The following is a 57,671-nucleotide window of genomic DNA, read 5'->3' as shown; positions in this document are numbered from 1 at the left end:
CGGCGAAGAGGTCGTTCTTCCATTTCGGGAACTTCTCCCCGGTGTAGAAATCAAGGCCGCTGGCGGCGATGGACGGCACCCAGTAGATGACCGGCTGCTCCATGCCTTCCTTCTCCGTGATGCCGGTGATGGGAGTGCCATTGTAGTTCATGCCGTAGGTGATGACGGGCCAGCCGTAGTTTTTGCCGGGCTGGACGAGGTTCAGCTCGTCACCGCCGCGCGGGCCGTGCTCGGTGTTGTAGAGCGCGCCGTCACGCGGATCCATCGCCAGTCCCTGCGGGTTACGGTGGCCGTAGCTCCAGATGCCGGGGATGGCGTCCTTGTTCTTCACGAACGGATTGTCCTCCGGCACGCGGCCGTCGTCATGCAGGCGGAAGATCTTTCCGTTGGGACGGGTGACGTCCTGCGCCTCCATCATGCCGCCGCGTTCACCGACGACGAAGTAGATGTAGCCCTTGTCAAAGATGAAGCGGGTGCCGAAGTGGACGCCCGCACCGCTGCGGAACTTCGGGTCCGCGCGGTAGATCCACTCCTGGTCCGTCCAGGTGCCGTCCTTGATGCGCCCGCGCACCACGGAGGTGATCACCTTCGCCTGGTCCTTCTTGCCCTCGACCTTCTCGACCGTACCATCCGCAAAGCCGAGATAGACCCAGCCGTTCTTTTCATAGTCCGGGTGCAGGGCAACCTCCATCAGTCCGCCCTGGCCGTGGTGGATGACCTCCGGCGTGTTCTTCACCGGTTCCGGCTGCAGCTTCCCGTCCTTGTCCAGGATGCGGAGCCGTCCGGGCCGCTCGGTGACGAGCTTCCGCCCGTCCGGCAGGAAGGCGATGGCCCACGGGATCTCGAGGCCGCTGGCGACCACCGTCTCGATCTTGTAACTTTGCAGCTCCGTCTTCGTCACGGTGTCCGGAGAGGGCTTCGGGAACTGCATGCCCTGCACCGCCGCCTTCCGCTCCTGCTCCCGCAGATAGACCACCATGGAGCGGATCTGCTCGTTGGTGAGCGTCCCTTCCCACGGCGTCATGCCCAGCGGTGGATTCCCCTTCGCGATGGATTTGAAAATCTCCGCATCCGTGCCGCCGTGCTTCCAGATCCCGTCCACCAGCGAGCCGCCCTGCCCGCCCTCGAATTTCGCCCCGTGGCATCCGGAGCAGTAGTTGCCATAAATCTCCTCCACCTTCTGGCCAAAAGCCAGGGTGCCCGAAGCCGCCAGGATCATCAGCATCGCACGCATCCGGATATTCCTACCGAACCAGGCGCGGATGGCAATCCATCTCCTCATGGACCGCGCCAAACGGCGCTGACGCGAAATCACAGGCGCGACCGTGCCCAAACCGGGTTCGCGGCATTTTTTCCAAGTCCGGGAGGATCAGTCCGCTTTGATTTCCCGGATGGTCATCTCTTTCACGGTCGTGGCGAAGCCCACATTCTGGATATAGAAACCAAGATCCTCCACCGCGGGGTCGATCGGAATCCGCATGAGGGGCTTGTCGTCCAGATTGATTTCAATTTCGTCACCGAGACGGATGAGCGTGAGATTCAGCAGCCCCGCGTCGTCCGGCAATTCGGGCGGAGGAACACGGTCGCCGGGGTCACCCGGGCCGGGAGCCGGGAGCCGCTTCGCGTAAGGGGCGTTGCGCTGGAGATAGATCTTCCGTGAGCCGGGACCCGCGCTGAGTTGCACGCCTTTCTGACCGGATGCTTCGTCAACGATGGCAAACATGGCGACGGAATTGCTCCACACGTCCTTTGGTGCGGCACGGGCCGCCGCGGAAGCGTGCCGGCGATCAATGAGGGCGAATTTCAAGGTCGTATAATAGTGATCATCCGGAGGCCCGGATCTCATGAGGGAAAAGCGGATGTTCCAGATGGCGTTCCGGACGGGTTCCTTCGTCACGAAATAGGTCGTCCGGTAGTGGGCGGGCGGGACGGAAATGGAGGCCGGGAATTTTTTATAATTACCAATTCCGAAATCCTTCAAGCCTACGAAGGGATCGTCCTCCGGCGTGCGGGTGGCGGGGAAAAGGTCGTCACCCGCTTTCGCGCGGGCTTCCGCGAGAAGCGCGCCCTTGCCGTTGGGTGGTTTCGCGATCCAGCCATCGACGACGTCCCGGTTCATGTAGTCATCAAGAACGCCACGGGCGTCCATCACTTCGGCGAGATACTTGAAATCATTGTATGCCAGGCAGAGCGCGTGCAGGCCGAAGATGAAGAATCTTGGAATTTCTCCCTCCTTTTTGAACACGTCCTTCATTTGCTCCAAACCCATCTTCGCGGCAGTTGCTTCCCCGCGTTCCATCTCCAGAAGCGTCGAGTAGTAGAGGGTGAGCACATTTTCCGGCATGCCCTTGGCGGTGGCATGGTGGAGGGCCGTCTCGGCGATGTCCTGCGATCCCTGTTCCCAGGCGACGGCGGCAATGAGCATTTCGCGATCCCATGGGCCGCGTTTGATTCTCCCAAGCACATCGTTCTCCGGTCTGTAGGCATTTCCGCTGGAGTAGCCCATCCGGCCGGGACCGAAGTGAAACTCCTTGGTGACGGTACCATCAGGGGAGATGGCGACGATGTCTTTCACCGGGGCTTCCCGGCGGATGGGGATGTCATGATGCCAATAGGGTTTGCCGTTGAATGTCTTGAAAATCCACCCGGCCTTCAATCCCGCCCGGTCCGCCGGCGCGCCCTCATCCACCCTGGTGACGGCAACCCCCCACGCGGGAAACGGGGAGGTCTCGACCTTTTTGGGATCGATCCGCGATGGATCGCAAAGGTTGATGAAACGCTGATAGTCACCTTCGCCGACCTTGGCCGAGAAATGGTTTTCCTCCGCCGCGGCGGGAACCCACCCGAGGCAAGCCGAGAGGATGCAAATGCGGGCGATCCATGATCGCCCCAGGATGGGAGAGCGCTCTTTCATCGGTTCCAGTGAACGAACACAAAAAACGGTCTCCATGCAATGAAAGGTTCTCCGGTTCCTGCCCGGATCCTCTTTCATCGCAGGCAAAAAAGAACTTGTGCGCAAAGATGCCCGCACTTCCTGCCGTCACGGTGACTGTTTCGAGAGGTTCATTTCGGAGCCTTACCCATCATCACACCAAACCTGGCGTACGCCGCGTCCCATTCCTCCTTGCCGGATGGCTCGAAGGTCTTGAAGCCGAACGAACGTGAGATGAGTTCCCGACCGGCGGTGAAGTCCGGCAGGATGCCCATGCCCACCATCTGGGTGATGATGTTCCCGCAGGAGGTCGCCTCGACCGGTCCTGCCACAACCCTGATGCCGAGGGCGTTGGCGGTGGCCTGGCTGAGCGCCTCATTCTGGATGCCGCCCCCACCGGCCCGCAGGGAGGAGAACTCCCGGCCGGTGAGGCACCGGAACCGCTCGAAGACGACGCGGTATTTCAGCGCGAGGGAATCCGTGGCCACGCGCAGCACCGCGCCCTTGCTCTCCGGCACGGTCTGGCCGGTCCTGCGGCACCATTCGCGGATCTTGTCCGGCATGTGGCCTGGGCTGGCGAAGACGATGTCGTCCGGATCGATGAACGCGGTGAAAGGCTCCGCTTTTTCCGCCAGCTCCGCCATTTCCGCGTAGCCGAGGCTCTCACCGTCCAGCGCCCACTGCCGCTTGCATTCCTGGATGAGCCACAGCCCGGCGATGTTCTTCAGGGAATGGATGTCCCCGCCGACGCCGAAGTCATTGCAGAAGCCGTAGCCGAGCGCCTTGCCGCTGGTGATGGCGGTGTCCGACTCGATGCCCATGATGGACCAGGTGCCGGAGGAAAGCCACAGGTCCTCCCGGCCCATCGGGATGCCCGTGACGGCGGCCGCCGTGTCATGGCAGGCGGTGGCCACTACGGGAATGCCCGTAGCTCCGATGAAGGCGGCCACTTCCTCCCGGACGGGGCCGAGCACGGTGCCCGGCTCCACCAGCGGGCCGAAAAGCTGCTCCGGCAGGTCCAGCGCGCGGATCACCGGCCAGGCCCAGTCGCCCGTGGCGGGGTCGATGAGCTGGGAAGTGGAGGCCACCGTCTTTTCACAAGCCTTCACCCCGGTGAGCCAGTAGGCCAGCAGGTCCGGCACGAACAGGATGCGGTCCGCATGCAGCAGGCCCGGGCTGTTTCTGCGCCGCTCCGCCAGCAGGTGCAGGGAGGTGTTGTAGAAGTTCGTCTTGATACCCGTGTGGGCGAAGATTTCCTCCTCCGGCATCAACCCGTGCATCACCTCCGCCATGCCCTCGAAGCGGGCATCCCGGTACTGGTGCGGCATTCCCACCAGCTCTCCGTCCGCGTCGATGAGGCCGAAGTCGCAGCCCCAGGTGTCGATGCCGATGGAGACGATCCGGTCGCCGTATTTCTCCACCGCGCGGCGCAGACCCTCGAGGATGTCCCGGTAAAGGCCGACGATGTTCCAATACGAGCCGGAAGGGAGTTCCGTGCCCGGATTGTCGAAACGGTGCACGTCCTCCAGCACGAGCTTCGAGAGGTCCGTGCGGGCGGCGATCACCCGGCCGCTGCCAGCTCCGAGATCAACGGCGATGAAGACTTTTTCAGACATGGGATTGATGATGGGAAAGTGGAGCGCGGACTTCAGTCCGCATCAATCATGAGGTGGAGCCTTTCCAGAGGCGGACTGAAGTCCGCGCTCCATTACTTTCCGAAGTGCAGTTCGTAGGGAGGCGTGATGAGATGCTTCTTCGCGTAGGACCTGCCGCCCTTGTCCGTGATCATCGCGTGCAGTTCCTCCGGCTTCGCGAAAAAGTGGTCGGTGGGAGCGCCGAGCTTGGTGGAGTCGATCAGGGCGCAGGACCACTGCGCGTGTTCCAGCATGGCCCTCTTGAAGCGCGCTTGGTCCGGGTTCGGCTCGCCGATGCCCAGCTTCGGGTCGAATCCACCACCGGAGAAAAAGAAGCGGTCGATGCGCAGCATCCGCAGGGCGGCCTCCGTCAGCATGCCGGAAAATCTCCGCCCGCGGCGTTCGTAGGTGCCGCCCAACTCGATCAGCTCGATGGCTTCCCGTGTGGCAAGACGTTCGACCACCGCGATGGAATAGGTCACCACCCGCAGCGGCACCCCGTCCGGGAGCTGCGACGCGAATTCCAGCGCCGTGGTGCTGGCGTCCAACAGCAGCGTCTCCCCTTCCTTCACCAAAGTCGCAGCCTCCCGGCCGATGGAGAGCTTTTCCTCAAGCTGCCGCGACTCCCGCTCCGAAAGCGACAGCTCCCCCAGCGCCACGGTGGAGTCCATGGCTCCGCCATGGGTGCGGCGCAGATGACCCACACGGGCGAGGAAGTCCAGATCCCGGCGGATCGTTTCCTCCGTGACCTCGAAGTCCCCGGCCAGCTCGGTGGTCCTCACCGTCCCGTTCTTGCGGGCGATTTCGAGGATGCGGCGTTGTCTTTCGGCGGCGAGCATGTGGGAATTTGTGGGAATTTGCTTGATTTCCTTCGTTTTGCGGGCCAATCCCGCTCACGTCAATACGAAACCAAACCGCCATGTCCAAACCCGAAAACTTCAAGCACGTCTCCTATTCGTGGGATGACGCTCACGCCGCCACCCTCGATCCCGTCGGCCGCCTGGTGTACCGCTCGAACATTCTGGGTGCGGACCAGCGCATCACCAACACCGGCGGTGGCAACACCTCCTCGAAACTCATCGAGAAGGACCCGCTCACCGGTGGCGACGTGGAAGTGCTGTGGGTGAAGGGTTCCGGCGGCGACCTGCGCACCTCGAAGCGCGAGAATTTCTCCTCCCTCTACCAGGACAAGCTCATCGGCCTGCAGGGACCATATGCCGCCCGCGCGGACAAGGGCCTGAAGTCCCCGGCGGAGGACGAAATGGTCGGCATGTATTCCCACACGACCTTCAACCTCAACCCGCGCCCGTCCTCGATCGACACGCCGCTGCACTCCTTCCTCAGCGGCAAGCATGTCGACCACATGCACCCGAACGCGATCATCTCCATCGCCGCGTCGAAGAACTGCCAGCAGCTCACCAAGGAGATCTTCAGCGGCGAGATGGACTACGTGCCATGGATGCGCCCGGGCTTCGAGCTGGGCCTCGCGATGCAGGAGATCGAAAAGGCCAACCCCGGCGTGAAGGCGATCATGATGGGCCAGCACGGCTTCATCTCCTGGGATGATGACGAGAAGGTCTGCTACATCCGTACGCTGGAGTTCATCGAAAAGGCGGCGCAATACATCGAAGACAAGTACCAGGCGAAGGGCGGCGACGCGAAAGCCTTCGGCGGTCAGAAATACCAGACGCTGCCCGAGGCGGAGCGACGCGCCGCCTTCGCGAAGATCCTGCCATGGCTGCGCGGCCAGGTTTCCCAGCAGAAGCGCTTCATCGGCACCATCCAGGACGACGACAAGATCCTGCGCTTCGTGAACTCCGCGGACGCACCGCGCCTCGCAGAGCTGGGCACGTCCTGCCCGGACCATTTCCTGCGCACCAAGATCAAGCCGCTCTACGTGGACTGGAACCCGCAGACGGAAGATGCCGCCGCCCTCAAGAGCAAGCTCGCCGCCGGCCTGGAGCAGTACCGCAAGGACTACGCGACCTATTACAACAACTGCAAGCACAGCAACAGCCCCGCCCAGCGCGACCCGAACCCGACCGTGGTGCTGATCCCGGGTCTGGGCATGATCGCCTGGGGCAAGGACAAGTCCGAGTCCCGCGTGACCGCGGAGTTCTACAACTGCGCGGTGGAAGTGATGCGCGGTGCGGAGGCGATCGACGAATACATCGCCCTGCCGCAGCAGGAGGCCTTCGACATCGAATACTGGCTGCTTGAGGAAGCGAAGCTCCAGCGCATGCCCGCCGAGAAGGAGCTGGCCCGCCAGGTCATCATCGTGATCGGCGCCGGTTCCGGCATCGGCAAGGAAACCGCCCACCGCCTGGTGAAGGAAGGCGCGCACATCGTCTGCGTGGACCTCAATGAGGATGCGGCGAAGGCGACCGCGAAGGAGATCACCGACAAGTATGGCCTCGGCATCGGCGTGGCGGGCAGCGGTGTTTCCGACTGCGGCCCGGCCATCGGCCTGGCGGCGAACATCACGGACCGCGCCAGCATCCGCGCGATGCTGGACCAGGTGGCCCTCGCCTACGGTGGGTTCGACCACATCGCGGTGACCGCGGGCATCTTCGTGCCGAGCGACACCACCGGTCACATCCCGGATGACAAGTGGGCGCTCACCTTCAACATCAACGTCACCGGTTCCTACTTCGTCGCCGACGAAGCCGCGAAGACCTGGAAGGAGCAAGGCCTCAAGGGCAACCTGGTCCTCACCACCTCCGCCAACGCCGCGGTGGCGAAAAAAGGCTCCCTCGCCTACGACACCTCGAAGGCCGCCGCCAACCACCTCGTCCGCGAGCTGGCGATCGAGCTGTCCCCGCTGGTGCGCGTCAACGGCGTGGCTCCCGCGACCGTGGTCCAGGGTTCCGCCATGTTCCCGCGCGACCGCGTCATCGGCTCGCTCGCGAAATACGACATCTCCTACACGGATGACGAGGCGACCGAGTCACTGGTCAGCAAGCTGGCCCAGTTCTACGCGGACCGCACACTGACCAAGGCACCGATCACCCCGGCCGACCAGGCGGAGGCTTACTTCCTGCTCATCACGAACCGCCTGAGCAAGACGACCGGCCAGGTCATCACCGTCGATGGCGGCCTCCACGAGGCGTTCCTGCGCTGATCCAGCTTACATTTCTGTCAACCAGACGGGCGTCCTCCAACGGGGACGCCCGTTTTCATTGCAACTTGGCCCTGTTCATTTTCCCGTCCGCCGGTTAGATTCGGATCGTGGAAAAGGTCTTCGCCAAAAGAAGCCTCAAGGATTTCCGGGATCGGGAGAATCCTTGGAAAAATCGCAGCCCTCTTGAACGGTTGCAGGCCATGGCGGTGATCTGCCAAACCCACGGGCAAAATGGATCAGCTCAATCAGGATTTCCTCGAGTTTATAAAATTACTCGTAAGTGAGGGTGTCGATTGAAGCTCTGAGCCCATCCCGGAGATTTGTTCGGCAAAAGCAGCAGCGACGGCTTCAGTCAGTCATGTGTGCGGATGCCCGAACCTTCCATCAATAGTCATTTCGCGGAATGAGCGGTCGGCAACGCGGCGAGGATCGTCCGGCACGCCTCCCCACGGGTAATGGCTGGCGCCTCCGACGGAGCAAGCAAGGGTGCGCGGTCGCCGCGGTCGGACTGGTTGGTGCGGCCCTTGAACCACCCGATGAGGGCGGATAGCTCGGCTTCCGTCACCGGCTGGTCGGGTTTGAACTCACCGATGTTGTTCTTCTGACGGAAGCCGCTGTGCTGTTTGGCATCATAGCCACCTTCCTTCGGCCACAGGGCGTCAATGCCGAAAACCGGCATCGCCCCGTTGTCGAACAGAGTCTCGATTTCCCGGAACGCCGGATGGGTGTGCGGGACATCCGTGAAGTGGACGTTGCTCACGCTCGTCCATAGCCCGAAGGCGCGGAAGATGAAGCGGGCGGCCTCCGCGCGGGTGAGCGGTTCGTCCGGACGGAAGCAGCGGTCGGCATTGCCATCGACCACGCCCTTCGCGCTCAGCAACTGGATCTCCGCGAACGCGGGGTGGGTGCCCTCCACGTCCCAATAAAAGGCGATCTTGAGCTTCTGCCCGACCATCTCCTTCTGCAGTTCCTCCAGCGGCAGCATGCGTGGCGGCGTCCCTTTCTTCACGCTCATGGCGGCGGCGATGCCCGCGGACTGACCGAGGGACATCCACGTGGGGTCCATACGGATGGACGAAAAGGCGACATGGGTGGCGGAGAGCGCCACGGGGACCAGCAAGCCCTCGGTCTTCTGCGGCAGCAGCGATCCATACGGCACCTGGAAAGCAATCGAGGCATTCACCAGATAGAAGTCCCCCTCCCCCTTGTCCGGGGTGGTCAGGTCGCTCTTCGGTCGGACGGGCTTCGAGTCGATGGGATACTCCCCGATGCCGATGCTGTTCTTCCTCAGCGGCGGGATCAGCCCGTTGCCGTTGATGAAAGGATTGATGTCCGCCTCCGTCATCAGGTCGTCCCCCTCGATCCGGCGGGACTCGCGGATGTAGATGCGGTAGGGCACGTTGCCGTTGTCCTTGAACTCGTCATCCGGCAGCCCGAGGTGCCTGAAGCCGCGCTCATGCTGGAGGTAGTAGAGGAAACCGAGCGCGTTGTTACGGTAGGTCTCGTAGATTTTCCGCCGTCCCGCCCGGTCGGACTCCGCCCAGTTCCAGTTGATGAGCTGCAGCTCGCTGCCGATGGGGTTGGTGTTCATCTCGGACTTGCCATGCGGCACGCCCGGCGTCCCCCGGTAGGCGGAGTGGATGTACTTTTCCTTCGCGTAGCCGGGCGGCGGTTCGGTCATCACATGCGCCTCCCCCGCTTCCTTCGGGTAGTTCTTGATGCAGAGGCGGAGGCCGGACGAAACCATCGCCTCATCCCCTTCCCCGGTGCTGCCGGGGAGGAATTCGCCCGTGTGGTTGAAGAAGTGCACTTTCCCGGCATGCGGCTCCAGCGCGGACCGCGCCTCCCGGCCTTTACGGAACGGGGCACCCGCGGAGGCGGCGACATCCGCCTCATGCGTCGCATCCACCACCACCTTCGCGGTGAACAGGATCGGCTCGCCGGCATCCGTTTCCGTGGCAACACCCGTGATGCGGTTGCCTTCCATGACCGCCTTCGTGGCGAAGCGCTTGTAGAAGATCTTCAGGTTGGGAAGTTCCGCCGCCTTCCTCTTCAGGATGGCGTCCGCCACATGCGGTTCCCATCTGCCCCCACGCAGGGATTCGTGCGCGGCGAACGACCTGCCGTTGATGTGCGGTGGCATGCCGTTGCCCAGCTTGAAGAACGGATCCTTCCCGAACAGCGGCTCATAGTGCTTCCTGACTTCCTCCCGGAATTCCTCGAACAAGCCGCACTGCGATTCATACGAATAGCTGTCGATGTTCGAGATGCCGTTCGAGATCATGCCGCCGAGGACCGGCGTGTCCTCGACCAGCGCGACGCTCACCCCCAGCCGGGCCGCGCCGATGGCCGCACCAATCCCCCCCGAACTGCCACCCACCACCACCACATCATACGATTGTGTTTCGGCAGCCAAAGGCATGGCGGCGGCAAGCAAGGTGAGTATGATGGAATATCTCATGATGGGATAATGGGATTGATGACAGTTACAAAATCCATTTTCCCACATCAATCCGTCATTCATCTCACCGTCGCCAGAAAGGCCGAGCACTCCACACGGAGGGCCCGGCCTTAATCCGGACTCGGTATCTCAGGAACGGACGAACTCCAGCAGGTCCTGGTTCAGCTCGTCCTTCGCGGTGTCACCCAGGCTGTGGGAACCACCGGGATAGATCTTGAGCGTGGCATCCGGGACCAGCTTGGAGGAAAGCAGCGCGGAGCCTGCGATGGGCACGATCTGATCGTCATCGCCGTGGATGATGAGGGTCGGCACGTCGAACTTCTTCAGGTCCTCCGTGAAATCGGTCTCCGAGAATGCCTTGATGCAGTCGTAGGCATTCTTGTGGCCGGACATCATGCCCTGGGTCCACCAGGACCGGATGAGCCCCTCCGAAACCTTCGCGCCCGGACGGTTGAAGTTGAAGAACGGCCCGCTGGCCACATCCAGGAAGAACTGGGCGCGATCCGCGAGGTAGGCGGTGCGGAAACCGTCGAACACTTCCAGCGGGATGCCGCCCGGGTTGTTTGGGCTTTGCACCATGATGGGTGGCACCGCACCCATCAGCACCGCTTTCTTCACCCGGGAAGTGCCGTGGCGGCCGATGTAGCGGGCGACCTCCCCGCCGCCGGTGGAATGGCCGACCATCACGGCGTCCTTCACATCGAGGTGTTCGAACAGCTCGGCAAGGTCATCCGCGTAGTGGTCCATGTCGTTGCCGTCCCATGGCTGGCTGGAGCGTCCGTGGCCGCGGCGGTCATGGGCGATGACCCGGAAGCCGTTCGAGGCGAGGAAGAACATCTGCGCCTCCCAGGCGTCCGCAGTGAGCGGCCAGCCGTGGCTGAAGGTGACGATGGGTCCGGTGCCCCAGTCCTTGTAATAGATCTCGGTGCCGTCGCTGGTGGTGAATCTGCTCATGGTCGTATATGGTTGGTCGTTGGTGGATTCGTTTCAGCCGTGCGGTGTGTCCGCTTGCTGATATGCACATACCTTATCCCGGATAGGTCGCGGCGTTAACGACAAGGAGCCGACGATTCCTGCCAACCTGCGATGGCACGATTTGCCGGACCGGCGGGAGATTTGATTGAAGGAAAGGAACGGATCGTGCAGCCATACAGGTCGCTGCCATGAACCCCGTCACCGGAAACCGCCGCATCGTGATCCTGCTTTATCCGAAGGTCCGCGAGCTGGATGTCGCCGGAGTGGTGGATGTCTTCAGCTCGGCGAACCAGTTGCTGCCGGAGGAGCGCCGCTACCAGATCGACTACATCTCGACGGAAGCGGAGGAACAGCTCGAGGGCATGCATGGCATGCACATCCGCAGCGGCATGCACTACTCTCTGATGAAGGGGAAGGTGGACACGCTGCTGGTTCCGGGCGGACTGGGAGTCGGCGCGAGCAGGGCGACGACGCCGCTGCTGAAGTGGCTGAAGCGGCAGGCGAAGGATAGCCGCAGGATCGGTTCCGTCTGTGTGGGTGCGTTCCTGCTGGCGGAGGCCGGGCTGCTCAACGGCAGGCGCGCGACGACCCACTGGGCGTATGCGCGGCAGCTCGCGGAGGAGTTCCCCGAGATCAAGGTGGAGCCGGACCCGATCTGGGTGAAGGACGGCATCTTCTACAGTTCCGCCGGCGCGACCTCCGGCATCGACCTGAGCCTGGCCATGGTCGAGGAGGACCATGGGCGGAAGGTGGCGCTGGAGGTGGCGCGGCAGCTCGTCGTCTTTCTCTGCAGGCCGGGAAACCAAGCGCAGTTCAGCATTTCCCTGCAGGAGCAGATGACGGAGCACCGTCCACTACGGGACCTGCAGATCTGGATGCTGGAGCATCTTTCCGCGGACCTTTCCATCCCGGCGCTCGCCGCGCGGGCGGCGATGAGCGAACGGAATTTCCAGCGCGTGTTCACCCGGGAGATCGGCAAATCCCCGGCACAGTATGTGGAGGAGATCCGGATCGAGGCGGTTAGGCGGAAGCTGGAACGCAGCACCCACGGCATGAAGGAAATCGCGGCGGCGTGTGGCTTCAGTTGTGCCGACGTCATGGGCCGGTCGTTCATGCGCCAGTTGAAAATCACCCCGGCGGAGTACCGGGCGCGGTTCCATTCATCGGGGATATCCGCGTGAGCACTGGGAGCGCCGGTCCTCAGACCGGCTCTTCCTGCATTCGCTGTATCTGCCAAGCCGGTCTGGAGACCGGCGCTCCCAGCGGCTTAAGCTTTGCCCGCAATGCGCGCGACGAGGTACTCCAGATCATCCTCCGCGACGGAGATCTCCATCAGACCCTGCGCGTCCGCGAGCATGCGCCGGCAGTCCGGGGAAAGGTGGCGCACCTCCAGCGTCTTGCCGATCTTCCGGTAGCGTTCCGCCAGCGCGCGGATGGCCTCCAGCGCGGACATGTCACAAACGCGCGCCTGGTGGAAGTCCACCACCACCCGCGCGGGGTCCGCGGCAGGCTTGAACCGCTCTGCGAAGTCCCGCACGGAGCCGAAGTAGAGCAGACCCTCGAGCTGATAGATGCGTTCTCCGTCGGTGTCCTTCACGACCGACAGCCTGACGTGCTTCGCGCTTTTCCAGGCGAAGACCAGGGCGGACAGCACCACGCCGCTGATGACCGCGATGGCGAGGTCCTGCCAGACGGTGATGCCGGTCACCGCGGCAATGACGAGGATGTCGCTCAACGGCACCTTGCCGATGGTCCGGAAGGTGGACCACTCGAACGTGGCGATGACCACCACGAACATCACGCCGGTGAGCGCGGCGATGGGGATGCGGTCGATGAGCGGTGAGGCGAACAGGATGAAGACCAGCAGCGCCAGCGCGGCGAAGACGCCGGACATGCGGCCACGCCCGCCGGACCCGATATTGATGAGGCTTTCACCCACCAGCGCGCAGCCACCCATGCCGCGGAAGAAGCCTGTGATGATGTTCGCCGCGCCGAGCGAGAGCGCCTCGCGGTTTCCCTTGCCGCGTGTTTCCGTGATCTCGTCGATGAGCTGCAATGTCATCAGCGTCTCGATGAGTCCCACCAGCGCGAGGATGAAGGCATAGGGCAGGACGAAGGCGAAGGTGTGCCATGTCCAGGGCACCTTCGGGAGGTGCGGCGTGGGGAAGGCGCCTTTCACGCTGGAAAGGTCACCGACGGTCTGGGTGGAAATGCCGAACGCAGCGACCAGACTGACCACGATGATGGCCACCAGCGACGACGGCACTTTCTTCGTGAACCGGGGCAGCACATAGACGATGGCCATGGTCAGCGCGACCAGCCCGCACATGACCAGCAGCGGCGCGCCCTGCAGCCAGTCTCCCACCACCGCGCCGTCACGCTCACGGAACATCTTGAGCTGGGACAGAAACACGACGATGGCGAGGCCGTTCACGAAACCCATCATCACCGGATGCGGCACCAGCCGGATCAGGCGGCCCAGCTTCAGCGCGCCGATGATGACCTGGATCACGCCCATCAGCACGACGGCCAGCAGGAGATACTCGAATCCCGCGCCCTCACCGCCACGGCGGTTGCCCTCCGCCACCAGCGCGACCATCACCACGGCAAGCGATCCCGCCGCGGAGGAAATCATCCCCGGCCTGCCACCGGTGGCCGCCGTGATGAGGCAGATGAGAAACGCGGCGTAGAGGCCGGAGATGGGTGGCACACCGGCGACAAAGGCGAAGGCGATGGAGCCGGGGACAAGCGCGAACGCGGTGGTAAGGCCGGCCAGCGCGTCGTCCTTCCACGTGCCGCGCTTCTTCTGGAACAAATTGGAAAACATGATTCTTCGGTAAAATGGGAGAGTGGCGGACGCATGTCCGCGGAAACAAGGAGACCGGACCAAGGCGGTCCGGATGCGGAATCATCATGATCCGGTCACGGGGGACCGACCTGTCCGCCGCCGGACAGGTGTGGAGCGCCGGGAATGCATGGGTGGCCGCTCATGAAAGGAAGGCGCGCAGCAGGCACCGTGGGAGCCTCAGGGTCAAGTCCCGACTTGTTACGGAAGTATCGCCCGGATTCCCCCCTTGCGCCCAACGGATTGTGGTTCAGGCTGGGGTGGGAAAGGAAATGGGCATCCAAGATCTGAGGCAATCGCTGGCTGGCTTCCTCGAAAGGGAATCAATGTCACCGGACCTGAACCGGGCGATCCGCGCGACCGTGGCCTTCATGATCCCGCTGATCGCAACCTCCGCGGGATGGGTGCGGATGGACCCGGTGCACGCCTGCATCGCGGCGAACACGATCGCTCTGGTGGATGTGCGTGGCGGCTACTCGCTCCGGCTGGGGCTGCTACTCGCCATATCCGTGATCCTCACGCTGTCGGTATCACTGGCGGTTCCCGGGGTGTCGAGCCTGTTGGTCGCCCTGCTGGGTACGGCGGTGGTCGTCGCGCTGGGCGGCTGCTGGCGGCACCTGAGCACGGACTACGGACCGGGGCTGGCGGTCTCCAGCAGCCTGCTGTTCTTCATCTCCCTGGCACCACCGCTGGCCGGTCCCGGCGGCGCTACCCTGAATCCCGTCACCGCCACGCTGGCGGGTGCCCTTTTCGGCACGCTGCTCCAGGTCATCCTGTGGCCGATCCATCCGCAGCACCCGCTCCGCCGAACGGTCGCGGAAAGCTGGATAGCCCTCGCCGACCTGCTGGAGGCCATGGCGCCCGGACGCAGCACGGGAGATGAGGCGATCACCCAGCGGGAGGTGGAGCTGCGTGCCACGCTGAACCGCACCCAGGCGACGCTGCACGCGGCGAAGCACACCTCCGGCGGCATGCTCCGGCAGTTGGAGCTGCTCAACATCGCCGCCGTCCGCCTCGGCTTCCGGATCATCGCTTTCAAGGCGGCATTCCGTTCCCTGCCGGACGACGGGCGGATGGAATCCATCTCCCAGAGCATGAGCCCGGCCCTGGACTCCCTGACGAACCTGGTCCGCTCCGTCGCGCTGGCCGTGGTGTCACGGCAGGCGTCACAGTGGAACCTGTTCGAAGTGCGGATGAAGCGGCTGGAGCAACTGCTGGCCGCCAGCCGCGCGCGGCTTCTCTCCCAGATCGAGGACCCGGCGGCATCCCGCCATCTCGCGCACCTCCTTTTCAAGATCGAGGAGCAACTGCCCATCGTCCGGGATGCGCTGGGGAAAACGATGGACCGCACGGACTCTCGGGCCGCGTTCCCGATGGAGTTGCAGGATCTCCGCACGCTGGCGCTGCGTCCGCTGGCCGCCAGCCTCAACTTCTCCGGAAAGCCGGACCCCGCGCTGGTCCGGCATACGTTCCGCGCGGTCATGCTGGCCCTCATCGGCGTGGTCTTTTTCAAGTTCAGCGGCTTCCCCCACGGCTACTGGGTGCCATTCACCATGCTGGTCGTGCTCCAGCCCGACTTCGGCTCGACGAGGGAAAAGGCGTTCCAGCGGGTGTCCGGCACGCTGGCGGGCGGCCTCATCGCCAGCAGCATCCTCTGGCTGCACCCGCCGAAGCCGGTCGTGCTGGCGGCCATCGCTGTCACCATCGCCCTGTTCGGCTTTTTCCAGAAGCGGCGCTACGGCATCGCCGTGGTCTTCATCACGCTGATGGTGGTGCTGCTGATGGAGTCGCACCAACCGGTCACGCTGGCCTTCACGCTGGAGCGGATGGGCAGCACGCTGTTCGGCGGCATCCTCGCGCTGGTGGCCGCATTGATTTTCTGGCCCGCATGGGAGCGCAGCCGTTTCCCCCGCATCATGGAAAAGGCGCTCCACGCGAACCGGTCCTACCTGCAGCTCACCGTGGACCGCCTGCGGGACGGCGGCCCCCATGACGAACCGCTGGTGGAGGCCATCCAAGCCGCGGAGTCCGCCAACACGGACGTCTTTTCCTCACTCAAGCGGATGATCGCGGATCCCAAGAACCAGCAGGCCGGGCTCCAGCAGGCGGCTGCCCTGGCCAACGGCAACCAGCGCATCACCCAGGCACTCTCCGTCATCGTGCTGCACCTGGACAACCGGAAGACACTCCACCCGGAGGCACTGGATCAGTTCAAGGCACTCTGCTCCGGCGGCTACGGCGACCTCATCGCATGGGAGGAAACAGGCGTGCTGCCTTCATCCGCGGAGGCCCGGTTGGAACGGCTCGGGAAGTTCCGGCTGCCGGAGATCAACCCGACACACACGGACCCCGCCCTCCACCGCGAGCCGTGGATTTTCCCGCAGCTCGCCCGCATCATCACGGAGCTGGAAGCGATGTTGCGGATCGTCCGCTCGGGAACCGGAGGATGAATCACCGGCGGCGGCTCCGCCGGGCGAGCAATCCCGCGGAAAGCAATGCGAACGCCGCCGTGGATGGCTCTGGAACGGTGTAGTCGATCACCAGCAGCGGCCGGAGGTTCGTGGTCGTGTGGTTGTCCGAGACGAACCGGAAGAAATTCTGGCTGGAGGTCCCCGCCTCGGCTGTGGGGGCGATGAGGATGAACTCCAGTGGCAGGTTTGCGTCGAATGCTGCCTATGCCGCAGCGACAAAGGCCGTGGTCGTCGAGAAGACGGCGGTTTCCCCCCACTCCAGCTTGCCGTTGCCGCTCGCATCGTTGAGTGTGGAAGAGGTCAAAGCCGTCGGACTGTAGTCACCGCCTCCGTCCACCGTCGTCCACGTGTCGTTGGTGGACCAATTCGCCCAAGTCGCACCATCGGTCATGTTGTTGGCGGCGATGCCACCAGGGATGACCTCATGCAGATTGACGATGCCGACACCGGCCATGGTCCCTCCCTGATCCTGGTTGTCGGTGACAAGGGTGAGGCTGATGCTGTTGATGGTCGATCCAGCCGGAATCGCCGACAGGCCGAATGACATCAGGGTGCGGATCTTGCCCACTCCGGCCGGTTGGTTGCCCACAAGGGTCTGCGCGCCGTTGTTGGTGGCTGGCGAGCTCCGGATGTCCTTGGAAATATGATCATACCCCACGGTTGGTCCGACACCTTCCTGGAAACTGATGGTTGCGGCAGGGGCGGAAAGCAGGCCAAGCAGGGAGAGGGGGGCGATCTGTCGAAGCATGGTGTTATCAAATGGGTTTCCAACCATTGAAACGACCAGAAAATGCGAAGTAAAGCAGCAAACCGGGGTGGCCCGCAATACACGGTGCCGCTCACTCCTACAAGATCTTCTGCAGGGCGCTGACCAGCGCCTGCACCCCGACCGCGAGGATGGCGAGGATGCTGACGGCAAGCGCGATGTCATAGCCGCGGCCCGGCTTCAGCGACGCGGGCAGCGTCCTGAAGCGGAACCAGATGGAGGCGAAGACGACGACGAATAGCACCGCCATGGTCGCCGCACCGCCGACGAGGACCATCATCGCGCTGTTGCGGAAATACATGAAGACCAGCGCCCACAGGCAGGGGAAGAGCCAGGTGAAGATTTTGACCAGCTTGTCCCGCTGGGCCTTGTCCAGGAAGTTGATGAAGCCGAACTGGCCAGCCGCATCCGCGAACTGGCGGCTCCACGCACCGGTGGCGGCGAGCATGGTGGAGGCCAGCACGACAATGGCGCCGACGAGGTAAACCCACTTCGCCCATGGTCCGAGCGACTGGGTGTAGATGAGGCTGAGCTGCTTCAGCAGGTCCTTGTCATCGGGAAGCTGGCCGAGGCGGTGGAGGACCGCCGCGCCGAGAAGGTAAAAGGCCGCCGTGACCACGGTATAGACCACCATGGAAATGAGGGCGTCCATTTTCATGACAGTGATCCAGCCCTTCGCACGGGCCACCCACTCCGGGGAGTCGTCACGCGGGCCGGTCTTCGCGGCGTAGCCCTTCTCGATGAGCCAGTAGTTGTAGACGAGGATCTCATCCCCGCCGATGCCGGTGATGCCGAAGGCGGCCCACGCGTAGAAGACGACCTCCTTCGGCATGCCGAAGGCGAGGCCGGAAAGCAGTTCCTCCCCGGTGACGGCGAGGCCCGTCCACTGCAGCGCCAGCAGCGAGAGCAAGGTGGTGATGGTGAACAGCACCGTCATCACGATGGAGCCTTTCTCGATGGCGGAGTATCCGCGGGAAACGAACGCGCAGTTGGTGAGGACGACCAGCGGCAGCCACACCAGCACCGGCACGGAAGGGAACGCCATGGCGAGCAGGGTCGCCATCCCGCCGACGATGCCGCCGACCTGCAGCAGCTTCACCATCATGACCACGAACCACACCCAGATGGCCCAGCCCGCACGGCCGAACCGAGGGCCTGGCAGCCCGTTGAGCGCCGCCATGGTGCTCTTTCCGGTGTAGAGCGCGTATTTCCCGAACTCGATCTGGAGGGCCACCTTCACCAGGCAGCTCACCAGGATGACCCAGAAGCAGATGAAGCCCGCGCGCGCGCCGAAGATGGTGGTGCCGATCAGCTCGCCGGAGCCCACGATGGAGGCGGTGAGGATCAACCCCGGTCCGAGGTATTTCATCCGCCCCAGCCAGGTGGCCGGAGGTGCCTCCGCACGGTCGGCGGTCAGGACGTAGGGATTGTCGTGCGCATCTGGCATGACGCCTTCATAGACAGTCCCTAACCGATGGGCAGGAAATAATCAGGCGCCGGAGAATGGATTCACGATCATCATTCCACCGATTTTCCGTCCATGCTGGAGATCCTCGGAATAGAGGAATTTCGCGCCGCTCTCCAATGCCGCCGTCACGACAAGGCTGTCGTAGAACCTGTAACCTGTCTGTTCCCTCACTGCCAAGGCCTGCCGGTAGATCGAAGCAGATGGAAAAACCCGGCAATGTGGCATGAGAATGAGTTCAATGTAGTCCGCGAGATCCCCCTCCGACATCGGGGCTTTGAAACGATGCAGCGCCACGGAGGCAAACTCCTGCACCACCTGCCAGCTTACCGCCCAGGAATCACCACGCAACAGCTCCAAGGATCTTTCCCGCTTCGCCGGCGAGCTTTGATCGAAGGAATAGACGATCACGTTGGTGTCCAGGAAGACCTCAGCGCTCATTCATCTCCTCCCGGCTGAAGGTTCCACCGGCATCGACGTACGAGAGACGGTCCAGCAGTTCATCGACCTGCTTCGAGCGATGCTTGCGCGCGGTCAGTTCCACCAGCCAATCCCGGAACAGCGAGTTGAGCGTGGTTCTTTGCGCGCGGGCCTCTTCGCGCGCCTGCTCAATGAGATTTTCGTCCGCGCTTAGCGTGATATTCTTCATCACACTATAATAGTGCACACGGCTTCGGTGTCAAGGCGGCCACTGAATGCGAGAAAAGGGGGCGCGGACTTCGGTCCGCACCCCTTGGTGGAACAAGCGGACTGAAGTCCGCACTCCGTCCGGGTCACTTGATGACCCGCTCCAGCAGCGCGTTCATCCGTGCGGCGACGGCCTGCGGATTCTCCACGAGGCCCGCAGCGAGCAGCGCCTGGTCCGCGAGCTGCACGCCGATGGCCTCCGCCAGTTCCGGGTCGCTGTCCTTGAGCGAGGAAAGTTTCTTCACCAGGCCGTGGCCGGCGTTGATCTCCAGCGTCGGCTTTTCCTCCGGCATTTCCTGGCCCATGGACTTCATCATGGCGCGCATCTGCGGATTGAGGGAGTCCTTCGGGGTGAGGGCGACGACCGGGCTTTCGACCAGACGCTTGCCGACGTTCACCGACGCCACCTTGCCGCCCAGCTTTTCCTGGAGCCACTCGGTGAGGGACTTTGCCTCAGCCTCGCCGAGCTTTTCCTTTTCATCGGAAAGGTCATCCAGCTCGATCTCCGCACGGTCGGCGGCCACGAGGGTCTTGCCGGCGAACTCCGGCAGCGACTGGAGCACGTAGCTGTCCACCGGATCCGTGAAGAAGGCGACTTCCAGGCCGCGGGCCTTGAACGCCTCGAGATATGGACCGCTTTCGATCACCTCGCGGGATGGACCGGTGAGGTAGTAGATTTCCTTCTGCTCTTCTTTCGCGCGGGTGTTGTAGTCGGCGAAGCTGGTGAGCGTGCCGGCCTCCGTCATGGAGCTTTCGAAACGCAGCAGCCCGGCGAGGGCTTCCTGGTGCTCATAGCTGGTGGCGATGCCTTCCTTGAGGAAGCGGCCGAACTTTTCGTGGAACTCGCGGAATTTCTCCGGCTCGTCCGCGGCCTGCTTTTCGAGGAACTTGAGGAAACGCTTCGTGATGAGCTGGTTCAGCTTCCTGACCAGCGCGCTGTCCTGCATGGACTCGCGGGAAATGTTGAGCGGCAGGTCGGCGGAATCGATCACGCCCTTGAGGAAGCGCAGCCACTCGGGGAGCAGGCCCTTCGGCTTCGGGTCGATGAGCACCTTCTTGCAGTAGAGGGCGACGCCCGGCTCCATCTGGCCCATGCCGAAGCGCTCGTTGTTCTCACCCGGGGTGAAGAGCAGCGCGTTGATGGTGATGGGCGCGTCCGCGCTGAAGTGCATGGTGTAGAACGGTTCGTCCCACGCGTGGCCGATGAACTTGTAGAACTCCGCGTACTCCTCCTTGGACACCTCGTTCTTCGACTTCAGCCAGATCGCTCCGACGGTGTTGACGCGCTCGCCTTCGACGAGGATCGGGAAGGAAACGAAGTTGGAGTATTTCTTCAGCAGCTCCTCGACCTTGCTTTTCTTCGCGAAGGTTTCGTCCTTCAGGTGCAGGACCATCTTCGAGCCGCGGGCAACGTCCTCCACCGGCTCGATGGTGTAGCCGCCCTGGCCGTCGCTCTCCCACTTCAGGCCGGGTGCGCCCGGCTCCCAGGAGCGGGTATAGACCTCCACGCGGTCCGCCGCCATGAAGGCGCTGTAGAAGCCGACGCCGAACTGGCCGATGACCTCCGGACCGGCCTCGCCCTTTTCCTTCATCGCCTGGAGGAAAGCCTTCGTGCCGGAGTGGGCGATGGTGCCGAGATTGCGCACCAGTTCCTCCTCCGTCATGCCGATGCCGGAGTCCGCGATGGTGAGGGTCTTGTTCTCCTCATCCGTGATGATGGTGATCTCGAGGGCCTTGCCCTTCTCAAAGACATCGGACTCGGTCAGTTCCTTGAGGCGCATCTTTTCCAGCGCGTCGGAGGCGTTGGAGACCAGCTCACGGACAAAGATTTCCTTATCCGTGTAGAGGGAGTGGATGACGATATCGAGGAGCTGTTTGACCTCTGCCTGGAACGTGTGCTGTTGCGGGGATGCCGTGGACATGGTGGGAAAGTTTCGTGGCGGGAAAAGAACCCATCATTTCCACAATGGCAAGCCCGGGAAACGGGACGCCCGGCCACCTCAACCCAGGAGGGTGGTGTCGAGAGGGGCCTTCCCCTCCGCGACCCGGGTCAGGTTCTCCACCGTCACGCGGGCGATCTCACCGAGCGCCTCCTCCGTCAGGAATGCCTGGTGGGAGGTGACCAGCACGTTCGGGAAGGTGAGCAGCCGGGCGAGGATGTCATCCCCCAGCACATGGCCGGAATGGTCCTCGAAGAAGATGCCTTCCTCCTCCTCATACACGTCCAGCGCGACGCCGCCGAGGTGGCCGCTTTTCAGGACGGCGATGAGCGCGGCGGTATCCACCAGCTTTCCGCGGCTGGTGTTGATGAGGTAGGCGCCGCGCTTCATGCGGGCGAAGCGGCCGGCGTCCAGCAGGTGGTAGGTTTCCGGAAAGAGCGGCGAATGCAAAGAGACGATGTCACTCGCGGCGAGCAGCTCATCGAGCGAGGTGTAGGTGACGCCATTCTCCGCGGCCCACTCCGCGCTTTCATACGGATCCTGCGCCAGCACCCGGCAGCCGAAGCCGCGGAAGATGGAGGCGGTGATCCTGCCGATCTTCCCGGTGCCGACGATGCCCACCGTCTTTCCATGCAGGTCGAACCCGACCAGCCCGTTGAGGGAGAAATTCTGCTCCCGCACGCGGTTGTAGGCACGGTGGATCTTGCGGTTGAGCGTCATCAGCAGCGCCACGGTGTGCTCCGCCACGGCGTAGGGTGAATAGGCCGGCACCCGCGTGACGGTGATGCCGTGTTCCTTCGCCGCCTCCAGATCGACATTGTTGAACCCGGCGCAGCGCAACGCGATGTTACGGATGCCCTTTTCCGCCAGCGACTCCACCACCGGGCGGTCCACGCGGTCATTCACGAACACGCAGACACCCTGCGCCCCATCGGCGGAAAACACCGTCTCCTGCCCGAGGCGGAACTCCAGGAACCGCAACTCCAGGGCCGTCCCGGAAGCGGCGCGGGTGAGGAACTCACGGTCGTAGGGCTTGGCATCGAAGACGGCGCAGATCATGCCGCCAGTATCCCAGCCACCACTCCGGGAAACAATGCACGACCTTTCAAAAACCCGTCATTTTCCGCCATGGATGCGGCGGATGCGCCGCAACTTGCTCTCGCCAAAACCGATGGGAAACCGGAGCCTCCGGCGATGAATCCCGCGCTGGAAACCCTGATGCTCGCCTTCGCCGCGGACGGCCTCCCTGTCCCGCAGCGGGCACTGTTCCTGGGCGCGGAGCCGCATGCGGATCTGGCGGGGTGGCCGCAGGTCACCGGCTGGCAGCCTTTCAAGCCCAAGGCGGATGCGTGGGACAACGCGGGCCTCACCCGCACCTCCGCTCCGGAAGGCACCTGGCCGCTGGTGATGGTCCTGCCCGGCAAGTCCCGCGACGAGGCGCTCCACTGGTTCGCGCTCGCCCATGATCTTCTGGAACCGGGCGGCACGCTATTGGTGGCGATGCCGAACACCGCGGGCGCGGCGCGCTTTGAAAAGGAGCTGTCCCAGGCCGCCGGGGAGATCCGGTCGATCCAGAAGCACAAGTGCCGGGCCTTCCACGCGGTGAAGTCACCGTCATGGAATCAGGCGCTGCTAGAGGAGTGGCGGTCGCTCGGTGGGCGGAGGAGCATCCCGGACACCCGCTTCACCACGGAAGCCGGCATTTTCAGCGCGGACCACATCGACCCCGGCTCAAAGTTGCTGGTGGCGCATCTCCCGGCATCGCTGCGGGGCAAGGCGGCCGATCTGGGCGCCGGGTGGGGCTACCTGACGGATGCCCTGCTGAAGCGCTGCCCGAAAATTACCTCCGTGGACCTCTACGAAGCGGACGCCCGCGCGCTGGCCTGCGCGGAAAGGAATCTGGCGGAGTATCAACGTGGCCTCGGCGAGAAGGATGACCCGCTTTCGCTGGAATCCCCGGCGTGCATGGTGGCGGACGAGATCCCTCTCACCTTCCATTGGGATGATGTGACGAAGGGCCTGCCGGAACGGTATGACATCATCCTGATGAATCCTCCCTTCCACACCGGACAGGCCACGGATGTGGACCTTGGCCGCGCTTTCATCCGGGTGGCAGCGTGCGCGCTGAATCGCGGCGGGAAATTGCTGCTGGTCGCCAACCGCCAGCTTCCCTACGAAGCGGAACTCTCCGCGCTGAAGTTTTCCTGGAGGAAGGTGGCGGAGGACCATGTCTACAAGCTCCTTTTCGCCGACCAACGCTGACTTTTCATGAAACTCGTCAAACTGCTCGCCAACCTCGGCTACGGCTCACGCAAGGAAGTCCAGCGCTTCATCAAGACCGGCGCGGTCACGGACCTCGATGGCAAGGTGCTGGGCGAAAGCGAAGTGCCCGGCCACGACCGCATCCTTTTCCGCGGGGAGCCGCTGGACCCGCAGGGCCCTTTCACCATCCTCCTCAACAAACCGGACGGCTACACCTGCAGCGCGGAGGATCCGGGCAGCACCATCTATGACCTGCTGCCGGAACGCTTCGCCCACCGCAACCCGGGCCTCAATCCCATCGGCAGGCTGGACAAGGACACCACCGGCCTGCTGCTGATGACGGATGACGGGAAGCTGCTCCACAAGATCATCCACCCGAAGTCGAACTGCCTGAAAGTCTACCGCGCCACGCTCGACCGCCCGCTGGAAGGGCATGAGGGGGAGATCTTCGCGTCCGGTGAGCTGATGTTGAACAGCGAGACAAAACCGCTGCTGCCCGCGAAGCTGGAGGTCACCGGGGAAAAGGAAGCGCTCATCACGCTCCATGAAGGCCGCTACCACCAGGTGCGCCGCATGTTCGCCGCCGTGGGCAACCACGTGCTGGATCTGGAGCGCATTTCCATCGGCGGACTGAAACTGCCTGAGGATCTGGAGGAAGGTGAGTGGCGTGTGCTATCCGCGGAGGACCACGACAATCTTTTCACATGACACCTTTCCGCGAAATCAGATTCAGGATGAGCCGGCTCGCCTCCTTGATTCTGTTTTTCTCCGCAACGCTGCTTTCCGCGCAAGAGGACTTCCGTCCGTTGGCCAACGACGCGATCAAGCGCGGCGAGAAACGCGTCGTCATCCCGCCCGGGACCTACCGCATCGCCCCGAAAGGCGGCGGCGGGGAACTGTGGGTGCTGAGCGGGGTGAAGGATGTGGAGATCATCGCCGATGGCGTGACGATGGTCGGCACGAAGCTGATGCGGGCCATCAGCATGCACAAATGCGCCGGCGTGACCCTCCAGGGCCTGACGGTGGACTATGATCCCCTGCCCTTCACCCAGGGCGAGGTCATCGCCGCGGCGGAGGATGGCAACTCGATCGACGTGAAAATCCACGCGGGCTATCCGAAGAAGCCTTACGCCCGGATCGATGTCGTTGATGCGAAGACCCGCTTCCGGAAAAAGGGCATGCCCTTTCTCTGGGGCACGAAGGCGGAGATGGTGGGCGAGGATGTGGTGCGGGTGAAGCTCAACGGCATCGCGAACGCGGCGAAGCCAGGCGACCTGGCGTCCCTCAGCACCGGCCAGGAAGCGGGCGCGCCGCATGCGATTTCCATCGACCAGTCGGAGCGTATCAACCTCCGCAACGTGACGGTTTTCAGCGCGCCGGGCATGGGCATCCTGGAAGCGGACGGCGAAGGCGGATCGAGCTTCACGAAATGCCGCATCGTCCCCGGGCCGAAGCCGGAGGGCGCGACGGAGGAACGCCTGCTGAGCAGTTCCTGGGATGCCTTCCAGAGCAAGACGATCCGCAAGGGACCGCTGGTGGAGGGCTGTGAGATCAGCCATGCCGGGGATGACTCCTGGAGCGTGCAGTCATCCGACTTTCTGGTGGTGAAGAACGAAGGCGGCACCGTCGTCATCGCCAGCCGCGACGAGTTCACCGAGGGCGTCCAGAACGGCGACCGCATCCGTGCCGGTGTGAACGGGCCGGAATGGAAGATCACCTCCCGCACGGTGGTGCCGCGCAAGGACGCCGGTCTCGCACCGGAAGTGTTGGAAAAGCTGACAGCCGCGAAGACATGGGACGTCTGGAAGGTGAGTCCGAAGTGCATCGTCCTGACGCTGGACCAGCCGTCCGATCTGAAACCCGGAGATTCCGTCTATTCCCCGGACCGCATGGGCCAGGGCTTCGTTTTCCGGAACAACCATCTCCATAGCCCGGGCCGCCTGTTGCTGAAAGCCGGTGGCCTGGTGGAGGGCAACACGCTGGACACGCCGCACGCGTTCATCGTCTGCGCGGAACTACCGGGAAGCGCCGCTGCGGGCATCGAGGATCTGGTCATCCGCAAGAACGTCATCCGCAATGCGGGATGGTTTTGCGCCGCACCATGGTCCAGCCAAGCCGGTGCGCTTTCACTCACCGCCACCGGGGAAAAGGACCAATTGCGCTCCGCCCCCGTCTTCAAGAACGTGGTCATCGAGGACAACATCATCGAAGGCGGCCAGGGACCGCATCTGGTGGTCTCCTCCGCCGAGGGACTCACCGTGAGGAACAACCGGTTCGTCTCCCCGCTCACCGAAGCCGCACCGGACACCGGAGCCAGCTACCGCATTCCCAAGGACTCCGTGGTGTGGATCAAGGAAAGCTCCGGCGTGATCTATGAAGGTAACCGGATCGAGGGCCAAGGGACGTTCGTGAACGAGGCCGTGGTGAAGTAGTAAGGAGGGTGGACACTCTTGTCCACCGGCGGCATTGGCGAATCAGGAGAGATTCACCGCAAAGGCGCAAAGATCGGGGGCATTCACACGAGATCTTTTGTCGGTCACCATTGCTATGGGTTCCGGTTGCAGCCGGTGGACAGGAGTGTCCACCCTCCTTACTGGAGACATCCGGAGTGGTCGAATGAGTGGGCACATGCGATTCTACGAAAAATTCCGCTGCAATCCCCTCCATATGCCGTCAAGATAGGGCCGCATGCTACGTTGGATCGCCTGTCTCGCCCTGACCATCCCGCTTTTTTCCTGCCAGAGAGAAACGCAGGTCGAAAAGGCGAACCGTGAGGGCATCCTCCTGGTCGGGAACTCCGCGGAGCCGAAGTCGCTGGACATCCACTTGGTGACGGGCGTCATCGAGAGCAAGGTGCTGACCGCCCTGTTCGAAGGTCTGGTTGCGAATGACGCGGTGAGCGACGACGCGACGCCGCCCGGCGCGGCGGCCTCCTGGGTGCACAACGAGGACATGACGGAGTGGACGTTCAAGCTCCAGCCGGAGGGCAAGTGGTCCGACGGCGTGCCGGTCACGGCGGAGGACTTCGTCTTCGCCTATCACCGGCTGCTCCACCCTGACCTCGGCGGACCGTATGCGGAGATGCTGTATTTCATCACCGGAGCGGAGGATTTCAACCGGGGCACGCAGAAGGATTTCTCACAGGTGGGGGTGAAGGCCATCGACGCCCTGACGCTGCGGGTGAAGCTGCGCGAGCCTGTCCCCTTCCTCCCCTCACTCACCCGCCACTACACGTGGTTCCCCGCGCCGCGCCACGTGATCCTGAAACACGGCAAGATGGAGGCGCGTGACAACCCGTGGTTCATGTTCCCGAACATGGTGGGCAACGGTCCGTTCAAGCTGAAGGAGTGGCGCTTCCATGACGTCATCGAGGTGGACCGCAACCCCCACTACTGGGACGCCGCGAACGTGGGCATCAACGGCATCCGCTTCCTGCCGATCGAGAACCCCTACACGGAGACGCGGGCGTTCTTGGCCGGGCAGCTCCACACGACGTACCAGGTGCCGTCCGACCTGATCAAGTCGATGAAGCGGGACCACTCGCGCTACTTCCGGCAGGAGCCGTATGTCGGCACCACCTTCATCCGCCTCAACACGACGCGGCCGGTGCTGAACGACGCGCGGGTCCGCGAGGCGCTGGCGCTGACCATCGACCGCCAGTTGCTGTGCGAACACGTCACGGAGGGCTTCCAGCCGACCGTTTCCTTCACGCCGGACATGGGGTCGTTCCACCCGCAGCCGGTGCTGACCTTCGATCCCGAAAAGGCGCGCCGCCTGCTGGCGGAGGCCGGTTTCCCGAACGGGGACAAGTTCCCGCGATTTTCCCTGCTGATCGCGCGGCCATCCGCACGCGCCAGCGCGGAGGCCATCCAGGCGATGTGGAAGACGCATCTCAACATCCTCATCGACATCCAGAACAAGGACTGGGGTTCCTATGTGGCCGCCCAGCAGAGCCTGGACTTCGACATGGCCGCGGCGGGATGGATCGGCGACTACCTGGACCCGACCACTTTCCTCGGCATGTGGACGAAGGGCAACGGCAACAACAACACCGGCTGGAGCGACACGCGCTATGAAGAGATGCTGCGCGAGGCCGCCGCCCAGGCGGACCCGGCCAAGCGGCTGGAATACCTGCAGCAGGCGGAGACGATCCTGATGGGCGCGCTGCCGATCCTGCCGATGACCCACTACGCCCGGAACTACCTGCACCATCCGTCCGCCACGAACTGGCACCCGCTGCTGCTGGACCACCATCCCTGGAAGGCGATCCGCCTCGAGAAGTAATACGCCCACCTTTCCGACATGCTCGCCAACATCCTCCAACGCCTGCTGCAGGGCCTGCTGGTTCTCTTCGTGCTCTACACGATCTCGTTTTTCCTGATCAAGGCGCTGCCTGGCGGACCATTCAAATCCGCCGAACGCGCGATCCCTGAGCACATCCGCCTCCGGCAGGAAGCCTACTACGGCCTCGATAAACCGACCTACGTCCAGTATGCGAAGCAACTGGGCAACCTGCTGAAAGGCGACCCGGGCACCAGCACCCGGCTGGAGGGACGGGCGGTGACGGAAATCATTTCACAGGGCTTTCCCGTTTCACTGAGGCTGGGGGTGCTGGCCATGGCGTTCGCCATCGTCACCGGCATCCCGCTGGGGGTGATCGCGGCGTGGAAAAAGAACACGCTGCTGGACTACTCCGCGATGGGGCTGGCGATGATCGGGATCTGCATCCCCGCCTTTGTCGTCGGGCCGTTGCTGGCGGACTTCTTCGGCCGTTACCTGCAACTGGTGCCGGTGATGGGTTGGAACCCGTCCGTGCCGTCCTCCCTGCTGCTGCCATCCATCACGCTGGGACTGGTGACGGCGGCCTACATCTCCCGCCTGACGCGCGCCGGGATGCTGGACATCCTGAACCAGGACTTCATCCGCACGGCGCGGGCGAAGGGCGTGGGCAGCTTCCGCCTGCTGGTCCGCCACTGCCTGCGCGGCGGCATCATCCCTGCCATCGCCTACATCGGACCGGCATTCGCCGCGGTGATCTCCGGCGCGGTGGTGGTGGAGAGCATCTTCGCCATGCCGGGGCTGGGCCTGCATTTCATCAAGTCCATCGAGGTCGGCGACGCACCCGTCATCCTCGGCGTGGTCATGCTCTACGGACTGCTCATCATCATCGCCAACTTCGCCACCGACCTCATCGGCATCTGGCTGAACCCACGCCTGCGCGGCAGCCGCTGACCCCCTACCCGCCATGTCCGGAACCGACTTCGAGAAAAGCCAGTCCCTGTGGAAAGACGCCTTCCACCGGCTGCAGCGCAACCGCGCCGCGATGGTGAGCGCCGTGCTGCTGCTACTCATCATCGGCGCATGCATCCTCCTGCCCGCCATCAAGGACCTGCTGCAGGACCCGAACGCGCAGAACCTGCCGAACAAGAACCTCCCTCCCTCCGGCGCACACTGGTTCGGCACCGATCACCTCGGACGGGACATCCTCTCCCGGGTGCTCTACGGAGGCCGCATCTCCATTGCGGTGGGCCTCATCACCACGCTGGTTTCCGTCTCCATCGGCGTGTGCTGGGGCGCAACGGCGGGCTACGCGGGCGGCAAGATCGACGCGCTGATGATGCGCATCGTGGATATCCTCTACGCACTGCCTTTCCTCATCATCGTCATCCTGCTGGGCAAGACCCTGGAACCGATGACCGCGGACCTGACGGAATGGATCGTCGATCTGATCAGCGGCAGCGACGCGACGACCTCCGACGTCAACCGGATCCGCTCGAAGGTGGAGCCGATCACCACGCTGGTGCCGCTGTTCATCGCGATCGGCACGCTGTCCTGGCTCACCGTTTCCCGCATCGTCCGCGCGCAGGTCCAGAGCGTGGCGAAGCAGGAGTATGTGGAAGCGGCCCGCTCGCTGGGCCTGGGGCCGGTGCGCATCCTGTTCCGCCACATCCTGCCGAACACGCTGGGGCCGATCATCGTCTACACCACGCTCACCATCCCCAGCGTGATGCTGCTGGAGGCGACGATGTCTTTCCTGACCATGGGGGTGAAACCTCCGCACAGCTCCTGGGGCATCCTCATCGACGAAGGCGCGAACCGGATGATTTCAAACCCGTGGCTGCTGTTCTTCCCCACCCTCTTCTTCGCCACCACGCTGTTCTCGCTGAATTTCCTGGGTGACGGGCTGCGCGACGCGCTCGATCCGAAATCGGCGAAGGATTAGAACGGGTGGTGATCGTTGGTCGCCGTCTTCCTCCAAAAACCTCTGACTTCCTCGGCTTCGTCCCTACTCCAATGAAGCTTCCGCCACGCTTCCTGCTGATTCCAATCATCGCGGCTCTGGCTTCCTGCGCCGCTCCCCCGGTGAATCTGGAGGGTAGGAAGATCAGCCGGTTGGATGTCGTCTATGAAGGCGCGAAGACTGTGGATGAAAGTCGCCTGCGGCAGTTCATTGAGGCCAAATCGGGTGCCATATACTCTGCCAATCTCGTGGATGAGGACATCCGGCGTTTGTTCTACACCGGTCTGGTCGATGATGTCCAAATCCGAGCGGAACCTTCAGGCGATGATGAAGTGACTCTCCGGTTCAACGTTACCACTCCCCCGCCGCTGGGCAGTCCATTGGGCTTCTCGGGCAACCATGCATTCAGCGACCTGATGTTGATTAGGGCCAGCGGATTGAAAGGAGTACCCGAAAGCGAGACGGATACCTTTAAGGCTATCACCCGGCTGGAAAAATTCTATCAACGGAGAGGCTATCATCACGTCTCCGTTGTTGTCAGGCGCCTCCGTGAACAAGGTGTCACCACCGACTTGTGCTTCGAGATCACCGAAGGTCCGCTCCAGTGAGCTGAATCACGCCACGGTCTGTCGCACGGATGGGATCCACACCGGACGCGGCAGCGTCATGGAGTGCGGCAGTCTTCTGCCGCTTTGGCGGAGGACCACACCGAAGGAGAAATGATGGGCACCACGGGGGATGCGAAGTACCTCTTCATTTCGGGGGGAGTCACGCCTGCTACTGATAGCGGCAGAGGGCTGCCGCACTCCATGACGCTGCCGCGTTGAAGGGGACTCCCAGAGAAGCATCGGCTTTTGGCGGAGAATGCCTGATCATTGAATCCGGCATGTGCTTTGTGTTCCCGTTCCAGCCGGTGGACAAGAGTGTCCACCCTCCTTACTGGGAACAGCCGGAGCTGGAGAGTAAGGAGGAGGGACACTCCTGTCCCTCGGCGGCATTGGCGAATAAAGGGACAGGTGGATCTATCCCGGGATGCCTTTCCTATGGGTTCCCGTTGCAGCCGGAGGACAGGAATGGGAGCGAAGCGGACATGGCGGCTCTGCCTCAATGTCCTCCCTCCTTACGAAAAATTCAGCGCATCCATGTCGAAGGTGACGATGACGTCCTCCGGCAGGGTGGTCCTAGCGAGGACGGCCTGGACGTGGCGCGTGAGGGTGCGCGCGCGGCGGCAGCGGAGGGTGATCTGGAAGCGGAACTGGCCGTGGGAGCGGATCAACGGTGAAGGTAGTACTTCGCCCAGGCTCATGCCCGCGGGGAGGTCCTCCGCCAGCCGCAGGTGAAGGGTTTGGAGGGTGAACTCCGCCCGACGTTCGTGGGTGGAGCGGGCGGTCAGTACCGCGCAGTGGGCGTACGGCGGAAAGGAGAACTGGTGGCGGAACTCCATCTCCTGTTCCGAGAAGCCGTCGAAGTCATGCTTCCGCGCGTACTGGATGGACGGCGAGTGCGGGGTGAAGGTCTGCACGATGACCTCTCCCGCCAGATCCCCCCGCCCGGCGCGGCCCGCTACCTGCGTGAGCAGTTGGAAGGTGCGCTCCCCCGCCCGGAAGTCCGGCACATGCAGGCCGAGGTCCGCGTTCAGGATGCCGACCAACGTCACGTTCGGGAAATGCAGGCCCTTCGCGATCATCTGGGTGCCGATGAGGATGTCGATCTTGTGCGCCTTGAACGCGTTCAGCGTGTCGCGCAGCGCGTTTTTCCGCCGCATGGCGTCCGCATCGATGCGCGCGAACTTCGCGGACGGGAACACCTTCGCCAGCACCTCCTCCACCTTCTGCGTGCCGAAGCCCTGGAGGATGATGGCGGGGTCATGGCATTCCGGGCACTTGCGCGGGACGATCGCCTGGTGGCCGCAGACGTGGCAGACGAGCCGCTCGTCGGTACGGTGGTAGGTCAACGCGACCGCGCAGTGCGGACACTGGCAGACGTGGCCGCACTTCGGGCACTGGAGGGAGCGGGCGAAGCCGCGGCGGTTCAGGAACAGGATGGACTGTTCCCCTTTTTCCAGCCGCTGCTCCAGCGCGGTGCGCAGCTTGTCGGAAAGGATGGGCAGTCCGCCTTTCATCTTCGCTTTCTCCAGCCGCATGTCCACGACCCGCACCAGCGGCATGGACTGGCCGTCCGCGCGCTGGGTCAGCCTCACGAGGTCATATTTCCCGGTCGTGCAGTTCTGCCATGACTCCAGTGAAGGGGTGGCGGAACCGAGCACCACGGCGCAAGGCTCGAAATGGGCGCGCAGCACGGCGACGTCCCGGCCGTGATAGCGGGGCGGGTTCTCCTGCTTGTAGGAATTTTCATGCTCCTCATCCACCAGGATCAGCCCGAGGTCCGGCAGCGGTGCGAACACCGCGGAACGCGCGCCGATGACGATACGCGCCTTTCCCTTGCGGATGCGGTGCCATTCGTCGAAGCGTTCGCCCTGCGAAAGGTTGGAGTGCAGCACGGCGACCTGGTCCTGCATGGCGGCGAAGCGTGCCTTGAAGCGCCGCACGGTCTGAGGCGTCAGTGAAATCTCCGGCACCAGGACAAGCACCGTCTTTCCCAGATCCAGCACGTGCCGCGCCGCCTGGAGATAGACCTCCGTTTTTCCCGATCCGGTGACGCCCAGCAGCAGGATGGGCTTGGCGGCCTGCGGCTCCGCCACCGCCCGGCACACGGCCTCCAGCGCCTCCGCCTGCTCCGTGTTCAGTTGCAGCGGCTTCGACTCCAGGATCTCCTCCACCATGTCGCCGTCCGGGTCACGGCGGACTTCCTCCGCCTCCAGGGTGATCATGCCGGCTTTCTCGAGCGCCTTCAGCGTCGCCGCGGAACCATCCCCGAGATCAGCCACCGCCAGGCGTTTTCCCTCCGCGTGCATGAGCAGCGACAGGATGGCATGCTGGCGCGGCGCGCGTTTTCCGAGCTTCTCCAACGCCGCCGCGTCAGGCTCCGCGGCCAGGATGGCGATGCGCCGGGTCTTCGCCGAGTTTTCCTCCGTCCTGACCGCCTCCGGAAGGAGGGACCGCACGACGGATTCAATACTGCATCCATAGTAGTCCGCGATCCACCGCCCGGTCTCCAGCAGCACGGGGGTGATGAGCGGCTCCGGCTCCACCAGCGCCTCCAGCTCCCGCAGGGCGAAGTCGGCCTGGCCGTCCGCCTCCCCGACGGAGAGGACGGTGCCCGCGGCGGACTTCCGGCGCAGGGGGACACGCACGCGGCAGCCCGGCCGGACATTCATCCCGGCGGGGATGCCATAGTCGAAGACCAGCTCCGAAGGTCCGTCGATGAGCACGCGCGCGTTCAATGCCATGAGGATGCGCCGCGTCCATCCGCGGGCCAAGCGCCAAGTCATCCCGCCGTTACGGCACGATCATCACACGGTCACCGGCCTCCGTCATGGCGAACAGCTTGGCCGCATTTCCCGCAGGCACGCGGATGCAGCCGTGCGATGCCGGGTAACCCGGCACCACCCCGGCATGGAGGCCGAAATCACTGCAACTCAGCCGCTGGAAATACGGCATGCTGGCGTGGTAGATGGTGGAGGTCCAGGCGCGGTGCTTGTTGGTGATGACGTACTCACCGGTCGGCGTCGCGTAGCCCTTGCGGCCGGTGGAGACCTTCGTGGTGAAGATCTCATTCCCCTCCGCGTCATAGACGCTGGCTTTCTGTTCCTTCAGGTTGACCACGATGTGGCGGTCCTCCTTGTGCGGGTCGCGACCGAGGATCAGGCGCATCATCTTCACATCCCCGCGCCGCGAGGCGAAGTTGATGGGCCACAAGCTGGACACGCGGGACCAGGTGTTCTTCTTCGCCCCGGCGTTGATGAGATGGCGGGCCACCGCCGTGTTCCCGGAGTCCGCCGCGATCATGAGCGGGGTGACGTTCCGGTCCAGGCGCAACGCCCAGCGGGCGATGCCCGGCCGCACCTGGCGGACGAACTCCCGTTGTGCGGGAACCTCGAAAGTCTCGTTCGGGTCCGCTCCATGTCCGACCAGCGCCTTCACCGTAACGGGGCAGCCGAGAGCGACCGCCAGGTGCAGCGGCGTCTGGCCTTCCGGCATGCGGAAACGGATCTTCGCATCGCCCCGGACCAATGCGGCCGCCGCCGCGTCATGGCGGTGGCGGATGGCCACGGAAAGCGGGCGGTCCAGGAAGGGCGGATGCACCACATCCGGGTTCATGCCCAGGTGCAGCAGCAGGTCGATCATCAGCCTGTCCCCCACCGCCGCCGCGAGGTGAAGTGAACGGCCCGCCGGACTGCCATAGTCCGAAAGCAGCTTCACCATGCTGCCCTCACGCGCCAGCACGGCCCGCTCGATGGGCAGCCAGCCGTCGCTCCCATGCAGGTTCGGCCGGGCGCCGCCGCGCAGCAGCAGCCGCACCATGCCCATGTCCTTCGCCTCCAGCGCGTCCGCCAGCCAGAGGTCGATCCTGGATTGCTCGAGCTTCACCTTCCGGTCCAGGAACATCTGGAAGACGCGGCGGTCCTGATGGGCGAAGGCAAGCTCCAGCGGCGTCTTTGAAAGTGTCCCATCCTCCCCGACCGGGTGGCGGAAATTCGGATCCGCTCCGGTGCCCAACAGCAGACCCATCATCCCCAGATCCGCGTCCATCACCGCCTGGGCGAGCGGAGAATGGCCGGATGGCCCCGGCAGGTTCGGGTCCGCTCCGGCTTTCACCAATGAAGGCACCGTCTCCAGCCATCCGTTCCGGATCGCGGTGTGGAGGGTGGATTCACCACGGGCGTTCTTCTGCCCGGGGTCCGCGCCCAGCTTGATGATGGCCTCCATCAGGTCGCGGCGGTCCGCTTGCATGGCCACGTGGAGCAGAGGATTCCCCTCGCGGTCGGTCATGTGTGGATCCGGGGCCGCCGCCATCAGCAGCTCCACCAGCTCCGCACTCCCCTCCCGGATGGCCCATGGCAGGATCTCCTCACCACCGGGCATGGTCGCGTCGGGGCTGGCCCCGCGCTCCAGCAGCCTGCGGATGAAAGCGACATCCATCCGCCGGACGGCGGCACCCAGGACGCTGGAGCCATCCGTCGCACGGGAGTCCACATTCGCGCCTCCGTCCACCAGCCTGAGCGCGGTCGCGCGGTCATCCGCATCCACACTGAGCCGGAGCGGGGTGCGGCCCTGCGTATCCTTGCGCTCCGTGTCGACCTCCGCGAGCAACAGTGAATCGACGAGAGGGCCATTCCGCGCTTCCACGGCCTCCACCAAGGAGCGTCCCGTCGGCTCGATGCCGGCACGGCTCAAACCGCGCAACGCCTTCTTCTTCGGGCTGTCGCACGATACGATCATTCCTGCGGCCATCACCACGAGACATGCCCGCGTGGCACATGAAATCCCCCGTCTTTTCACGATCAGCCGCAGGCTAACGATTCAGCCATACGAGATCAAGTCCGCGAAAACTCAGGAAAAACGGACATCTTATCTCCCATCATCTTCCGGGAATCCTACCTGTGACGACTCACTGGGCATCCTCCCCGGCATCGGTCTCCGGCACCTCACCGATCACGGCATTCAGTTCATCCAAGGTGGCGTTGAGGGACTCCCTCATCTCAACGAACGCTTCCGCTGCGGCAGCGGCTTCCCGCTCCCGGCTGAGGCTGAGCCGTTGTGCGCGGGAAAACGTCCGGAGAGTGGTGGTCATTTCCCGGACCGACGCCAACAGGTCCCGGTCCTCCGAGTATTTCTCCAAGCTGTCCACCTGCGCCCGGGCGGAGTCGTAATTCTTGTCGAGCTTGGCAAGATCGATGTCCGCAGCGGCCTTCCCCCGCAGCCAGGCCAATGGCTGCATGGCGCTGCGCAGCTCGAAGGCGAGAATCTTCCGCGAGATCCGGGTCGGGCGCTCACCGGCACCCTGGATGGCCAGCAGCTTCGGAGAAGCGAAATACGGAGCTTCCGCTGACAACTCCGCCAGCCTCTGCCTCACGAAGCGGTTGGTAACGTACTGGCCGATCGGCAATGTCGCGCCCTTGCTCCTGACCTCCTGGAAACGGGCCAGGATTTCCGTAAGCGGGCTGGCGGTTGCCGCAGCGGACCGCTCGACCAGCTCCTGATGGTTGGACGCCAACAGGACATCGTACCTCAGGAAAAACTCCGGATTCTCCAATGCCAGGATCCAAGGCAAGAGTTCGGCGGCATCCGCCGGGATCACCAGCCGTCCGCCGGGACCACCGGACAACGCACGCAGCCGGTCCCACACATCCGGTGGCGATTTGAACGAGCCATCCGCATCCAGCCTCCCGATCACAATGCCAGCAGGTGCCTTCCCGGAAAGGGCGGCATCCAGCAACACAGCCGCCGCACCCGAAAGCGCATCGCGGTTACGGACCGGGAGGTAGGAGTTCTCCTCCCCCAGATTCAAGGTGACCTGGGAGCCGGCAGGCAGGGCGCCATGCCGCTTCACAAGCACCGCATGCAGGGCCCGGTTCATCCGGTTGACCTGCGTGTTCTCCAGCGTGAAATCGATGGTGAAGGTCATCGGCTTTACGACGGGAGCCTCCGGTGGAGGCGAAGGCAGGATGGACGCCTTCATTGCCACGGAGGTCAGCTTGAGCTGTTCGTCGCCGGTATCCTTGTCCAGCTCCCAGAGTGGAGTGAAAATGGTGGCGGATTCCAACTGGAGCGTGGTCTGTGGCAGCGGTGTCTCCTTTGCCTGCGGATTCCCACCCTCCGGCATCGGCATGCTATCCACAACAACCTCTTTGTCAGCAGGTTGCACTCGATCAAAAGCTTTCAGGTCCGCTACCCAGGGCGTCCAGGCGCCTTTCTCCCCTTTTTCCAGCAACGATGCTGCATCCGGATGGCTGGGATCCGCCATGGAAATGACATCTCCCAGACAGGCGGCGAGAGCTTGGCCATCCGGTCCGGCCTCAGGGGATCCCAACCACTTGAGCACACCCCAGATCTCTTCGCGGCTTCGTTGCAGCTCACGTTTCCCCGCCTTCCCTCCCGGTGCTCCTTTGGCCGCCGCAGCCAAAGCAGTACGGGCCTCGGCACTGGCCGGGTTCAATGCCAGGGCGAGTGCCAACATCTGGGCGACGATCCTCCGGTCCGCCGCGTTCTCACGCCGCTGCGCATGGCTCAACGCCACCAGGTCCGATGAAAGGTTGGTCATCAAATCCACCTCAATGGGCAGACGGTCCCGGCGGAACGCCACCGGCCCTTCCTTCGGCACTTCAAAGTGTCCCGCTGCGGCGGCCATGTCCCCCACCGCCAGCACTCCGGCGATGATCCAACTTCCGCATCTGATTCCCCACGCAGCCATTTTTCAAACCAGACTGGCCACTCCTACGACGAAGCTCAAGCGAACATTGCAATCCCGACGACGATCCCTTGGCAAACGGCTCCCTTTGCGGCATGGATTCCGCCATGCCGATTTCATTCCCGACGATGGAAACCCGCGAGGAGGTGATGTTTTTCGACACGGACTGCGGAGGCGTGGTCCACAACATCGCCTACCTGCGGATGATCGAGACCTGCCGCACCCGGCTGGCCGCGGGCATGGGCATGGATCTGCGGAGCATGTCGGAAACCCAGCTTTTCCCTGTGGTCACGCGAACAGAGATCGACTACCGCCGTCCGGCGAAGCTGGGTGACTGGCTGACCATCCGCGGTGCTGTGGCGGAAATTTCAAAGGCGCGCTTCTGGTGCCAGTTTGAAATGATCCGGGAAAGCGATGGCACCACCCTGGTCACTGCCCGGCAGTCGCTGGCCCTCGTGCAGATGCCGGAAGGAAAGCCTGTGCGTCTGCCTGCGGAGTGGGTGGGATGAAGAGAAGAAGTTTTCAGGGAAGAAGCGGACATAGCGGCTCTGCCGCAATGTCCACCCTCCTACCTTTCCCGTTCCAGCTTCTCCAGCCAGACGACCAGCATGGCGATGTCCGCCGGAGTGATGCCCGGAATGCGCGCTGCCTGGCCGATGGTCAAGGGCTTGATCTCCGAGAAGCGGAGCTGCGCCTCCTTCTTCAAACCACGGATCGAACCGTAGTCAAGATCTCCGGGAAGCCTCCGGTTCTCCTGCCGTGACATGCGGTTGATCTGAGCCTGCTGGCGTTCGAGGTGCCCCTCATACTTGAAATTCGTCTCGATCAGCGGCCAAAGTTCCACGTGGAACTCTCCGAGGAGGGATTCCGGCAGCGATTCCCACTGGTTCTCGTTGCGGCGCAGCCACAGGTCCAGTTTGACCCCTTCATGGGAGGTCTGCCGCACCCAGGTTTCCGCCCGGGCGAGATCCGCCTCCTTCTCCCTGATCCGCCGAACCCGCTCCCCTGCCACAAGGCCGAGCTCAGCCGCCTTCGGCGTAAGCCGGAGATCCGCGTTGTCCTGACGGAGGAGCAAGCGGTATTCGGCGCGGCTGGTGAACATGCGGTAGGGCTCCGTGCAGCCACGGGTCACCAGATCGTCCACCATCACACCCAGGTAGGCTTCGTCCCGACCGAGCACGAAATCCGGGCGACCCAGCACCTTGAGGGCGGCATTTGCCCCGGCGATCAGCCCCTGCCCTGCTGCCTCCTCGTAGCCGGAGGTGCCGTTGATCTGACCCGCGAAGTAGAGGCCCTCCACCTGCTTTGTCTCAAGGGTGGGCAGCAACTGGGTGGGCGGGCAGTAATCATATTCCACCGCATAGCCCGGGCGGAGGATCTCGCACTTCTCCAGACCGGGAATGGTCCGCAGGAAAGCGAGCTGCACTTCATAGGGCAAGGAGGTCGAAACCCCGTTCACGTAATACTCCAAGGTGTGTCGCCCCTCCGGTTCAAGGAACACCTGATGGCGTTCCTTTTCGGCAAAACGGACCACCTTGTCCTCGATGGAGGGGCAATATCGCGGCCCAACTCCCTCGATCACGCCACAATACATGGGCGACTGGTCGAGATTTTCCCGGATGATGTCGTGGGTGGCGGGGTTGGTGTAGGTGATCCAGCAGGGCATTTGTTCCACGTGGAACGTCGGATCACACCAAGGATTCAGCGTGAACAGGTCATCGTCCTGCCTTAGCAGGGTGTCTGCGATGTAGCTGAACTTCGGCACCGGGCTGTCCCCTTCCTGACGCTCGCACTTGGAGAAGTCGAGTGATCGGCCATTCAGGCGGCAAGGAGTGCCGGTCTTGAACCGCTCCACCTGGAAGCCGAGGCGCTTCAGGGAATCGGATACAGTGGAGGTGGCATCCCCCATCCTACCCCCTTTCTCATTCCGCAGGCCAACGTGCATGAGGCCACGCATGAAAGTTCCGGCACTGAGGATGACAGATTTCCCCACCAGCTCCATGCCGAGGGACGTCATCACACCTGTGATGTGGTCGTTCTCTACCAGCAGATCGGCGACGTTGCCTTGGTGAAGATCCACTCCGGGCATGCCTTCCAGCTCCCGCTTCATCCGGAACTGGTAGGCTTTCTTGTCGCACTGGGCACGAGGAGCCCGGACCGATGGACCTTTCGATGCGTTGAGCATCCGCCACTGGATGGCGGTCGCGTCCGTATTCAGACCCATCGCACCGCCGAGGGCGTCGATCTCCCGGACCATGTGTCCCTTCGCCAGGCCTCCGATCGCGGGGTTGCAGGACATCTGCCCGACGGTGTCCAGATTTTGCGTCAGCACCGCCACCTGGCAACCGAGACGGGCGGCAGCCAAGGCAGCCTCCACCCCGGCATGGCCGGCACCAATCACAATCACATCATAGGTTTTCGGGTATCTGAACATCGGCCGGGGGCGCAGTTTAGCCATGGAACTCCCCACCTCAAGCACGGATCTGGTGATGTTCCACGTGGAACATAGAGCCGACGAATCCTTCCAAACAAAGGATTTTCCCCTCGCCCACTACCGGGAAATCCTCCATCGTCGCCGCATGAACCGCTGGGTCCCCGTCCTCATCCTGATCGCCTTGCTGGCTGTCTTCCGCGTGCTGGGCAGCGCCTTTCCCACCACCCTCCCGAATCTCCAACCGCTGCTGGCACTGTTCCTCTGCAGCTTCATTTTCCTCGACGGGAAGCAACGTTGGTTGGTGCCAGGCATCGTCTGGGTGCTGACCGACCCGGTTACCAGTGCCCTCCAAGGCTATCCGGTTTTTGGCTGGCACCATGCCGCCATCGCCCTGGGGATCGCCGCAACCATCAGCATCGCCATGGTGGTTCGTCCGAAGCCCGCCGCCACACCGGTGCTCACCGGTGCCGTCGCCTCCGCTGTCATCTTCTACTTCCTGACCAATCTGGTCTCCTTCCTGACCGACCCGCTCTACACAAAGGACGCCGCCGGATTCGTCCAGGCCCAGTGGACCGGTCCGGTGGGTCTCGGCCCGACCTGGGTTTTCCTCCGCAATCTCATCGTCGCGAACACGCTCTTCACCGGCCTCTTCCTCCTCGCCCGCCTTTCCCTTCCTGGCACCGCCAAAGCCCCATCCCAAATCGCCGCGAGATAAGTCTTGCCCGTTACTGCCCCGCTTTCTAAGTCCCTACCTTCCAAACGCCAGTCCATGTCCAGCGCCACCTCGACCCCTCTTGATTTCTCAACTGCCGCGATCAACAAGAACCTCACTGCGGAGGAAAAGATCGGTCTCTTCACCCAGATGGTCCGCATCCGCCGGTTCGAACAGGCATCGCTGAAGTATTACAACGCGGGTAAGATGGGTGGCTTCCTCCACCTCTACATCGGCCAGGAGTCGGTCGCTGTCGGCACCATCTCCCTCTGCGGCAAGGACGACCACGTCATCACCGCCTACCGCAACCACGGCCACGGCCTCGCCTCCGGTATGAACATGAACGAGTGCATGGCGGAGAACTACGGCAAGCAGACCGGTTGCTCCAAGGGCAAGGGTGGCTCGATGCACTACTTCGCTCCGGACAAGAACTACTGGGGCGGCCACGGCATCGTCGGCGGTCAGACCCCGCTCGGCCTCGGCCTCGCCTACGGGGTGAAGTATCTCGGCAGGAAGGGTGCCTGCCTCTGCTACCTTGGCGACGGCGCCGTCAACCAGGGTGCCTTCCACGAATCCCTCAACATCGCTTCCCTTTTCGACATTCCCGTCATCTTCGTCATCGAAAACAACGGCTACTCGATGGGCACCTCCCAGAAGCGGTCCTCCGCCTACAAGGGTTGCCTCGCCCAACGGGCGGAAGGCTATGACATGGAGTGGGATGTCATCAACGGCTCCGACGTCTATGAGGTCCGCGCCAAAACCCAGATCGCCCTGGAACGCGCGCACAACGAGAGCCGCCCCACGCTGCTGGAGATCGACACCTACCGCTATTACGGCCACAGCGTCGCCGACGCCAACGCCAAGAAATACCGCACTCCGGAGGAGATCGAAAACTACAAGCAGAACCACGATCCGATCAACCTCTTCCGCAAGCGCCTGATCGACGAAGGAGTCCTCACCGAGGAGAAGGCCGACGAGATCAACAAGGCCGCCCAGGCGGAAGCCGCCGACGCGGTGAAGTTCGCCGAGGAATCCCCACCGCCGACCGTCGCGGACATCATGACGGACATCTATTGGGAAAGTGACAACAACACCGAGGCTTCCAAGATCGGCCGCCACTTCTTCAACGACTGATTTCCCCATCCACCTTCACACCTCCCAATTTCCACTTACATGTCACGTATTCTTACCTACCGTGAAGCGCTCCGCGAAGGTCTCGATGAGGAACTCGCCCGCGATGAGAACGTCGTCCTGATGGGCGAGGAAGTCGCCCAATACAACGGCGCCTACAAGGTCACCGAGGGCCTCTGGAAAAAGTGGGGCGACAAGCGCATCGTCGACACCCCCATCTCCGAAGCCGGCTTCATCGGCATGGGCATCGGTGCTTCCATGCTGGGCGTCCGTCCGGTCATGGAGCTGATGTTCTGGTCCTTCCACTCCGTGGCCTTCGACCAGCTCGTCAACAATGCCGCCTGTGTCCGCTATATGTCCGGCGGCCTCGCCAACTGCCCCATCGTGGTCCGCGGCCCTGCCAACGGCGGCACCGGGGTGGGTGCCACGCACTCCCACATTCCGGAAGGCCTTTTCGCCGCATTCCCCGGTCTGAAGGTCTGCGCTCCCGCAACCCCCGCCGATGCGAAAGGTCTGATCAAGGCGGCCATCCGTGACAACGACCCGGTCTATGTCATGGAGAACACCCTTCTCTATGGCACCACCGGTTCCGTGCCGGACCCCGCCGACGGTGACTTCGTCGTGCCGCTCGGTCTGGCCGACATCAAGCGCGAAGGCTCGGATGTCTCGCTCATCGCCCACGGCCGCTCCGTGATCCAGGCGCTCGCCGCCGCGGAGATCCTCAAGGAAAAGCACAACATCAACGCCGAGGTTCTCGACCTCCGCTCGATCCGACCGCTCGATCAGGATGCCATCCTGAAGACTGTCAAGAAGACCAACCGCGTCGTCCTCGTGGATGAATCGAAAGGCTTCGGCGGTGTCTCCGCGATGGTTTCCCACCTCATCCAGGAGCACGCCTTCGACTACCTCGACGCGCCGGTCAAGCGTGTCACCACCATCGACGCGCCTGCGATCTACTCGCCGCACATTGAGAATGAGCAGCTTCCGAACCCACGCCGGATCGTGGAGAAGGTGCTGGCCCTCGGCTGATCCGTTTGACGGAAGTCCCAGAACTTCAAAAACCCGGCGCGCTTCCCGTGTGCCGGGTTTTTTTAGCGTCTTGATTCCGTTGGAACATGGGTTATAACTTACCAAAATGAATGCGACCCTGAAGATTACAACCATCGGAAACTCGGCTGGAATCATCCTTCCCAAGGAGGTTTTGGAAAAGCTCCGGGTGAGCAAGGGCGACAGCATTACTCTTACGGAGACCCCCGATGGCCTCCTTCTGACTCCTTTCGATGAGACCGTCGCCCGCCAGATGGAAGTGGCGGAGCGGATCATGCGTGAGAACCGGAACATGCTCAGAAAGCTTGCCCAGTGAACTCCATGAGCGCTCCAGAACCTGAGTGGGTGGCCGAGACAACCCTGCGCCTCGTCCATCAGCGGCAGCTCGCCGAGCACGGTGGGCTGCCGGGAATCCGAGACGAAGGGTTGTTTCTCTCCGCCGTCGCACGGCCCCAGCAACTTTGGTGCTACGGAGATCCACCGCCAGATTTTTGCCAGCTCGCTGCCAGCTACGCCCACGGTCTTGCCAAGAATCATCCTTTCCTCGACGGCAACAAGCGGACCGCTGCCATCGCCTGCGAACTCTTCCTGAACCTGAATGGCGTCTTCTTCCTTGTCGGGGAAGAGGAGAAGTATCCCCACTTTCTCGCCCTCGCCGCCGGCGACCACACCGAGGAATCCTTCGCCGGCTGGCTGCGGTCGGTCACCTCCCCGCCCGCCTGAAAATCCTTGCACCCCGAGCCGTCCGTCCGAATTTAGGAGTTATGAAAGCGTCCCTCCTCCTGCCCCTTGCCCTGCTCACCGCCGCCTGCCAGCCGAAGAACGCTCCGGATCCCCCACCGCCGGATGCCGCCGGAAAGCAGCCTTCCGATGCGGTTCCCACGCCGGATTCCTTCGTCGGGCTGACCCTTGAAGCGGCCGAAGCGAAGGCCAAGGAAGCGGACCTCCCCTGCCGTGTTGTTAGAAAGGACGGCGAGGACTTTCCCGTCACCCGCGACTACCGGCCGGAGCGCCTCAACTTCACGGTTGAAAAAGGAGTGGTGACAAAGGTCACAACCGGTTAGATTCACGGGTGCCCGAGGTGCTTTTTCATTGCCAAGACCCACTCCGCTTCTAGCATTTCCATCATTATGAAACGCATTGCCGTCCATCTCGCACTTGCCGCCGTGGCGGTCGCCCTCAGCTCCTGCTGCTGCCTCTTCTGATTTCCAACAAAAACTCGAACCCGTCATGAAAAACCTGCTGCTCCTCGTCTCCCTCGTCGCCGTTTCCCTCGGCTTCTCCTCCTGCTGCTCCATGTTCGGCGCCCAGACCGCCGACTACCGCACGGTCACCAAAAAAGTGAAAACCTGCGGCTATGACATCGTCACCGAGCAAGTCCACACTCCCGGTGCCAAAGGTGGCATGACCGAGACCGTCGAGAAGAAGGTTCCCCGCTACAAAACCGTGACCAAGAAGGTCAAGGTGAAGTGCGGTTCCTGCGTGCGCTTCTACTGCCCGAAGAAGGGCTGCTGCGGCACCTCCCATGACAAGTTCCTCAAGATGGCCACCGTCCAGGGCGGAACCGGCAGCCCCCACATGGGCCTCGTTCCTTCCATGAAGCCACTGGCTCCCTGAGACACCTGACCAGAACCCATTTCCAAAGCGCGGCGGCCATCCAAAGCCCCGCGCTTTTTCTTTCCCCTCATGGCCTGAAAAGGCTGGAAAACCCCCGTCATTCTCCCATCTTCACCTCGACCCCATTTTCATCCAAGCCATGTCAGTGAACATCGAAATGCCAAAACTCTCGGACACCATGACCGAGGGCACCCTTATCAAATGGCACAAAAAAGTCGGCGATAACGTCGAGATCGGCGACATCCTCGCGGAAGTCGAAACGGACAAGGCCACGATGGAGATGGAAGCCTTCGACGAAGGCGTGCTCACGGAGATCCGCGTGCAGGAAGGTGACAAGGCAACCATCGGTTCCGTTCTCGCCGTGCTCGGCGGCGAAGGTGGAGGCAGCGCGCCTGCGCCGGCCGCGGAAACCAAAGCAGCCGAACCGAAGGCAGGGGAAACCGCACCTGCCGCTGCCAGCACCCCGGCTCCCGCCGCGGCTCCACGTGAAGACGGTGAGCGCATCAAGGCATCCCCTCTCGCCCGCAAGATCGCAGCGGACCTCAATGTCGATCTCGGCAACGTCACCGGCAGCGGCCCAGCCGGCCGGATCGTGAAAAAGGACGTCGAGAATGCCTCCTCCTCACCTGCGAAGAAGCCCTCCAGCGACGCCTCCGCCGCCGCCGCGCTGGCCGCCTCCGCAAAGGGCAAGGCGTCGGCACCTGCTGCGGCAGCCGCTCCAGCCGCCCAGGCCATCCTGCCCACCGCGAAGGAAGGCGACGAACGCATCGAACTCTCCAGCATGCGGAAAGTCATCGCTTCCCGCCTGCTCACCTCGAAGGTCACCATCCCCCACTTCTACCTCCATCTGGAAGTGGACGCGGCCCCGCTCATGTCGCTCCGCAAGCAGGTCAACGACCAGGCGGAAAAGACCCACGGCAACAAGTTCTCCGTCAACGACTTCATCCTTCTCGCCACCATCCGCGCGGCGGAAGCGGTGCCAGCGATCAACGCCTCCTTCGCCGGTGACCACATCGTGAAGTTCAAGCACGTCGGACTCTCCGTCGCCATCGCCGTCGAGGACGGTCTGGTCACCCCGGTCATCAAGAAGGCGGAAACCCAGTCCCTGCTCGCCATTTCCCAGGCCGTCAAGGACTTCGCCAAACGCGCGAAGGACAAGAAGCTCAAGCCGGATGAGTTCGACGGCGGCACCATCACCGTCTCCAACCTGGGTGCCTGGGGCATCGAATCCTTCGACGCGATCGTCAACCCACCACAGGCGGCCATCCTCTCCGTCGGAGCGGCCATCGAAAAACCCGTCGTCAAAGGCGGCCAGATCGTCCCCGGTCTCCGTATGAACATCGGTCTCTCCTGCGACCACCGCGTGGTCGATGGCGCCGTTGGCGCGGAGTTCCTCTCCCAGGTCAAGAAGCTGCTCGAGCAACCCGCTCTGATGCTTCTCTGATCCCGGAACGGATTGTCAGATTCAACCAGCGGCGGCTCCTTCCGGGGAACCGCCGCTTTCCGCATTTCCCCCATGCCTGCCAGAAAACTCCTCTTCATCTGCTCCCAGAACAAACTCCGCAGCCCCACCGCGGAGACCATCTTTGCGGACACACCGGGCATCGAAGCGGACTCCGCCGGGTTGAATCATGATGCCATCGTCCCCCTCAGCCCCGAACAGCTCGCCTGGGCGGACGTCATCCTTGTCATGGAGTCCACCCACCGCAACCGGCTGGCGCGGCACCACGGGGCCTCCCTGAAGGGCAAGCGGGTTGCCGTGCTCAATATCCCGGACAACTACGACTACATGGACCAGGAGCTCATCAGAATCCTGAAAGTGAAGTGTGCGCCCTACCTTCCTTGAGCCCCCTTGCCTGCTCTTTCTGATGAATTCTTCATTTTTGACCTCATAAGATCTTCTTCTTCATCGTGTGAACAACCTCCGGAAATGGCTGTTCCCCATTGCAGTGATGCACGTTCCACGGAAAGAATAACGTGGGCAACAACCTGCACCGCCCGGGAAAAAGGCATCCGGAGCCGGGCTGGCAAAGTCCCTTTTCGCAGACATTCGTAGGTTATCCACATCCTTTGAACGGAATGCTGGGAATATCGTGGTGCTTGCCGCCCGGTGTGGATCATTGCAGCGTTTCCAAGGTGAGGAGAATCATCATCACAGGTGGCCAGGGGGATCTTGGAAAGGAGATCGCAGCCGTGTTCCGGGAGGAAGGCTGGCAGGTTGACGCACCCGGTCGTGACGTCCTGGATGTTTGTGACCGGGAGAAGGTGGCGGCCTATTGCGGGTCCGCTCCGGTCGATCTGCTGGTGTGTTGTGCGGGCGAGATCTCGGACGCTTTGCTGGCACGGACGTCCCCGGAAGATTGGGACCGCTCGCTGGAGGTGAACTTTGCCGGGGCCGCCGCCGCCGCTGCAGCCGTGATCCCCGGGATGAGAAATCGGAAGGAAGGGCACGTCGTCTTCATCTCCAGCAATTCCGCCATCCATCCTCCGGCTGGACAGGCAGCCTATGCCACCGGGAAGGCGGCGTTGCTCGGCCTCACCGAGTCCTTGGCGCGAACCCACGGGGGGACGAATGTGCGGGTGAATGCCATCCTCCCCGGATTTCTGGAGACGAAGATGACCGGTGGAGTCACACCAAGGCGGCGTCACGAAATACTGGGCGCACACTGTCTGGGCCGTTTCAATACGGTCCGGGCGGTGGCCGGATTCGTCCATTTCCTCCATGAGGGCCTGCCGCATACCAGCGGCCAGGTCTTCCGGTTGGATAATCGGCCTTAGTTTCCACTCGCCGATGATTCGGCTTTCCCTGCCATATTTTTTTGAAAAACTACCACTCCACGTGGAGTATCACCACGCTCCTGAACCAAGCCCACAGACAACACATGAAATTTCTTTTACCCTTATGTCTTTCCGCCGCGTTGCCGCTGCACGCCGGAACTTTCCTCGTTGAAGCGGAACAATTCGCCGACAAGGGCGGTTGGGGCGTTGATACCCAGTTCATTGAGACCATGGGCTCACCTTACCTGATCGCCCACGGCCTTGGCAAACCGGTGGCGGATGCGAACACCGAAGTCGAGGTGAAGGAAGCGGGCAACTATCGTGTCTGGGTCCGCACCATCGACTGGACCAAGCGTCTCGGCCAGAAGGACAGCGCCGGACGCTTCCAGGTCTCCATCGACGGCAAGCCGCTCGTCGCGGAGCTGGGCAAGGACGACACCAAGTGGACCTGGCAGCCAGCGGGCAAGGTTGACCTGAAGGCGGGCAAGGTGAAGGTCGGCCTCAAGGACCTCACCGGCTTCGACGGCCGCGCGGACGCCGTTCTTTTCAGCAGCGACGAATCCTTCAATCCTCCGGGTGACGCCACCTTCGAGGAGCGCACCGCGTGGAAGATCCCGGGCGTGCCAAGCGCGATCGAGGACACGGAAAACTACGACCTCGTGGTTGTCGGCGGTGGCTACGGCGGCCTCGGCGCTGCGATTTCCGCCGCCCGCATGGGTGCGAAGGTCGCGCTCATCCAGAACCGCAAGGTTCTCGGCGGCAACGGATCTTCCGAGATCCGGGTCTGGGCGATGGGCAACTATCCGCCGAGCGAGTACGCGCTTTCCGACATCATCAAGGAGTTCGAGGACAAGGCATCCGCCTCTCCCGCCCCGGCGAAGGAGTTCGTCGATGACAAGAAGATGGACGCTGTGAAAGCGGAGAAGAACATCACCCTTTTCCTCGGCCACCACGCCTACGGGCTGGACATGAAGGACGGCAAGATCGCCTCCGTCAAAGCCGTCGATGTCGAAGCCGGCAAGATCAAGCGCGTCAACGGCCGCCTCTTCGCGGACTGCACCGGTCACGGCTTCATCGGCCTGTGGTCGAAAGCGGACACCGAGATGGCTGAAAAAGGCCGCATGGGCATGAGCAACATGTGGATGTGGGAAAACCAGGCTGAACCGGTGAAATTCCCCGAGCAACCCTGGATGGTGAAGTTCACCGCCGACAACTTCCCGTATCCCCGCATCCGCCACGGCTTCGGCCACGCGGAGTGGTTCTGGGAAAGTGGCTATGACGACCACCCGATCAACGACCTTGAAAAAATCCGCGACCTGAACCTGCTCGCCTCGTTCAGCGCCTGGAACTCCATCAAGAACCACGGTGCCTATGCGGACCGTGACCCGAAGAAACACGAGAACGCCGCCCTCACCTGGCTCGCCTATGTCGGTGGTACCCGTGAAACCGTTCAGATCCTCGGCGACGTCGTCCTCTCCGGAGAAGACATCGTCGGCAAGAAGGAGTTCAACGACGCGACCGTGCTGACCACCTGGTCGATCGACCTTCACTATCCGGTCGACAAGTACAAGGACTCGATTCCCGGCCATCCGTTCATCTCCCGCGCCGTTCACGGCAAGGGCGTGGACAAGAACGTCGGCTACCCGATCCCATACCGCACGCTCTACTCCCGCAACGTGCCGAACCTGTTCATGGCTGGACGGAACATCAGTGTGGGCCGTGAGGCTCTCGGCACCATCCGCGTGATGAAGACCATCGGCATGATGGGTGTGACCGTCGGTCGCGCCGCCGCCCTGGCCACGGCCCGTGACTGCATGCCACGCGACATCTACACCAAGCACCTCGATGAAGTGAAGACGCTCTGGAAGAAGCCAGGCAAGGAACGCGTGGAGAACATCGATGAGCTGCGCAAGTCCCTCGACGACAAAGCCAAAGCGCCTACCCTCTGAGGGCAGGCGGCGGCTGAAAAAGTGGGCGATCGCCTGCTACCGGCTCGGCATCATTCTGGCGGCGCTCGCATGTCTGCGGGCGCTGCCGAAGGCCGGACCTTCCCTTGATACGGACCGCCTCCTCACGGAGGCGAAGTCCGTTTTTCCGAACACGGCTTCCATCGGGGACCCGAGCGAAGGGATGTATCCCCTGCTGGATGCCAACGGTGAGACCCCCATCGGATGGGCCACCTCGAATTTTCCCCAAGGAGCGAAGATCCAGGGCTATTCCGGCCCCAGTGAGGTCCTCGTCATCTTCGATGCCAACCGCGCGGTGAAGGCGGTGCGTTTCCTCAACAGCGCGGACACCGCGGGCCACGTGAAGATGGTCCGGGATGACCTGCCATTCTGGGAGCAATGGACCGGCAGGGCCGAGTCCACCCTCGGCAAGCTGGAGAAACCGCGTGTGGTCTCCGGAGCGACCATCACCAGCGAGGCCATCGCCCGCGGCATCGCGGCGCGCTTCGGTGCGGAGGGCATGGACGAATGGTTCCCGGAACCGCTGAAGCTGGACCAGGTCGCCAAGTGGTTCCCAGGAGCGGACGGCATCGCGGAGACCCGCGAGCCCGGAGCCTCCCGCATCACCAAGGGCGGAACTACGATGGGCACCGTACTCCGCAGCAGCCGGATGGGTGTTTCCGCCCGCGGCTTCAACGGCACCTCCGACGTCATCGTCTGCCTGGACCCGGCGGGAGGGAAGATCCTGGGAGTGGGATTCCTCGGCAGCCGTGACAACGTGCCGTACATCGATGATGTGCGGGAGGAGATGAAGTACGCGGACGGCTTCGCCGGAAAGACCGTGGCGGAAGTGCTGGAGGAGGATCCGGACCAGTCGGAGAGCCTCTTCGTCAGTGGCGCCAGCGTCACCACCTACGCGGTGATCGAGAGTGTCCACGAAATGCTCCGCCGCCATGCCGCGGAGGAGGGCGGGCATGGCTTCCCCTGGAAGAGCGCGCTGGCCTTTTCATGGATCGGCCTCGGAGTGGTGGTCGGCCTGGCGAAGTGGGGCAACAAGGCGAAGGTGAGGCTCGGCTTCGCCGTCATCTCCGTCGCTGCCGGGGTGACGCTCGGCTGGATGGTGAGCCAGGACCAGTTGGTCGGCTGGGGTGAGAATGGTTTCAGCCTGCGTGGCGCGCTGCCTCTGCTGGTGCTGACCGCGGTGGCGATGGTCGTCCCCGCCTTCACCGGGAAGAACATCTATTGCGCCCGCATCTGTCCCCATGGCGCCGCGCAGTCCCTCGCCGGGCAGGTGATCAAGAAGCGTTTCCCGTTGCCGAAGAAAGTCCATGCCGTCATGGAGCGGGTGCCCTGGCTCACGCTCGGCGTCATCTGGGTCCTTGCGTTCCTTGGCAGTGGCATTCCCTTCGCTTACTTCGAGCCATTCGAGACGTGGAGCAGCGGATTCGTCGCCTTCATCCCTGCAGCGATCTTCACCATCGGCATCATCGGCGCGTTCTTCCTGCCACAGGCATACTGCCACTACGGCTGCCCGACGGGTGCGATGTTCAAGTTCCTGACCCACGCACCGGGCCGGTGGACGTCGAAGGATACCATCGCCGGGGCACTTGTCCTTGCCTCCCTCGTGCTGGTAATCATCAAACGATGACCGGGAGATCCATCGTCCTGCCGGGATTCATCCTGGTGGTCCTCGGGATGCTCGCCGTCGTCCTGGTCCGGAAATCCGGAGGAGAGGTTGCGTCCATCCGTGGTTCCGCGATGGGCACCCACTGGACGGTGGAGTGGCGGGGCGACGCCCCGGAACCGGTGGTCCTGAAGCGGGAGATTTCCGCGACCCTGGAGAAATGGGAGCAGGTTCTCAGCCAGTGGCGGCCGGATTCGGATCTTTCCCGCTTCAACCGGGGTGAGCCTGCGACCCCGGAGCTGGCCCGGGTGCTGGAACTGGCGGATGGGATCAAGCGGAAGTCAGGCGGCGCCTTCGACCATCACCTGCTCGCGGAGGTGCATGCGGCGGGATTCGGCCCGCAGGGGAAAGGCGTCGATCTTTCCTCCATCGGCAAGGGATTCGCCGTGGACCGTGTCTGTGAACATCTCGGCAAGCTGGGCATGCGGGACTTCGTCTTCGCGCTCGCCGGTGAGGTACGGGCAGTGGGCCGGCCGTGGCAGGTGGAGATCGAGAAACCCCTGTTGGCGGAGTCCGTGGAGGATCACGTGGTGATGCTGGAAAATCAGGCGGTCGCCACCAGCGGCAACTACCGGCAGTTCCGGGAGACGGAGGAGGGCCTGGTCACGCACATCATCGATCCCGTGACGGGAAAACCCGTCATCCGCCCGCCGTCATCCGTGACGGTGATCGCCGCGGACTGCGCGACGGCGTCGGCGTGGGCCACGGCGCATTTCGTACTAGGTCCGCAGTATAAAGGGGATCTCCCGGAACTGCGGGTGTCCTGGCAGCATCCGTGAAATGGGATGCGGGCTCCTTCCGCATCATTGCGCGTCCGGCTCGTACACCACGCGGAAGCCCAGGTCCGGGCGGCGGAGGGAACGGTCCGCCGTCCACTCGCGGGACAGCGCACCCTGGGCGGGCTTCAGGTAGGATCCACCGATGATGACGCGGAGGCTTTCACCGAGCGGATTCGACGGATCGGGCGCCGGGCGGAGGATCCATTCGGAGACGGACCCGGCCATGCCGACGATGCCGTCCGGGGTGCGGTCGGGTGTCTTGTCGGTGACGGCGGAGAGCCAGTTGCCGATGGGCAGTGCGGAGGGCTTGGGGACGGACTTGCGGAGGGCGGCGAACCATTCTTCCTGCGTGGGCAGGCGGGCGCCTTTCCATTCGGCGTAGGTCATGGCATCCCACCAGTCGACTCCGACGACGGGAGACTGCAGGGTGACGTTGCGGCCTTTCCAGGTACCATTGCCCTTTGCGGCGGCCAGCAGCGCGGCCCAGTCCTCCGGCTCGTGGCTGGTTTTTTCCGCGGGTTGCCCCTGGGGGTCGAACAGCTTTTCGCGGTCCGACTTCGCGAGGATGGTCAGCGCGTCGAGGAACTCGAGGTATTCGCCGATGGTGGTTTCATGGGCGGAGATGCGGAAGGAGCGCAGCGTTTCCTCCGTCCCATCCGGCGTGGGATAGGTTCCCTGGGGGACCAGCACGGGATCCGGCAGCGGGAGGCGTGCCGCCGCTTTGGAGACAGGCGGCTTGGTCTTGAAAGCGATGAACGCGATGGCGGCCAGGGCGGCTCCGGTGATGATGGAGATCATCAGGATGGGCTTCCGCTTGGTGATGTCCTGCTTGCCGTAGGGGGCGCTGATGTTGGAGAGAGGACCCGTGAGCTGTTCCTCGATCTGTTCGCAGAAGGTCTTCACATCCTGCCAGCCGATGGGCTCCACGACGCCTTCCCCCCTCATCCAGCCGAGTACGGATTGGATGCGGGTGGTCCCCGGCTGGTTCAGCGCGACCAGTGACCGGAGCGCCTCGCCCATTTTCCGGATGTCGCGCAGGGACTGGTCGGGCGTCCGTCCGCCGGCGATGACCAGGTTCTTCAGGCGGATGACATTGTGGTCGTCCAGGTGGATGGAGTCCAGGTTCAGGTGGGACGTGGCGAAGCCGTGGGACTCATGATAGAGGTTCGCTTCCGCGATGCGGCGGAGGAACACGGCCATCTTCTCCGGGAGGAAGGTTTCCTCCGCCAGCCTGCGGTCTTCGAAGGTGGCGCCGGGCAGGAACTCGTGGGCGTAGAAGCAAAGGTCCCGCTCGATGACAGCTTCATAGACGGTCCCGACGTGGGGGTGGTCCACGGCCGCCTTTGCCCGGATGTCCGCCAGGAAGGCGGCGCTGCGGGACGCGCGCTGCGGGTCCAGTTCATCCACCAGCACGCGGCGGCCTACGGAGACCTGTTCGGCGAGCCAGGTGGTGATGAGGGGGGTTTCCACCAACCGTTCGATCAGCAGATAGTCGCCGAGCCGGCGTTCTTCATGGGTGGATTCCATTGGTGGCGGGTCAGGGAAATCAGTTGCCGGGGAGTGGCGGGAGGGACTCGATCGGAGGCACCTCCAGTGTCGGGAGGAGGGGCGCGTTGTAGTTGATGTCCGGCGGTAGCTGGTCGAAGGAAGGTTCCTGCACCGGCATTTGCTGGGCGGGCTGGGCCTTGGCGCGCCCCAGCAGGTCCCGCGGCCATGCCTGCACGTCGAGGATCTCCCCTTTGTAGAAGAGGGAGACGATCTGGCCGTAGTATTTCTCCTGGCCGAAAAGGTGCCCCGTGGCGCCCTCCTGGGGCTGGATGGCGTAGGTCACCCGCAGCGGTTCCTCGCCGCCGGCGAAGTCGATGGGCATCGACGGCCATTCATCCTTGCTCGACTCCATCGCGGGGGAGTCGATCGCTTTCATGATCTCCCCCTTCGAGTTGCGGTTGAAGAACTCCACCTCGACGGAAATTTCCGCCGGGTCGATCGCCGCATCCGGACCTTTCTGGACGGGGATGGTGAGGATCACGCGCTCGCCTTTCTCCACGCGGGTGTCCTTGAAGATACGGACGCGGCCGAGGGCGAGTTTGCCCAGGGCGTCGCCCGGTTGTTCGAAGCCATCGCGCAGTTTCGCCGCCGCCAGTTCGTAGAGCGCACCGGCACCGGACACACCCATCTGGAAAACCCTCTCGTAGTGGGCGGACGCCTTGTAGTAGGTGCCCATGGTTTCGTGCATGAGGCCCAGCTCGTAGTGCACGCTCGGATCGTCGGGTGATTGTTTCAGGGCCTCATCCAGCTTGGTGATGGCGGCCATGATGTCACCTGCGACGCGAGCCTTCCGCGCCTCCTTCACCAGCCGTTCCGACAGCGGATCCGCGATTGCCGGCGCGGCGATGGGGGTCGGCTCCGGTGCGGGCACGACCGGAGGCGGCGGGGCCGGGGCGACCGGTGGACGGGCGACGATGGAGGCTTCATCCTGCCGGTCCGGGCGTTTTGCCGGAACCTCCACGGGGACGATCTTCGTCACCTCTTTTTCGACAATACGGACCTGCTTGGATGCCTCCAGCCGTTCTGCCAGGGACATGCCTGCGATGACAAGCTGGCTGAAGCCAACGATCCCCATCGCCCAGCAGGCGATCGGAAAGATCGGGGCTTTTGACGCCACAGCAGCTTTGGCTTCGGGTCCGGGCATTGTCGGGGGAAGATGGCAGGTCGGAACCCGGTGTCAATCCGCCGTGGGTGGCATTCGCCGGTCAGGCGGGAAGGGAAAGGATGAAGGTGGCGCCCTTCCCGGTGGTGGATTCACAGGTGAGATCCCCGCCCATGCCACGGGCGAGGCGGCGGGAAAGGGCCAGGCCCAACCCCACGCCGGGACGGCTCTCCGCGGCCTCCCGCGCGGACTTGTGGAAGGCGCGGAAGATCCGGCGGTGTTCCCCAGGAGGGATGCCCGGCCCGTGGTCGGTGACGCGGATCTCAAGCTTTCCCTGATTGCGGGTGACGGAGATGTCGAGGGTGGCGGGTGACCCGCTGGCGGCATACTTCGCGGCGTTGTCCACCAGGTTGAACAGGATGTGCTCGATGGCGGTGGAGTCAGCCCGCAGCGTCTCTGCCGCCCCGGACTCATCCAGCGGCATGTGCAGGGACATCCCGGCGGTGGCCAGCCGGGCCTCGAAGCGTTCCCTCATGGGGGCGAGCAGGTCCGCGGCACGGCTGGAAGAGACGGCGGAGCGGGCGCTCCCCCGCTCGATGCGGGAGAAGGCAAGGACGTTTTCCACCAGGTGGGAAAGCCGGTCCGCCTCCCGGGACAGGACGCGCAGGTAGTCGCCGCGCTTCTCCGGCTTCACCGCATTGCTCTCCAGCATGTCCGAGTAGAGGCGGAAGGTGGTCAGTGGGGTCCGCAGCTCATGGGTGACGGCGGAGACGAAGGAGGCACGACGCTCGCTCAGCCGCATGATGCCGAAGACCAGAAAAGAGGCGGCCATGATGGCCAGCAGCGCCGCCGCCCAGCCGGTGGCGAGGGAGAGCAGCACTGCCGGTGCCGGGGTGTCGGGCATGCTGCGGAAATCCAGCGGCCCAGGCTCCAGCCGCAGCGGCAGGGAGGCCAGCACCAGACCGTCCGAGGACGGTGCCTTCGCCGGGAGGAGGCGTGCGGCGGGGAGCAGGTCGCGGATCTCCCCGAGCAGCCGGGCTTGCAGGACATCCAGCCGCATCCAGGAGCCGGTGATGGCGCGCTGCGGGCCGGACACCGACCGCAGCAGGAACAGCTCGTCACCGATCCAGACCGGCTTGGTCGCGGACATGATCTCCGTCGGCGGCGGCGCGGCGGCGGGCGGGTCGGGTGATGGTGCGGGGGACGCCGGTGCCTCGGCTGCCGGTGGAGGCTCGGCGGGTGCCTGGATGGCATCGGCGGTGGCGGCCTCCGCCAGTTCCGCTTCGGCCGCTTTTCTGCTCTCCGCCTTCTTCTTCGCGGGAGCCATCTTCGGGGCCTGCGCGATTTCCTCGATGATCGCCTTCTGGCGCATGGTCGCGCCATCGATGGCCCGGTTGCGCTGTTCCAGCTCCAGGTTGTTGGCGATCTGCTGGGCTTTCTCGCTCCGGGGGGCGGGTGCCATCGCTTCATCCGGCGCCGCCTTGCTGCCGGCGGGGATGGACTTCCACGTGGGAGAGGCATTCCCCACCCGGACGAAATAGCGCTCGAACGACTCTCCAGGCTGGGTGATCGCCCGTTGCAGTTCGCCGGAGGCAGGGGTGCCATCCGGCTGGGTGAGCTGGCCGTTGTCCTTCCACAGCAGGCGCGCACGGATGAACTCCGCCGGGCCGCCCAGGCCCTCCTCCAGCAGCAGGTCCGCGCCCATGGTGTCCATCCGCCACAGGGCCAGCCGCATCTTTTCCTGCAGGTCCGCCTGCCGGACGGCGGCGATGCGTTCGCGCTCGGACGCCATGGCATTCCGTGTCTGCCAGGCCATCGCGCCGAGGATGGTGGCCGCGCAGAGCGCGAAGGCCGCCCATACCAGCCATGTGCGGGAATTTCTCATCAGGAAGTCAGTTGGTAGCCCTTGCCGCGGATGGTTTTCAGATACGCCTGCTCCTTGTCGCCCAGCTTCGTCCGCAGGTGCATGATGTGCATGTCGATCGTCCGCGTTTCCGTCTTCTCCGGGTCCAGCCCCCAGAGCTGGCGCAGGATCTCCTCCCGGGAGACGATCCGGCCGTTGGCGTCCAGCAGGTAGCGCAGCAGCTCCGCCTCCTTGTCGGAAAGATCCTCCCGGCGGTCCGGAAAGGCGAGCTGGCGGCGGCGGAAATCCACCGTGCCACCCGGGACGGCGCGTTCATCGGACGGGGCGGCCCGCTCGCAGGTGCGCCGCAGCACGGCGTCCACGCGGGCGAGCAGTTCCTTCATGCTGAAGGGCTTCACCACGTAGTCATCCGCGCCGGTGGTCAGGCCGCGCACGCGGTCATTCTCCTCCCCGCGGGCGGAGAGGATGATGACCGCCTGCCCCGGCCGCTTTTTCTTCAGCGCCTGCAGGATCTCGAAGCCGGACGGGCCGGGCATCACCAGATCCAGCAACAGCAGCCGGTAGTTCGCCTTCAGCGCCATTTCCATCCCGACATGCCCGTCCGGAGCCTCCAAAGTACGATATCCGGCGTACTCCAGCACATCCACGATGCCCTGGCGGACGGCGGGATCGTCTTCAACGACGAGGATGGGGATGTCGGGGATCATCGGTTGGAGGCCGGAAGTCGGTTCATTCTGTGAAATGGTGGTGGGAAAGTCGATCTTCCTCAGTTGCCGAAGACATAGCCCACGCGGGCGGCCTGTTCACGGGTGGTCTCCACCATCGCCTCATCCAGCGTCTTCTCACCGGCCGTGGCCTGCTTCGCGCGTTCCTTGGCGATGAACTCGTCACGCTGCGCGCCGAGTTCCGTGATCTTCTTCTGGATGGCGGCCCGCTGCTTCGTCGCTTCCTCCACGAAGGCGTTGCGTTCCTCCGGCTTCATCCCGCGCATGTTCTCAGGCAGTTCCTCTGCGGGGACCTTGGCCAGATCGACCGTCTTTTCCCGCACCGCATCCACCAGGTCCCAGCCGCGGTTGTCGTAGTTCTTGCTGGCCTTGGAAATGGCGCGCTCCACCGGAGCGGCGGCGGCGGTCTCGCTGGCGGCGTCCGTGTCGGCGGCGGCTTGCTTCATTTTCGCTTCCTGCCGCTTGCTGCCGTAGCCGATGTAGGTCTTGTTCAGCTCGACACCGAGGTCGGAGATCTCCTTGTCCTGGGGCGCGGGGATGCTGGCGATCTTGCGGTCCTGGTCGATGACGAGGAATTTCCCTTCCGCGATGGCCGCGCCGTCATGCCAGGAACCCTGCATGCCTTCCTCCCGGCCGCCGCAGTGGATGGTGTTGACGACGACGCCCTTTGCCAGCGCGTCCTTGCAGGCCTGGCGGGCATCCACGGATCCCTGGGTGAATGGCTCGTTTCCGGCGATGAAGATGGCCTTGTAGGTGTTTTTGGACAGATCCCAGTTCAGGTCGGAAAGCGCGCGCTGGATCACCGCGCCGCAGTATTCCTCGCCACCATTCGTTTTCAGGGAGAACAGCTCACGGCTGAGTTCATCCAGGTCACGGCCCATCGGCTCCACCAGGCGGATGTACTGGTTCGCCACGCTGAGGCCGCTGTTGCCGTATTCGTAAAGGGCCACCTCGACGAAGGGTGTCTGGCCGTCCCGCTTCGCTTCGGTGAAGGAGTTGACGACTTTCCAGAGCTGGCTTTTCGCCTGGTCGATCAGGCCGTCCATGCTGCTGGAGGTATCGAGCAGGATGGCGATCTGGACCTTGTTGGACTCCGGCTTCGGATCGGTGGGTTTCTTGTCGGTGGGCTTCGGATCTTCCGCTGCGAAAGAAGGAAGGGCGAGGGCGGCGAGAGCGCCGAGGATGTAGGTGTA

Annotated in this window: 47 protein-coding genes (2 of these 47 cut by a window edge); 25 read left to right on the top strand and 22 right to left on the bottom strand. The window is 63.5% G+C overall.

Going from position 1 to position 57,671, the window contains the following annotated elements; all coding sequences use genetic code 11:
* The 4 genes from OVA24_RS02040 to OVA24_RS02025 all read right to left on the bottom strand — a co-directional run.
* On the bottom strand, positions 1-1,234 hold the 5' portion of the coding sequence (locus tag OVA24_RS02040) for a PQQ-dependent sugar dehydrogenase (RefSeq protein WP_267673015.1). It extends 179 nt beyond the left edge of the window; only the first 1,234 of its 1,413 coding nucleotides appear in the window; the start codon lies at positions 1,232-1,234; its stop codon lies off the left edge, out of view.
* Positions 1,235-1,369: 135 nt separating this feature from the next.
* The gene (locus tag OVA24_RS02035) at positions 1,370-2,914 is read right to left on the bottom strand and encodes a PDZ domain-containing protein (RefSeq protein ID WP_267673013.1); all 1,545 of its coding nucleotides are present in this window, start codon (positions 2,912-2,914) and stop codon (positions 1,370-1,372) included.
* A 149-nt stretch (positions 2,915-3,063) separates the two neighbouring features.
* On the bottom strand, positions 3,064-4,548 hold the full coding sequence (locus tag OVA24_RS02030; RefSeq protein ID WP_267673010.1) for a rhamnulokinase: 1,485 nt from the start codon (positions 4,546-4,548) through the stop codon (positions 3,064-3,066).
* Between the two features lie 92 nt (positions 4,549-4,640).
* Positions 4,641-5,405 carry a DeoR/GlpR family DNA-binding transcription regulator gene (locus OVA24_RS02025; protein WP_267673008.1) on the bottom strand — a complete coding sequence of 255 codons (765 nt, stop codon included), beginning with the start codon at positions 5,403-5,405 and terminating at the stop codon, positions 4,641-4,643.
* 80 nt (positions 5,406-5,485) lie between these two features.
* Between OVA24_RS02025 and OVA24_RS02020 the strand changes: the two genes are divergently transcribed.
* Positions 5,486-7,687 carry a bifunctional rhamnulose-1-phosphate aldolase/short-chain dehydrogenase gene (locus tag OVA24_RS02020; RefSeq protein ID WP_267673006.1) on the top strand — a complete coding sequence of 734 codons (2,202 nt, stop codon included), beginning with the start codon at positions 5,486-5,488 and terminating at the stop codon, positions 7,685-7,687.
* Positions 7,688-7,794: 107 nt separating this feature from the next.
* Entirely contained in the window at positions 7,795-7,971 is a 177-nt protein-coding gene (locus tag OVA24_RS02015) for a hypothetical protein (protein ID WP_267673005.1), read from the top strand.
* Between the two features lie 107 nt (positions 7,972-8,078).
* Here OVA24_RS02015 and OVA24_RS02010 read toward each other — a convergent pair whose 3' ends face one another.
* Positions 8,079-10,148 carry an FAD-dependent oxidoreductase gene (locus tag OVA24_RS02010; protein WP_267673003.1) on the bottom strand — a complete coding sequence of 690 codons (2,070 nt, stop codon included), beginning with the start codon at positions 10,146-10,148 and terminating at the stop codon, positions 8,079-8,081.
* A gap of 129 nt (positions 10,149-10,277) precedes the next feature.
* Positions 10,278-11,102, bottom strand: coding sequence for an alpha/beta fold hydrolase (locus OVA24_RS02005; RefSeq protein WP_267673001.1), 825 nt, complete (start codon positions 11,100-11,102; stop codon positions 10,278-10,280).
* 209 nt (positions 11,103-11,311) lie between these two features.
* On the opposite strand from OVA24_RS02005, the gene OVA24_RS02000 reads away from it, so the two are divergent.
* On the top strand, positions 11,312-12,304 hold the full coding sequence (locus OVA24_RS02000) for a GlxA family transcriptional regulator (protein WP_267672999.1): 993 nt from the start codon (positions 11,312-11,314) through the stop codon (positions 12,302-12,304).
* A gap of 86 nt (positions 12,305-12,390) precedes the next feature.
* On the opposite strand, the gene OVA24_RS01995 is transcribed toward OVA24_RS02000, so the two are convergent.
* The gene (locus tag OVA24_RS01995) at positions 12,391-13,950 is read right to left on the bottom strand and encodes a SulP family inorganic anion transporter (protein ID WP_267672976.1); all 1,560 of its coding nucleotides are present in this window, start codon (positions 13,948-13,950) and stop codon (positions 12,391-12,393) included.
* 344 nt (positions 13,951-14,294) lie between these two features.
* Here OVA24_RS01995 and OVA24_RS01990 point away from each other — a divergent pair, with 344 nt between their 5' ends.
* A complete protein-coding gene (locus OVA24_RS01990) occupies positions 14,295-16,418 on the top strand; it encodes an FUSC family protein (RefSeq protein ID WP_267672974.1) in 2,124 nt (707 codons plus the stop codon).
* Between the two features lie 223 nt (positions 16,419-16,641).
* Here OVA24_RS01990 and OVA24_RS01985 read toward each other — a convergent pair whose 3' ends face one another.
* The 6 genes from OVA24_RS01985 to OVA24_RS01960 form a co-directional block, all read right to left on the bottom strand.
* A complete protein-coding gene (locus OVA24_RS01985; protein ID WP_267672971.1) occupies positions 16,642-17,187 on the bottom strand; it encodes a hypothetical protein in 546 nt (181 codons plus the stop codon).
* Between the two features lie 97 nt (positions 17,188-17,284).
* Positions 17,285-18,652, bottom strand: coding sequence for an Nramp family divalent metal transporter (locus tag OVA24_RS01980; RefSeq protein WP_267672969.1), 1,368 nt, complete (start codon positions 18,650-18,652; stop codon positions 17,285-17,287).
* Between the two features lie 42 nt (positions 18,653-18,694).
* On the bottom strand, positions 18,695-19,111 hold the full coding sequence (locus tag OVA24_RS01975; RefSeq protein WP_267672966.1) for a PIN domain-containing protein: 417 nt from the start codon (positions 19,109-19,111) through the stop codon (positions 18,695-18,697).
* A complete protein-coding gene (locus OVA24_RS01970) occupies positions 19,101-19,319 on the bottom strand; it encodes a hypothetical protein (RefSeq protein ID WP_267672964.1) in 219 nt (72 codons plus the stop codon). Before OVA24_RS01970 ends, OVA24_RS01975 begins: the two co-directional genes overlap by 11 nt.
* 124 nt (positions 19,320-19,443) lie before the next feature.
* Positions 19,444-21,279 (bottom strand): molecular chaperone HtpG, encoded by a 1,836-nt coding sequence (htpG, locus tag OVA24_RS01965; protein ID WP_267672962.1) that lies wholly within the window; start codon positions 21,277-21,279, stop codon positions 19,444-19,446.
* Between the two features lie 78 nt (positions 21,280-21,357).
* Positions 21,358-22,356, bottom strand: coding sequence for a 2-hydroxyacid dehydrogenase (locus OVA24_RS01960; protein WP_267672960.1), 999 nt, complete (start codon positions 22,354-22,356; stop codon positions 21,358-21,360).
* Between the two features lie 69 nt (positions 22,357-22,425).
* Between OVA24_RS01960 and OVA24_RS01955 the strand changes: the two genes are divergently transcribed.
* The 7 genes from OVA24_RS01955 (at position 22,426) to OVA24_RS01925 (ending at position 30,408) form a co-directional block, all read left to right on the top strand.
* Entirely contained in the window at positions 22,426-23,559 is a 1,134-nt protein-coding gene (locus tag OVA24_RS01955; RefSeq protein WP_267672958.1) for a class I SAM-dependent methyltransferase, read from the top strand.
* A 6-nt stretch (positions 23,560-23,565) separates the two neighbouring features.
* A complete protein-coding gene (locus OVA24_RS01950) occupies positions 23,566-24,267 on the top strand; it encodes a pseudouridine synthase (protein WP_267672956.1) in 702 nt (233 codons plus the stop codon).
* A 26-nt stretch (positions 24,268-24,293) separates the two neighbouring features.
* Complete coding sequence (locus tag OVA24_RS01945) at positions 24,294-25,991, top strand: right-handed parallel beta-helix repeat-containing protein (RefSeq protein ID WP_267672953.1); 1,698 nt, start codon at positions 24,294-24,296, stop codon at positions 25,989-25,991.
* 256 nt (positions 25,992-26,247) lie between these two features.
* On the top strand, positions 26,248-27,843 hold the full coding sequence (locus tag OVA24_RS01940; RefSeq protein ID WP_267672952.1) for a peptide ABC transporter substrate-binding protein: 1,596 nt from the start codon (positions 26,248-26,250) through the stop codon (positions 27,841-27,843).
* A gap of 18 nt (positions 27,844-27,861) precedes the next feature.
* The gene (locus OVA24_RS01935) at positions 27,862-28,791 is read left to right on the top strand and encodes an ABC transporter permease (RefSeq protein WP_267672950.1); all 930 of its coding nucleotides are present in this window, start codon (positions 27,862-27,864) and stop codon (positions 28,789-28,791) included.
* Positions 28,792-28,804: 13 nt separating this feature from the next.
* Entirely contained in the window at positions 28,805-29,782 is a 978-nt protein-coding gene (locus OVA24_RS01930) for an ABC transporter permease (protein WP_267672948.1), read from the top strand.
* Positions 29,783-29,853: 71 nt separating this feature from the next.
* Positions 29,854-30,408 (top strand): POTRA domain-containing protein, encoded by a 555-nt coding sequence (locus tag OVA24_RS01925; protein ID WP_267672946.1) that lies wholly within the window; start codon positions 29,854-29,856, stop codon positions 30,406-30,408.
* Between the two features lie 512 nt (positions 30,409-30,920).
* Here OVA24_RS01925 and priA read toward each other — a convergent pair.
* The 3 genes from priA to OVA24_RS01910 all read right to left on the bottom strand — a co-directional run bounded on the left by priA (position 30,921) and on the right by OVA24_RS01910 (position 37,114).
* Positions 30,921-33,149 (bottom strand): replication restart helicase PriA, encoded by a 2,229-nt coding sequence (gene priA, locus OVA24_RS01920; RefSeq protein WP_267672944.1) that lies wholly within the window; start codon positions 33,147-33,149, stop codon positions 30,921-30,923.
* 49 nt (positions 33,150-33,198) lie between these two features.
* On the bottom strand, positions 33,199-35,142 hold the full coding sequence (locus OVA24_RS01915) for an ankyrin repeat domain-containing protein (RefSeq protein ID WP_267672942.1): 1,944 nt from the start codon (positions 35,140-35,142) through the stop codon (positions 33,199-33,201).
* A gap of 169 nt (positions 35,143-35,311) precedes the next feature.
* Complete coding sequence (locus tag OVA24_RS01910) at positions 35,312-37,114, bottom strand: hypothetical protein (protein WP_267672941.1); 1,803 nt, start codon at positions 37,112-37,114, stop codon at positions 35,312-35,314.
* Between the two features lie 104 nt (positions 37,115-37,218).
* On the opposite strand from OVA24_RS01910, the gene OVA24_RS01905 reads away from it, so the two are divergent.
* Positions 37,219-37,620, top strand: coding sequence for an acyl-CoA thioesterase (locus OVA24_RS01905; RefSeq protein ID WP_267672939.1), 402 nt, complete (start codon positions 37,219-37,221; stop codon positions 37,618-37,620).
* A gap of 59 nt (positions 37,621-37,679) precedes the next feature.
* On the opposite strand, the gene mnmG is transcribed toward OVA24_RS01905, so the two are convergent.
* The gene (gene mnmG / locus OVA24_RS01900) at positions 37,680-39,569 is read right to left on the bottom strand and encodes a tRNA uridine-5-carboxymethylaminomethyl(34) synthesis enzyme MnmG (protein WP_324287883.1); all 1,890 of its coding nucleotides are present in this window, start codon (positions 39,567-39,569) and stop codon (positions 37,680-37,682) included.
* A gap of 121 nt (positions 39,570-39,690) precedes the next feature.
* On the opposite strand from mnmG, the gene OVA24_RS01895 reads away from it, so the two are divergent.
* The 13 genes from OVA24_RS01895 to OVA24_RS01835 all read left to right on the top strand — a co-directional run bounded on the left by OVA24_RS01895 (position 39,691) and on the right by OVA24_RS01835 (position 51,239).
* Positions 39,691-40,260 (top strand): DUF6580 family putative transport protein, encoded by a 570-nt coding sequence (locus OVA24_RS01895; RefSeq protein WP_267672936.1) that lies wholly within the window; start codon positions 39,691-39,693, stop codon positions 40,258-40,260.
* 54 nt (positions 40,261-40,314) lie between these two features.
* Complete coding sequence (gene pdhA / locus OVA24_RS01890; RefSeq protein WP_267672934.1) at positions 40,315-41,391, top strand: pyruvate dehydrogenase (acetyl-transferring) E1 component subunit alpha; 1,077 nt, start codon at positions 40,315-40,317, stop codon at positions 41,389-41,391.
* Positions 41,392-41,430: 39 nt separating this feature from the next.
* A complete protein-coding gene (locus tag OVA24_RS01885; RefSeq protein WP_267672932.1) occupies positions 41,431-42,417 on the top strand; it encodes an alpha-ketoacid dehydrogenase subunit beta in 987 nt (328 codons plus the stop codon).
* A gap of 106 nt (positions 42,418-42,523) precedes the next feature.
* On the top strand, positions 42,524-42,751 hold the full coding sequence (locus tag OVA24_RS01880; RefSeq protein ID WP_267672930.1) for an AbrB/MazE/SpoVT family DNA-binding domain-containing protein: 228 nt from the start codon (positions 42,524-42,526) through the stop codon (positions 42,749-42,751).
* 5 nt (positions 42,752-42,756) lie between these two features.
* A complete protein-coding gene (locus OVA24_RS01875; RefSeq protein WP_267672928.1) occupies positions 42,757-43,158 on the top strand; it encodes a type II toxin-antitoxin system death-on-curing family toxin in 402 nt (133 codons plus the stop codon).
* A 41-nt stretch (positions 43,159-43,199) separates the two neighbouring features.
* Positions 43,200-43,499 (top strand): hypothetical protein, encoded by a 300-nt coding sequence (locus OVA24_RS01870; RefSeq protein ID WP_267672926.1) that lies wholly within the window; start codon positions 43,200-43,202, stop codon positions 43,497-43,499.
* Positions 43,500-43,665: 166 nt separating this feature from the next.
* Positions 43,666-44,052 (top strand): hypothetical protein, encoded by a 387-nt coding sequence (locus OVA24_RS01865; protein WP_267672924.1) that lies wholly within the window; start codon positions 43,666-43,668, stop codon positions 44,050-44,052.
* Between the two features lie 139 nt (positions 44,053-44,191).
* Positions 44,192-45,496, top strand: a complete 1,305-nt coding sequence (locus OVA24_RS01860) for a dihydrolipoamide acetyltransferase family protein (RefSeq protein ID WP_267672923.1) — start codon at positions 44,192-44,194, stop codon at positions 45,494-45,496.
* A gap of 72 nt (positions 45,497-45,568) precedes the next feature.
* A complete protein-coding gene (locus OVA24_RS01855; RefSeq protein WP_267672921.1) occupies positions 45,569-45,898 on the top strand; it encodes a low molecular weight protein tyrosine phosphatase family protein in 330 nt (109 codons plus the stop codon).
* A gap of 290 nt (positions 45,899-46,188) precedes the next feature.
* Positions 46,189-46,830 carry an SDR family NAD(P)-dependent oxidoreductase gene (locus tag OVA24_RS01850; protein WP_267672919.1) on the top strand — a complete coding sequence of 214 codons (642 nt, stop codon included), beginning with the start codon at positions 46,189-46,191 and terminating at the stop codon, positions 46,828-46,830.
* Between the two features lie 104 nt (positions 46,831-46,934).
* Positions 46,935-48,779, top strand: coding sequence for an FAD-dependent oxidoreductase (locus OVA24_RS01845; protein ID WP_267672918.1), 1,845 nt, complete (start codon positions 46,935-46,937; stop codon positions 48,777-48,779).
* Entirely contained in the window at positions 48,730-50,424 is a 1,695-nt protein-coding gene (locus OVA24_RS01840; RefSeq protein WP_267672916.1) for an FMN-binding protein, read from the top strand. Before OVA24_RS01845 ends, OVA24_RS01840 begins: the two co-directional genes overlap by 50 nt.
* A complete protein-coding gene (locus tag OVA24_RS01835; RefSeq protein WP_267672914.1) occupies positions 50,421-51,239 on the top strand; it encodes an FAD:protein FMN transferase in 819 nt (272 codons plus the stop codon). The genes OVA24_RS01840 and OVA24_RS01835 overlap by 4 nt, the downstream gene beginning before the upstream one ends.
* Positions 51,240-51,263: 24 nt before the next feature.
* On the opposite strand, the gene OVA24_RS01830 is transcribed toward OVA24_RS01835, so the two are convergent.
* The 5 genes from OVA24_RS01830 to OVA24_RS01810 form a co-directional block, all read right to left on the bottom strand.
* Positions 51,264-52,766 (bottom strand): SUMF1/EgtB/PvdO family nonheme iron enzyme, encoded by a 1,503-nt coding sequence (locus OVA24_RS01830; RefSeq protein WP_267672912.1) that lies wholly within the window; start codon positions 52,764-52,766, stop codon positions 51,264-51,266.
* 19 nt (positions 52,767-52,785) lie between these two features.
* On the bottom strand, positions 52,786-53,931 hold the full coding sequence (locus OVA24_RS01825; RefSeq protein WP_267672910.1) for a tetratricopeptide repeat protein: 1,146 nt from the start codon (positions 53,929-53,931) through the stop codon (positions 52,786-52,788).
* Between the two features lie 61 nt (positions 53,932-53,992).
* Entirely contained in the window at positions 53,993-55,774 is a 1,782-nt protein-coding gene (locus OVA24_RS01820) for a sensor histidine kinase (protein ID WP_267672908.1), read from the bottom strand.
* Positions 55,774-56,460, bottom strand: a complete 687-nt coding sequence (locus tag OVA24_RS01815) for a response regulator transcription factor (protein ID WP_267672906.1) — start codon at positions 56,458-56,460, stop codon at positions 55,774-55,776. Before OVA24_RS01815 ends, OVA24_RS01820 begins: the two co-directional genes overlap by 1 nt.
* A gap of 59 nt (positions 56,461-56,519) precedes the next feature.
* Positions 56,520-57,671: the 3' portion of a vWA domain-containing protein gene (locus OVA24_RS01810; protein WP_267672905.1), read on the bottom strand. It continues 12 nt past the right edge of the window; only the last 1,152 of its 1,164 coding nucleotides appear in the window; its start codon lies beyond the right edge, outside the window — the gene reads right to left on this strand; its stop codon occupies positions 56,520-56,522.

Origin of the sequence: Luteolibacter sp. SL250 (assembly GCF_026625605.1) — a bacterium.
Lineage (GTDB): Bacteria > Verrucomicrobiota > Verrucomicrobiia > Verrucomicrobiales > Akkermansiaceae > Luteolibacter.
The sequence above is the reverse complement of the archived record's forward strand: the minus strand, read 5'-3'. Positions and strand labels throughout refer to the sequence as shown.

Bases quoted from the DNA above. Each gene is read 5' to 3' on its own strand.
- mnmG (WP_324287883.1), bottom strand. From the start codon at position 39,569: ATGGCTAAACTGCGCCCCCGGCCGATGTTCAGATACCCGAAAACCTAT.
- OVA24_RS01960 (WP_267672960.1), bottom strand. From the start codon at position 22,356: ATGATCTGCGCCGTCTTCGATGCCAAGCCCTACGACCGTGAGTTCCTC.
- OVA24_RS01885 (WP_267672932.1), top strand. From the start codon at position 41,431: ATGTCACGTATTCTTACCTACCGTGAAGCGCTCCGCGAAGGTCTCGAT.
- OVA24_RS01910 (WP_267672941.1), bottom strand. From the start codon at position 37,114: ATGGCTGCGTGGGGAATCAGATGCGGAAGTTGGATCATCGCCGGAGTG.
- OVA24_RS01860 (WP_267672923.1), top strand. From the start codon at position 44,192: ATGTCAGTGAACATCGAAATGCCAAAACTCTCGGACACCATGACCGAG.
- OVA24_RS02030 (WP_267673010.1), bottom strand. From the start codon at position 4,548: ATGTCTGAAAAAGTCTTCATCGCCGTTGATCTCGGAGCTGGCAGCGGC.
- OVA24_RS01855 (WP_267672921.1), top strand. From the start codon at position 45,569: ATGCCTGCCAGAAAACTCCTCTTCATCTGCTCCCAGAACAAACTCCGC.
- OVA24_RS01880 (WP_267672930.1), top strand. From the start codon at position 42,524: ATGAATGCGACCCTGAAGATTACAACCATCGGAAACTCGGCTGGAATC.
- OVA24_RS02005 (WP_267673001.1), bottom strand. From the start codon at position 11,102: ATGAGCAGATTCACCACCAGCGACGGCACCGAGATCTATTACAAGGAC.
- OVA24_RS01825 (WP_267672910.1), bottom strand. From the start codon at position 53,931: ATGCCCGGACCCGAAGCCAAAGCTGCTGTGGCGTCAAAAGCCCCGATC.
- OVA24_RS02010 (WP_267673003.1), bottom strand. From the start codon at position 10,148: ATGAGATATTCCATCATACTCACCTTGCTTGCCGCCGCCATGCCTTTG.
- OVA24_RS01915 (WP_267672942.1), bottom strand. From the start codon at position 35,142: ATGATCGTATCGTGCGACAGCCCGAAGAAGAAGGCGTTGCGCGGTTTG.
- OVA24_RS01925 (WP_267672946.1), top strand. From the start codon at position 29,854: ATGAAGCTTCCGCCACGCTTCCTGCTGATTCCAATCATCGCGGCTCTG.
- OVA24_RS01940 (WP_267672952.1), top strand. From the start codon at position 26,248: ATGCTACGTTGGATCGCCTGTCTCGCCCTGACCATCCCGCTTTTTTCC.
- OVA24_RS01995 (WP_267672976.1), bottom strand. From the start codon at position 13,950: ATGTTTTCCAATTTGTTCCAGAAGAAGCGCGGCACGTGGAAGGACGAC.
- OVA24_RS02025 (WP_267673008.1), bottom strand. From the start codon at position 5,405: ATGCTCGCCGCCGAAAGACAACGCCGCATCCTCGAAATCGCCCGCAAG.
- OVA24_RS01985 (WP_267672971.1), bottom strand. From the start codon at position 17,187: ATGCTTCGACAGATCGCCCCCCTCTCCCTGCTTGGCCTGCTTTCCGCC.
- OVA24_RS01875 (WP_267672928.1), top strand. From the start codon at position 42,757: ATGAGCGCTCCAGAACCTGAGTGGGTGGCCGAGACAACCCTGCGCCTC.
- OVA24_RS01990 (WP_267672974.1), top strand. From the start codon at position 14,295: ATGTCACCGGACCTGAACCGGGCGATCCGCGCGACCGTGGCCTTCATG.
- OVA24_RS01865 (WP_267672924.1), top strand. From the start codon at position 43,666: ATGAAAAACCTGCTGCTCCTCGTCTCCCTCGTCGCCGTTTCCCTCGGC.
- pdhA (WP_267672934.1), top strand. From the start codon at position 40,315: ATGTCCAGCGCCACCTCGACCCCTCTTGATTTCTCAACTGCCGCGATC.
- OVA24_RS01830 (WP_267672912.1), bottom strand. From the start codon at position 52,766: ATGGAATCCACCCATGAAGAACGCCGGCTCGGCGACTATCTGCTGATC.
- OVA24_RS01945 (WP_267672953.1), top strand. From the start codon at position 24,294: ATGAGCCGGCTCGCCTCCTTGATTCTGTTTTTCTCCGCAACGCTGCTT.
- OVA24_RS01930 (WP_267672948.1), top strand. From the start codon at position 28,805: ATGTCCGGAACCGACTTCGAGAAAAGCCAGTCCCTGTGGAAAGACGCC.
- OVA24_RS01975 (WP_267672966.1), bottom strand. From the start codon at position 19,111: ATGAGCGCTGAGGTCTTCCTGGACACCAACGTGATCGTCTATTCCTTC.
- OVA24_RS01980 (WP_267672969.1), bottom strand. From the start codon at position 18,652: ATGCCAGATGCGCACGACAATCCCTACGTCCTGACCGCCGACCGTGCG.
- OVA24_RS01970 (WP_267672964.1), bottom strand. From the start codon at position 19,319: ATGAAGAATATCACGCTAAGCGCGGACGAAAATCTCATTGAGCAGGCG.
- OVA24_RS01955 (WP_267672958.1), top strand. From the start codon at position 22,426: ATGGATGCGGCGGATGCGCCGCAACTTGCTCTCGCCAAAACCGATGGG.
- OVA24_RS01870 (WP_267672926.1), top strand. From the start codon at position 43,200: ATGAAAGCGTCCCTCCTCCTGCCCCTTGCCCTGCTCACCGCCGCCTGC.
- OVA24_RS02035 (WP_267673013.1), bottom strand. From the start codon at position 2,914: ATGAAAGAGCGCTCTCCCATCCTGGGGCGATCATGGATCGCCCGCATT.
- OVA24_RS01905 (WP_267672939.1), top strand. From the start codon at position 37,219: ATGCCGATTTCATTCCCGACGATGGAAACCCGCGAGGAGGTGATGTTT.
- OVA24_RS01835 (WP_267672914.1), top strand. From the start codon at position 50,421: ATGACCGGGAGATCCATCGTCCTGCCGGGATTCATCCTGGTGGTCCTC.
- OVA24_RS01950 (WP_267672956.1), top strand. From the start codon at position 23,566: ATGAAACTCGTCAAACTGCTCGCCAACCTCGGCTACGGCTCACGCAAG.
- OVA24_RS01895 (WP_267672936.1), top strand. From the start codon at position 39,691: ATGAACCGCTGGGTCCCCGTCCTCATCCTGATCGCCTTGCTGGCTGTC.
- OVA24_RS01935 (WP_267672950.1), top strand. From the start codon at position 27,862: ATGCTCGCCAACATCCTCCAACGCCTGCTGCAGGGCCTGCTGGTTCTC.
- htpG (WP_267672962.1), bottom strand. From the start codon at position 21,279: ATGTCCACGGCATCCCCGCAACAGCACACGTTCCAGGCAGAGGTCAAA.
- OVA24_RS02000 (WP_267672999.1), top strand. From the start codon at position 11,312: ATGAACCCCGTCACCGGAAACCGCCGCATCGTGATCCTGCTTTATCCG.
- OVA24_RS01820 (WP_267672908.1), bottom strand. From the start codon at position 55,774: ATGAGAAATTCCCGCACATGGCTGGTATGGGCGGCCTTCGCGCTCTGC.
- priA (WP_267672944.1), bottom strand. From the start codon at position 33,149: ATGGCATTGAACGCGCGCGTGCTCATCGACGGACCTTCGGAGCTGGTC.
- OVA24_RS01845 (WP_267672918.1), top strand. From the start codon at position 46,935: ATGAAATTTCTTTTACCCTTATGTCTTTCCGCCGCGTTGCCGCTGCAC.
- OVA24_RS01815 (WP_267672906.1), bottom strand. From the start codon at position 56,460: ATGATCCCCGACATCCCCATCCTCGTCGTTGAAGACGATCCCGCCGTC.
- OVA24_RS01840 (WP_267672916.1), top strand. From the start codon at position 48,730: ATGAGCTGCGCAAGTCCCTCGACGACAAAGCCAAAGCGCCTACCCTCT.
- OVA24_RS02020 (WP_267673006.1), top strand. From the start codon at position 5,486: ATGTCCAAACCCGAAAACTTCAAGCACGTCTCCTATTCGTGGGATGAC.